General features: G+C 53.3%; 36 protein-coding genes, 2 tRNA genes and 2 pseudogenes (1 of these 40 running past the window's edge). 28 read left to right on the top strand and 12 right to left on the bottom strand.

Features of this window, described 5'->3' with window-relative positions; translation table 11 throughout:
* A protein-coding gene (locus ACT3TR_RS12165) for a primosomal protein N' (protein ID WP_444625390.1) crosses the window boundary here: on the bottom strand, positions 1–801 show its 5' portion. 1,422 nt of this gene lie to the left of the window's left edge; the window shows 801 of its 2,223 coding nt (coding positions 1–801); it begins with the start codon at positions 799–801; the stop codon falls past the left edge of the window.
* 256 nt (positions 802–1,057) lie between these two features.
* Here ACT3TR_RS12165 and rpmE point away from each other — a divergent pair, with 256 nt between their 5' ends.
* On the top strand, positions 1,058–1,273 hold the full coding sequence (rpmE, locus tag ACT3TR_RS12160) for a 50S ribosomal protein L31 (protein ID WP_096282286.1): 216 nt from the start codon (positions 1,058–1,060) through the stop codon (positions 1,271–1,273).
* A gap of 310 nt (positions 1,274–1,583) precedes the next feature.
* Positions 1,584–2,855, top strand: coding sequence for a malic enzyme-like NAD(P)-binding protein (locus ACT3TR_RS12155; RefSeq protein WP_301735976.1), 1,272 nt, complete (start codon positions 1,584–1,586; stop codon positions 2,853–2,855).
* Positions 2,856–2,947: 92 nt separating this feature from the next.
* Here the strand turns inward: ACT3TR_RS12155 and ACT3TR_RS12150 are convergent, their stop codons facing one another.
* A complete protein-coding gene (locus tag ACT3TR_RS12150; protein WP_441684184.1) occupies positions 2,948–3,766 on the bottom strand; it encodes an acyl-CoA thioesterase in 819 nt (272 codons plus the stop codon).
* 129 nt (positions 3,767–3,895) lie between these two features.
* Between ACT3TR_RS12150 and tadA the strand changes: the two genes are divergently transcribed.
* A complete protein-coding gene (tadA, locus tag ACT3TR_RS12145) occupies positions 3,896–4,363 on the top strand; it encodes a tRNA adenosine(34) deaminase TadA (protein WP_441684185.1) in 468 nt (155 codons plus the stop codon).
* A gap of 7 nt (positions 4,364–4,370) precedes the next feature.
* On the opposite strand, the gene mltF is transcribed toward tadA, so the two are convergent.
* Positions 4,371–5,834 (bottom strand): membrane-bound lytic murein transglycosylase MltF, encoded by a 1,464-nt coding sequence (mltF, locus tag ACT3TR_RS12140; protein WP_441684186.1) that lies wholly within the window; start codon positions 5,832–5,834, stop codon positions 4,371–4,373.
* 272 nt (positions 5,835–6,106) lie between these two features.
* Between mltF and purL the strand changes: the two genes are divergently transcribed.
* Complete coding sequence (purL, locus tag ACT3TR_RS12135; protein WP_444625096.1) at positions 6,107–10,057, top strand: phosphoribosylformylglycinamidine synthase; 3,951 nt, start codon at positions 6,107–6,109, stop codon at positions 10,055–10,057.
* A 152-nt stretch (positions 10,058–10,209) separates the two neighbouring features.
* On the opposite strand, the gene ACT3TR_RS12130 is transcribed toward purL, so the two are convergent.
* Positions 10,210–10,449 (bottom strand): hypothetical protein, encoded by a 240-nt coding sequence (locus tag ACT3TR_RS12130; RefSeq protein ID WP_444625097.1) that lies wholly within the window; start codon positions 10,447–10,449, stop codon positions 10,210–10,212.
* Between the two features lie 185 nt (positions 10,450–10,634).
* Between ACT3TR_RS12130 and ACT3TR_RS12125 the strand changes: the two genes are divergently transcribed.
* The 4 genes from ACT3TR_RS12125 to rluB all read left to right on the top strand — a co-directional run bounded on the left by ACT3TR_RS12125 (position 10,635) and on the right by rluB (position 15,071).
* Positions 10,635–12,347 (top strand): DEAD/DEAH box helicase, encoded by a 1,713-nt coding sequence (locus tag ACT3TR_RS12125; protein ID WP_444625391.1) that lies wholly within the window; start codon positions 10,635–10,637, stop codon positions 12,345–12,347.
* 99 nt (positions 12,348–12,446) lie between these two features.
* A complete protein-coding gene (locus ACT3TR_RS12120) occupies positions 12,447–13,403 on the top strand; it encodes a segregation and condensation protein A (RefSeq protein ID WP_444625098.1) in 957 nt (318 codons plus the stop codon).
* Positions 13,400–14,215, top strand: coding sequence for an SMC-Scp complex subunit ScpB (scpB, locus tag ACT3TR_RS12115; protein WP_444625099.1), 816 nt, complete (start codon positions 13,400–13,402; stop codon positions 14,213–14,215). Before ACT3TR_RS12120 ends, scpB begins: the two co-directional genes overlap by 4 nt.
* Entirely contained in the window at positions 14,202–15,071 is an 870-nt protein-coding gene (rluB, locus tag ACT3TR_RS12110; RefSeq protein WP_192536106.1) for a 23S rRNA pseudouridine(2605) synthase RluB, read from the top strand. The genes scpB and rluB overlap by 14 nt, the downstream gene beginning before the upstream one ends.
* A 34-nt stretch (positions 15,072–15,105) precedes the next feature.
* On the opposite strand, the pseudogene ACT3TR_RS12105 reads toward rluB, so the two are convergent.
* Positions 15,106–15,371, bottom strand: a pseudogene (locus ACT3TR_RS12105) (integrase core domain-containing protein); the annotation flags it as partial.
* A 748-nt stretch (positions 15,372–16,119) separates the two neighbouring features.
* Here ACT3TR_RS12105 and ACT3TR_RS12100 point away from each other — a divergent pair.
* The 7 genes and pseudogenes from ACT3TR_RS12100 to ACT3TR_RS12070 all read left to right on the top strand — a co-directional run bounded on the left by ACT3TR_RS12100 (position 16,120) and on the right by ACT3TR_RS12070 (position 32,653).
* The gene (locus ACT3TR_RS12100; protein ID WP_444625100.1) at positions 16,120–16,914 is read left to right on the top strand and encodes an OmpA family protein; all 795 of its coding nucleotides are present in this window, start codon (positions 16,120–16,122) and stop codon (positions 16,912–16,914) included.
* A 250-nt stretch (positions 16,915–17,164) separates the two neighbouring features.
* A pseudogene (locus ACT3TR_RS12095) lies at positions 17,165–17,437 on the top strand (BapA/Bap/LapF family prefix-like domain-containing protein); the annotation flags it as partial.
* A 724-nt stretch (positions 17,438–18,161) separates the two neighbouring features.
* Entirely contained in the window at positions 18,162–25,025 is a 6,864-nt protein-coding gene (locus ACT3TR_RS12090) for a hypothetical protein (protein ID WP_444647233.1), read from the top strand.
* A 47-nt stretch (positions 25,026–25,072) separates the two neighbouring features.
* Positions 25,073–27,538 (top strand): BapA/Bap/LapF family large adhesin, encoded by a 2,466-nt coding sequence (locus ACT3TR_RS12085; RefSeq protein WP_444647235.1) that lies wholly within the window; start codon positions 25,073–25,075, stop codon positions 27,536–27,538.
* Positions 27,539–27,773: 235 nt separating this feature from the next.
* The gene (locus ACT3TR_RS12080; RefSeq protein ID WP_444625101.1) at positions 27,774–29,156 is read left to right on the top strand and encodes a TolC family outer membrane protein; all 1,383 of its coding nucleotides are present in this window, start codon (positions 27,774–27,776) and stop codon (positions 29,154–29,156) included.
* 60 nt (positions 29,157–29,216) lie between these two features.
* Positions 29,217–31,427, top strand: coding sequence for a type I secretion system permease/ATPase (locus ACT3TR_RS12075; RefSeq protein WP_444625102.1), 2,211 nt, complete (start codon positions 29,217–29,219; stop codon positions 31,425–31,427).
* On the top strand, positions 31,424–32,653 hold the full coding sequence (locus ACT3TR_RS12070; RefSeq protein WP_444625103.1) for an HlyD family efflux transporter periplasmic adaptor subunit: 1,230 nt from the start codon (positions 31,424–31,426) through the stop codon (positions 32,651–32,653). The genes ACT3TR_RS12075 and ACT3TR_RS12070 overlap by 4 nt, the downstream gene beginning before the upstream one ends.
* A gap of 33 nt (positions 32,654–32,686) precedes the next feature.
* On the opposite strand, the gene ACT3TR_RS12065 is transcribed toward ACT3TR_RS12070, so the two are convergent.
* The 3 genes from ACT3TR_RS12065 to ACT3TR_RS12055 all read right to left on the bottom strand — a co-directional run bounded on the left by ACT3TR_RS12065 (position 32,687) and on the right by ACT3TR_RS12055 (position 40,100).
* Complete coding sequence (locus ACT3TR_RS12065) at positions 32,687–33,637, bottom strand: hypothetical protein (RefSeq protein ID WP_444625104.1); 951 nt, start codon at positions 33,635–33,637, stop codon at positions 32,687–32,689.
* A gap of 20 nt (positions 33,638–33,657) precedes the next feature.
* Complete coding sequence (locus ACT3TR_RS12060) at positions 33,658–34,713, bottom strand: hypothetical protein (RefSeq protein ID WP_444625105.1); 1,056 nt, start codon at positions 34,711–34,713, stop codon at positions 33,658–33,660.
* A 71-nt stretch (positions 34,714–34,784) separates the two neighbouring features.
* Positions 34,785–40,100: a YheC/YheD family protein gene (locus ACT3TR_RS12055; RefSeq protein ID WP_444625106.1), complete on the bottom strand. Its 5,316-nt coding sequence runs from the start codon at positions 40,098–40,100 to the stop codon at positions 34,785–34,787.
* 304 nt (positions 40,101–40,404) lie between these two features.
* Between ACT3TR_RS12055 and ACT3TR_RS12050 the strand changes: the two genes are divergently transcribed.
* The 3 genes from ACT3TR_RS12050 to nadA all read left to right on the top strand — a co-directional run bounded on the left by ACT3TR_RS12050 (position 40,405) and on the right by nadA (position 41,822).
* Positions 40,405–40,480: transfer RNA gene (locus ACT3TR_RS12050), tRNA-Lys, on the top strand.
* A 62-nt stretch (positions 40,481–40,542) separates the two neighbouring features.
* Positions 40,543–40,618 (top strand) — tRNA-Lys (locus ACT3TR_RS12045).
* 175 nt (positions 40,619–40,793) lie between these two features.
* Entirely contained in the window at positions 40,794–41,822 is a 1,029-nt protein-coding gene (nadA, locus tag ACT3TR_RS12040; RefSeq protein ID WP_444625107.1) for a quinolinate synthase NadA, read from the top strand.
* A gap of 83 nt (positions 41,823–41,905) precedes the next feature.
* Here nadA and ACT3TR_RS12035 read toward each other — a convergent pair whose 3' ends face one another.
* Positions 41,906–43,369: a M48 family metalloprotease gene (locus ACT3TR_RS12035; RefSeq protein ID WP_192536238.1), complete on the bottom strand. Its 1,464-nt coding sequence runs from the start codon at positions 43,367–43,369 to the stop codon at positions 41,906–41,908.
* Between the two features lie 187 nt (positions 43,370–43,556).
* Here ACT3TR_RS12035 and ACT3TR_RS12030 point away from each other — a divergent pair, with 187 nt between their 5' ends.
* Together ACT3TR_RS12030 and ACT3TR_RS12025 are read left to right on the top strand one after the other, a co-directional pair.
* Positions 43,557–43,835 carry a sulfurtransferase TusA family protein gene (locus ACT3TR_RS12030; RefSeq protein ID WP_444625108.1) on the top strand — a complete coding sequence of 93 codons (279 nt, stop codon included), beginning with the start codon at positions 43,557–43,559 and terminating at the stop codon, positions 43,833–43,835.
* Positions 43,832–44,959 (top strand): AI-2E family transporter, encoded by a 1,128-nt coding sequence (locus ACT3TR_RS12025; protein WP_096278213.1) that lies wholly within the window; start codon positions 43,832–43,834, stop codon positions 44,957–44,959. Before ACT3TR_RS12030 ends, ACT3TR_RS12025 begins: the two co-directional genes overlap by 4 nt.
* Before the next feature lie 75 nt (positions 44,960–45,034).
* On the opposite strand, the gene ACT3TR_RS12020 is transcribed toward ACT3TR_RS12025, so the two are convergent.
* Complete coding sequence (locus ACT3TR_RS12020) at positions 45,035–45,511, bottom strand: peroxiredoxin (RefSeq protein WP_444625109.1); 477 nt, start codon at positions 45,509–45,511, stop codon at positions 45,035–45,037.
* A gap of 292 nt (positions 45,512–45,803) precedes the next feature.
* Between ACT3TR_RS12020 and dapA the strand changes: the two genes are divergently transcribed.
* From dapA to purC, 3 genes are all read left to right on the top strand, one after another.
* On the top strand, positions 45,804–46,688 hold the full coding sequence (gene dapA, locus ACT3TR_RS12015) for a 4-hydroxy-tetrahydrodipicolinate synthase (RefSeq protein WP_096278217.1): 885 nt from the start codon (positions 45,804–45,806) through the stop codon (positions 46,686–46,688).
* Between the two features lie 74 nt (positions 46,689–46,762).
* Positions 46,763–47,746: an outer membrane protein assembly factor BamC gene (bamC, locus tag ACT3TR_RS12010; RefSeq protein ID WP_441686811.1), complete on the top strand. Its 984-nt coding sequence runs from the start codon at positions 46,763–46,765 to the stop codon at positions 47,744–47,746.
* Positions 47,747–47,778: 32 nt separating this feature from the next.
* Positions 47,779–48,495 carry a phosphoribosylaminoimidazolesuccinocarboxamide synthase gene (gene purC / locus ACT3TR_RS12005; protein WP_096278221.1) on the top strand — a complete coding sequence of 239 codons (717 nt, stop codon included), beginning with the start codon at positions 47,779–47,781 and terminating at the stop codon, positions 48,493–48,495.
* A gap of 15 nt (positions 48,496–48,510) precedes the next feature.
* Here purC and tsaA read toward each other — a convergent pair whose 3' ends face one another.
* A complete protein-coding gene (gene tsaA, locus ACT3TR_RS12000) occupies positions 48,511–49,248 on the bottom strand; it encodes a tRNA (N6-threonylcarbamoyladenosine(37)-N6)-methyltransferase TrmO (protein ID WP_444625110.1) in 738 nt (245 codons plus the stop codon).
* Between the two features lie 125 nt (positions 49,249–49,373).
* Here tsaA and ACT3TR_RS11995 point away from each other — a divergent pair, with 125 nt between their 5' ends.
* A complete protein-coding gene (locus ACT3TR_RS11995) occupies positions 49,374–49,904 on the top strand; it encodes a GNAT family N-acetyltransferase (RefSeq protein WP_441686808.1) in 531 nt (176 codons plus the stop codon).
* Positions 49,905–49,923: 19 nt separating this feature from the next.
* Here the strand turns inward: ACT3TR_RS11995 and nadC are convergent, their stop codons facing one another.
* Positions 49,924–50,778: a carboxylating nicotinate-nucleotide diphosphorylase gene (gene nadC, locus ACT3TR_RS11990; protein WP_444625111.1), complete on the bottom strand. Its 855-nt coding sequence runs from the start codon at positions 50,776–50,778 to the stop codon at positions 49,924–49,926.
* A 93-nt stretch (positions 50,779–50,871) separates the two neighbouring features.
* Here nadC and ampD point away from each other — a divergent pair, with 93 nt between their 5' ends.
* The 4 genes from ampD (at position 50,872) to adk (ending at position 57,581) form a co-directional block, all read left to right on the top strand.
* Positions 50,872–51,453, top strand: a complete 582-nt coding sequence (gene ampD, locus ACT3TR_RS11985; RefSeq protein ID WP_444625112.1) for a 1,6-anhydro-N-acetylmuramyl-L-alanine amidase AmpD — start codon at positions 50,872–50,874, stop codon at positions 51,451–51,453.
* A 395-nt stretch (positions 51,454–51,848) separates the two neighbouring features.
* Complete coding sequence (gene aceE, locus ACT3TR_RS11980) at positions 51,849–54,521, top strand: pyruvate dehydrogenase (acetyl-transferring), homodimeric type (RefSeq protein ID WP_444625113.1); 2,673 nt, start codon at positions 51,849–51,851, stop codon at positions 54,519–54,521.
* A gap of 58 nt (positions 54,522–54,579) precedes the next feature.
* On the top strand, positions 54,580–56,658 hold the full coding sequence (gene aceF / locus ACT3TR_RS11975) for a pyruvate dehydrogenase complex dihydrolipoyllysine-residue acetyltransferase (RefSeq protein WP_444625114.1): 2,079 nt from the start codon (positions 54,580–54,582) through the stop codon (positions 56,656–56,658).
* A 269-nt stretch (positions 56,659–56,927) separates the two neighbouring features.
* Positions 56,928–57,581: an adenylate kinase gene (gene adk, locus ACT3TR_RS11970; protein WP_096278235.1), complete on the top strand. Its 654-nt coding sequence runs from the start codon at positions 56,928–56,930 to the stop codon at positions 57,579–57,581.
* Positions 57,582–57,671: the final 90 nt, after the last annotated feature.

Here is a 57,671-nt window from a genome sequence, read left to right as displayed (position 1 = left end):
CGTCTGGGGCGTTAGGCCAATTTCCGGTACCAGCACTAGCGACTGCTTACCTTTACTGGCGACGGCTTCAATAAGCTGTAGATAGACTTCCGTTTTACCGCTGCCCGTGATGCCTTCCAGCAGGCAAGGGTGATAGCCGTCTAGTTTTTCATGTAGCGCCGCCAGCGCAGTGGCCTGCTCACGGTTAAGCGGCAGGCTGGGCGTTGCCAGTAGGCTGCCCGTAGGCGTGCTGGGGGCGGTGAGAATGACTTCACGGCTGATGGCTAGTGCTTTCTTTTCTAGCGCTAACAGCTGATCGCGGCCGAAACCGTGGGCGCTGACCGCTCGGCTGGGCAAGCCATGGGGGTGCTGGCGCAGTAGGGCGTGCAGCTCTGCTTGCTTGGGCGCACGGCTAAGCGTGTCCTCTGTGCCTTCGCCTTTCGCTAGCCACAGTGTTTGCGTGCGGCCTGCCATGGTGTGGCCCTGTCGTAGTCGGGCAGGCATGGCATGGTGCAGCGTGTCGCCCAGGCTGTGCTGGTAGTAGCGGGCGGCAAACCGGCATAGCCATAGCCAGTCTTCCGGCAGCGGGCTTTCGTCCAGCGTTTCGCTAACAGCGCGCAGCTGGCTGAACGGTAAATCGCTATGATCAGCCAGCTCTACGATGACGCCGACGACCTCACGCCGCCCAAAAGGTACCCGCACTCGAAGCCCCGGCTGCCAGCCGCAGGCGGGCACAGTGCTAGCAGGCAAGTAGTCAAATAGGCGGCGCAGCGGCGAGGGCAGCGCCACTTTGAGCACTTGAACGGGTATCTGACCGGGCACTTGCAAGGGCTCTTGAGTAGGCTCTTGAGAAAGCACGTGAGACGGTGCCCGTAAAGAAACAGGATCAGGCAATTGGCCTCCGGCATTAGTTTTGCTAGAATATGCGACCGCTCTCAATCTTAACGAGTTATCTTGAAGCTTGCTTTAAGGATATATCGTACCGACAGAGCGAATAACCGGTTAGTCATTTTTCCAAACCCGTATGCGGTGCCTGGCAAAAGATCAGGTGGCGGCATATAGCTTAGTGAGGCTCGAGATGAGACAAGGTATTCACCCGAATTACAACATGGTCACCGCCAACTGTTCTTGTGGCGCTACCTTCCAGGTCGGTTCTACCTCTGGTCAGGACTTTTCTCTGGACGTGTGTTCCAACTGCCACCCGTTCTACACTGGTAAGCAGAAGCAAGCGACCACTGGTGGCCGCGTAGAGCGCTTCAACAAGCGTTTCGGCGCTGCTGTTAAGCGCGGCTAATCCATACCGGATAGCCACATCGCCGGCACGAAGGTGCTTGTGAAAAAAAACCCACGCTTAGGCGTGGGTTTTTTGTTTTGTTTTTATGGAAAGTATTTTCAAAAATGCTGCGCTACAACATTGGAGCAACGTACTGTATGCGCATCATTTTTTGATAAGTGTCATTAAATATCGACGAAAATCGACGAAAGTGAAGGTAAAATTCAGTTAAACGAGCGTTTTTATTTGAGTTGACGACGCGCTTGAGACGCATAGGTTTTTTCTATATTCTCAAATGACTTATCTACTTTATGTTAACTGGACGCTGACCATGACGGATTCACTTAAGCAGGCTGCTTTGGATTATCACGCTAAACCGATTCCCGGTAAGCTGTCAGTGGAGTTGACTAAGCCCACCGCGACTGCGCGAGATTTGGCGTTGGCGTATAGCCCCGGCGTGGCTGAGCCAGTACTTGAAATCGCTAGGGATGCGGAAAATGCTTACCGCTATACCGGCAAGGGGAACCTGGTCGCCGTCATTACCGACGGCAGCGCTATTCTTGGTCTGGGTAATCTTGGCCCGCTGGCGAGTAAGCCGGTGATGGAAGGCAAGGGCGTGCTGTTCAAGTGCTTCGCTGGGATCAACTCGGTCGACATTGAAGTTGATGCGGAAAGCCCGCAGGCGTTTATTGATACCGTTGCGCGCATTGCCGATACGTGGGGCGGTATTAACCTTGAGGATATAAAAGCGCCGGAGTGTTTTGAAATTGAGAAGGCGCTCATTGAGCGTTGCAGCATTCCGGTTTTTCACGATGATCAGCACGGTACGGCTATTGTTACCGCAGCGGGCATGCTGAACGCACTGGATATTGCCGGCAAGCGCATTGAAGATGTGAAAATTGTGTGCATGGGCGCCGGCGCTGCCGCTATTGCTTGCATGCGTTTACTCGTCTCCTGTGGCGCTAAGAAAGAAAACCTGGTGATGCTGGACCGCCGTGGCGTTATCCACACTGATCGCGAAGGCATTAACGAATATAAAGCCGAGTTTGCCCGCGATACTGAGATGCGCACTCTGGATGATGCGATCGACGGTGCTGACGTATTTATTGGTCTTTCCGGCCCAGGCCTGCTCTCTGCCGAGCAGGTCAAGAAAATGGCGCCTGATCCGGTGGTGTTTGCCTGTACCAACCCAGACCCCGAGATTCATCCTGACGTTGCCCGTGCGGCGCGCCCGGATGTGATTATGGCAACCGGCCGCTCGGATTTCCCCAATCAGGTCAATAACGTACTCGGCTTTCCGTTTATCTTCCGCGGGGCGCTGGATGTACGTGCCACCCGAATTAATGAAGAAATGAAGCTGGCTGCAGTGCATGCATTGAAGGACTTGGCTCGCGAGCCTGTGCCAGAAGAAGTGCTGAGCGCTTATGAGCTCACTGAGATGAGCTTTGGCCGCGAATACATTATCCCAACGCCTGTGGATATCCGTTTGTTGGCGCGAGTGACATCGGCGGTCGCTCAAGCCGCGGTTGATTCGGGCGTGGCGCGTAAGCCGTTTCCTGCGCATTACCCGCTAACGTCAATCAATGATGTCTATGGCGGCTAAGGTCTGTACCTAAGTTCGGTAGCTAAGTAGTTCTTACCTGCTCACTTACGCCCGCCTCGCAGCGGGCGTAAGTGTTTCTGAACAGTATCAATTTAGCTTGGCGAGTAGCGCGTTAGGCCTTCTTGAGCCGTGGAGGCGATTAGGCGGCCATCGCGGCTGTAAATATGCCCCCGTGCTAGCGCGCGAGCCCCGTCTGCCCATGGCGAGTCGATGACGTAAAGCAGCCAGTCGTCTAAACGGGTGTCCTGGTGTAGCCACAGAGCGTGGTCGAGGCTGGCGATGCGCAGTTTGGGGTCTTTGAATTGGATGCCGTGAGGCGCTAGGCTCGTGGTCAGTAGGTTAAAGTCCGAGGCATAAGACAGTAAGTGGCGATGTAATGCTGTGTCGTTTGGCAGCGTGCCGGCTAGGCGAAACCAAAGGCATTGACCTACCGGCGTGGCGTTGTCGGGGTTGCCGGGGAGGTGCAAAAATTCAATCGGGTGGCCTGGGAAACGGTCGTGCTTAGCCTCGCCGTTGGCAATCAGCGTTTCGGGCGACGGTACATTTGGCATGTTGCGCTGATGGCTGAAGCTTGCTTCTTCGCTTTGAAATGAGGCGCTACAGAAAAAAATCGGCCGCCCTTTCTGTATGGCGGTGACTCGCCGCGTCGTAAAGCTGCCGCCGTCGCGAATAGTATCAACCTGGTAAACAACTGGGCGATGAGGGTCGCCGGGGCGCAGAAAATAGCCGTGCTGAGAGTGCGGGCGGCGCTCGTCTGGCACCGTACGCGCCGCTGCTGCTAGCGCTTGTCCCAGCACTTGGCCGCCATACAGTTGCGGCAAGCCTAGGTCTTGGCTCTGGCCGCGAAATAGCGTTTCTTCAAGGGGCTCAAGCTCTAATAACTCCACAAGTTTGTTCAGTGCGTCTGTCATTCTCGGTATCCTTGATGCTATTTCAATGTGGTGCTAACTGACTATGATGCTGGCGATGATGGCGAGCTACCGCTGCGGTGGGTAAGCCTTTCATACGAACGTTTTGCTACCTTAGCGGAGTTTAGCTTTATGCGCAGCGATGAATTTTACATGCACCGAGCGCTTGACCAAGCACATCTAGCCGCCGCGGCAGGCGAAGTGCCGGTGGGTGCAGTGGTGGTGGATACGCAGGGCGAGATTATCGGCGTCGGCTACAATGCGCCTATCGCTAGCTGCGACCCTAGCGGTCATGCTGAGGTTCGAGCGCTGCGCGAGGCCGCCAAGCAGTTGGGTAACTATCGCCTTGAAGGTTGCACGCTGTTTGTCACCTTAGAGCCCTGCATGATGTGCGCGGGTGCCATGATTCATGCGCGCCTAAGCCGCCTGGTTTATGGCGCCGCGGAGCCCCGGGCAGGCATGGTGGAGTCTAAAGCTAACTTGTTGGCGCAGCCTTGGTTCAACCATTCTATTGCGGTGTCTGGCGGTGTGTTAGCGCCAGCCTCGCAAAAGCTGTTGAAGCATTTTTTTGCCGCGCGAAGAGAAGTGCCCAGCGAATGAACGGCGGTTAATCAAGCGGTGGGACGAGCTCAAACAGTAGCAGCGGGTCATCATTCACCACCGTTTGTTCTAGTTGGAAAAACTGCTGCCGGCTACGCTCTACATATTGAATCATTTCGTAGTAACGCCGAATGTTGCGCACGTAGATAACCGGTTCGCCGCCGCGGGCGTAGCCATGCCTCGTTTGGCTGTGCCATTCACGCTGCTGTAAAAGCGGCAGCGCGGCGCGTACATCGTCCCAGCGATCAGAATTGCCGCCGCGCATTTCGACAATTTTTCGAGCGTCATACAAGTGACCCAGGCCCACATTGTAGGCGGCCATGGCCATGAATAGGCGGTCATCACCGGTAATGCTTTCCGGCAAGCGGTCTTTAATGCTGCGCAGATAGCGGGCGCCGCCATCAATACTTTGTGCCGGGTCGGTGCGATCACTTACGCCCATCTCGCTGGCGGTAGGGTTGGTGAGCATCATTAAGCCTTTTACGCCCGTCGGCGAGACGGCTTCTCGGTCCCAGTGAGATTCCTGATAGCCAACGGCGGCCAGCAGCTTCCAGTCAAATTCCGTCTCCTGAGCAGCCTGCTGAAAGAGTGCGGTGTACTGTGGTAGACGAGAATCTAAATGGTCGAGAAACGTGCGCGTACCGACATACTCTAAATAGTCGTCATGACCAAAGTAGCGGCTGATCAGCCTATCTAACGTGCCGTCTTCTTGCAGACCCTGTAGGAAGCTATTAGCAGCTTCAAGTAAGCCTAGCCCGCGCCCGCTCGGCACGGCCCATGCCATAGAAAGCGGGTCGCCCAGCGTAAAGCCGCGCTCGACATTGGGGAAAAAAAGCCTATTTAAACGAAACTGATGCTCAAAAATCACCGCAGCATCCAGCGTGCCGTTCTCTACGCGTGCCAGCAGTTCCGCGACTTCTAGCTCATGGGACTCTTTCCAGCTCAGCGTCGGGTAGCGGCGCTGCAGATCGCGTAGCGCATCGCTAGTGCCCGCTTCACTGAGCGTGCCTAGCTCCAAGCCAACAAGGTCGCCGGGTTCTCTAATGCCATTTAGGCCACGTCGATAAACCACCAGCGGCTGCATTTGAATAATCGGGCGGCTGTAGTGAATACCCGGTGTGTTGGGAAATAGCGGCAGTGTCGCTGCGCCTAAATCGCCGTTTTCACGCACGGCTGGCAGCACGCTTTCCGGGTGGTGGCTTGCATTTAGGTTAAGGCTTACCCCTAGGTAGTCGGCGAAGCGGTGCATCAGCTCATACTCAAAGCCAGTTGGCCCTTGGCGGCCTTCGTAGTACGTCGTAGGGGTATTACGGGTATGGGCGGTAATAAATTCTTTGGCAGTGATTTGCGTCAAATGCTCGCCAGGAGGAACCCTGGGCAGGGTGGGAACCATGACCAAAAATATAATGGCGATTAACGCAAAATAAGCGCTGGCACGGGTTACGAAATGTCGGCAAATCAACGTCAGCATGGCGTCTTGTCGGCATGGAACAAGCGGCCACGATACCCAGCCAGACTCATGCTGTCACCTTGTTGATTTCGTGTGGCGGCTGGTTTCCAGTATCATAGGCGTTTTCCGGTGACACAACTTAGGTTTTTCGATGCCGCGATATGGGGTTTTTGATACCACTATCTAGGTTTTCCAATGCCCCTGCTGTGGCTGTCCGGCACCACATTAGTACGGTCGCCATGGCGACCCGGTGATTTCCCTGCTCGAATTCCCTGCTCTAGAGGCTTCAGGATATGCTCGAACTGCGAGGCGCGCCCGCCCTTTCTGCCTTCCGTCATGCTCGGCTGTTAACGGTGCTGCGTGAACGTGTTCCCGAGGTGGAAGCGCTGTCTGCCCACTATGTTCATTTTATCAATGTTCATTCGAATGACCGTCACGACGAACTGGATGACGCCACTCTTGAGCGCTTAACGCAGCTGCTGGACTATGGCACTCACTCAAGCGTAGAAGTTCCCGAACCTGCCCAGCGCTTTTTAGTGGTGCCGCGACTGGGCACTCAGTCGCCCTGGTCCTCGAAAGCGACCGATATTGCTCACAACTGTGGGCTGCGCCAAATCAACCGCATCGAGCGCGGCATTGATTATCGCGTAAGCTTCACCGCTTCGCCGGACCGCGACAGCATGGCCGCCATTGCGGCACTTTTGCATGACCGCATGACGGAAACCGTGCTGGCCGATGCTGCTGCTGCGACCCAGCTTTTTGCCCAGCACGACCCGGCGCCGCTGGGCAGTGTGGATATTTTAGACGGCGGCCGCGAAGCGCTGGCGACGGCTAACCAAGCGTTAGGGCTGGCGCTGGCTGACGATGAAATCGATTACCTGGTGGATGCTTTCAATGAGCTGGGGCGTAATCCCAGCGACGTTGAGCTTATGATGTTTGCGCAAGCTAACTCAGAGCACTGCCGTCACAAAATTTTTAATGCAGACTGGGTCATCGACGGCGAGCCGCAGAGCCATTCGCTGTTCAAAATGATTAAGAACACGTTTGCGTCATCGCCAGACAACGTCCTTTCAGCGTATAGCGACAACGCCGCCGTTATTAAAGGCAGCCAAGCGGGGCGGTTCTTTGCAACGCCGCTAACGGGCGCTGACCAAGAGCGTGCGCTGTACGCCACTCATCAGGAACCGATTCATATTCTGATGAAAGTGGAAACGCACAATCACCCAACGGCAATTGCGCCTTTTCCCGGTGCGGCAACGGGCTCGGGCGGTGAGATTCGTGACGAAGGCGCCACCGGCATCGGCGGAAAACCTAAAGCCGGTCTGTCGGGCTTTACCGTTTCCAACCTGCGAATTCCAGAGTTCGTTCAGCCCTGGGAGGCGTTTGATTACGGCAAGCCCGAGCGGATGCAGTCGGCGCTTAATATCATGCTAGAAGGTCCCATTGGCGGGGCGGCGTTTAACAATGAGTTTGGTCGGCCAAACTTGACCGGTTATTTTCGTACCTACGAGCAAGAGTCGCTGAACGACGGCGGCATTGAACGGCGCGGCTTCCATAAGCCGATTATGCTGGCCGGTGGCTACGGCAACATTCGCGCGCATCACGTGCAGAAAGGCGATATTCCCGTTGGCGGTATGCTGATTGTCATGGGCGGCCCTGCGATGCTGATTGGCTTGGGCGGGGGCGCTGCGTCTAGCATGGCCTCGGGCGTTTCCAGCGCCGACCTGGACTTTGCCTCCGTGCAGCGCGAAAACCCTGAGATCGAACGCCGTGCTCAGGAAGTTATCGACCGTTGCTGGGCTCTAGGCGACCACAACCCGATTCGTTTTATTCATGACGTTGGCGCCGGTGGGTTATCTAATGCGCTGCCTGAACTGGTAAAAGACGGCAATCGCGGTGGCCGTTTTGATTTACGTGCGGTGCCCAATGCCGAGCCGGGTATGAGCCCGCTGGAAATTTGGTGTAACGAAGCGCAGGAGCGCTACGTGCTCGCGGTTGCGCCAGAGGACCTGGACACCTTTGATGCGCTCTGCCAGCGCGAACGCTGCCCTTATGCGGTTGTCGGTGAGGCATTAGAAGCGCACCACCTTGAAGTGCGCGATGGCCACTTCGACAGCAAACCGGTTGATTTGCCGATGAGCGTGCTGTTCGGTAAAGCGCCTAAAATGCAGCGCGAATTTGAGCGCCATGACCCCGTGCTCTCGGGCATGATGCTGGATAATCTTGATCTGCGTGAGGCGTTAGACCGCGTGCTTCGCCTGCCCACGGTGGCTTCGAAAAACTTCCTGATTACCATTGGCGATCGCTCAATTACCGGCCAAGTGGCGCGCGATCAAATGGTCGGCCCATGGCAAGTGCCGGTGGCCGATGTGGCTGTTACCACCGCAAGCTTTGATAGCCATGTGGGTGAAGCCATGGCGATGGGCGAGCGCCCGCCGGTGGCGCTTATCAATCCTGCTGCCAGCGCCCGCTTGGCGGTTGCTGAAGCAATTACGAACCTTGCGGCCGCGCCGATTGCTAAACTCAGCGATATCAAGCTGTCTGCTAACTGGATGAGCGCTGCGGACCATCCGGGTGAAAATCAGGCGCTTTATGACGCTGTTTATGCGGTGGGAATGGAGATGTGCCCGGCGCTAGGCATTGCGATTCCCGTAGGCAAGGACTCTATGTCCATGCGCACTTCCTGGCAGCATGAGAACGAGAAGGGCGAAGCCGAAGATCGCAGCGTAACCTCGCCGCTTGCGCTGGTCGTGACGGGCTTTGCGCCTGTCACCAATGCGCTGGCGACGTTAACGCCGCAGATCAATCTGGATCAAGATGAGTCGGATTTAATTTTGATTGATTTGGGGGGTGGCCAAAACCGCCTAGGTGGCTCTGCCTTGGCGCAGGTTTATGGTCAGGTGGGCAATGACTGCCCCGATGTCGATGACCCGGAAGATATCAAAGCGTTTTTCGAAGTCATTCAAGGTCTCAACCGTGACGGTAAGCTCTTGGCTTACCACGATCGCAGCGACGGTGGCTTGATCGTTACGCTGTTAGAAATGGCGTTTGCGGCGCATGCGGGCCTTGAAATCAAGCTTGACTGGATGATCGATGAGCCGGTGGAGGCGCTGAACGCGCTGTTCTCTGAAGAGCTGGGGGCAGTCATCCAGGTCAATCGTCAGCATACGGAAGAAGTGCTGGCGCAGTTTGCTGTTGCCGGTATCGAAACGTGCGGCGTCATTGCGCGCCCTCGTTACGATGATCAGGTACGCGTGACGTTGTTTGAAGAGCCGCTGCTGGAAACTACTCGCCAGCTTACCCAGCGCACCTGGGCGGAAACCAGCTATCGTATGCAGGCGCTACGGGATAATCCTGAGTGCGCCAAAAATGAATTCGATAACCTGCTCGATAGCCGTGATCCGGGGCTTTCTGCTACGCCTACCTTTGATATCAATGATGACATTAGTGCGCCGTTTGTAAATACCGCCAAACCCGCCATGGCCGTGCTGCGTGAGCAGGGCGTTAATGGTCAGGTCGAGATGGCGTGGGCCTTTGATAAAGCTGGGTTCGATGCGGTGGATGTGCACATGAGTGACATCCTTGAAGGGCGGGTCTCGCTTGATGAGTTCAAAGGGCTTGTCGCCTGTGGCGGCTTCTCTTACGGCGATGTTCTCGGCGCTGGGGGCGGCTGGGCAAAATCAGTGCTGTTTAACGAGCGTGCCCGTGAGCAGTTTGCGGCGTTCTTTGCTCGTGACGATAGCTTCTCGCTTGGTGTGTGCAACGGCTGCCAGATGCTTTCGCAGTTGAAAGCGTTAATTCCTGGTGCCGAAAATTGGCCAACCTTTGTGCGCAATGAGTCTGAGCAGTTTGAAGCGCGTGTATCGATGGTGCGGGTTGAGAAAAGCCCTTCGATTTTGCTGGCCGGTATGGAGGGCTCGCAGCTTCCAATCGCCGTGGCCCATGGGGAAGGGCGTGCGGAGTTCCGTGACAGCGCGCACCTTCGCAGTATGCAGTCGAGCAGCCAAATCGCGCTGCGCTATATCGACAATTACGGCCAGTCGACGACGCGTTATCCGGCTAACCCTAACGGCTCACCGTCTGGGATTACCGGCCTGACCACGCCTGATGGACGGGTGACTATTATGATGCCGCACCCTGAGCGCGTTGCTCGTGCGGTCACCAACTCTTGGCGCCCGACTGAATGGGTAGACGATGGCGCATGGCTGCGCTTGTTCCGCAATGCGCGGGTATGGCTTGGCTAACGTTTAAGTAGCCTATGGCATCAAACATAGCGGCGGCCTTGAGCCGCCGCTATGCGTTAAACGTAACGTTAATTAACAAGCTGTTTGAAAAAGATGTTTTAAAAAGCTGTTCAGCAATAGTCGTTCAAGAAATAGCTAATTGCAGCAACGTGCTAAGAGGGCTGCTCGTTAGCGGCAATCGGCGCTTCATCGGCTGTCGCCGGTGGCAGGCCAAGCTTAGCCTCAAGCGTTTCAAGCTCGTTACGATAGCGCTCTACCATGTATTCATAGCGGCCAAAATCATGCCCACAATCCATGCAGTAGACGTGGGTTTGGTCACGTCGTGTTGCGGGCAGGCGTTTTAGTCGGCTATCACATTCTGGGCATTCCGGGCTGAAATGGTTGGCGGTCATGGAAGAATCTCTTTGTTTCAGGGGCTCGCTTAGTGGCGGGCAAAGCCCAGCATGAATTAAGTATCGTCAATGATAAGATGGGACGAAAGTAGGAATAGTTCACTAGCGGACTAATTAATTTGTCGAACCCTGATTCTTCAACAACGCCCCAGCTGCGTCCTTATCAACAAGAGGCCGTTAGGCGTGTGGTTGTGCACTTTCGTAGCTCTAGCGATCCTGCCTTATTAGTGCTGCCTACCGGCAGTGGCAAATCGCTGGTGATTGCTGAGCTTGCTCGCCTGGCGCGGGGGCGGGTGCTAGTCCTTGCGCATGTTCGTGAACTGGTCGAGCAGAATCATGCCAAGTACCAAGCCTATGGCCTAAAAGCGGCTATTTTTAGCGCTGGATTAAAGCGTAAAGAGGCTGATCGGCAGGTGGTGTTTGGATCGGTGCAGTCGGTGGTGCGCAACTTGGAGCGTTTTAGCGACGCTAATTTTACGCTGCTGGTCATTGACGAAAGCCATCGCGTATCGCTCAACGAGGACGCAAGCTACCGTCAGGTAATTGAACATCTGCGTCAGCACAACGCTGAGCTTAAAATCCTTGGCCTAACCGCCACGCCGTATCGGTTGGGGCAGGGGTTTATCTATTATCGCCATCATCACGGCATGGTGCGCGGCAGTGAGGACAGCTTTTTTCGTGATTGCGTCTTTGAGCAGCCGCTTCGTCTGATGGTAAAACAAGGCTATCTTGCTGCGCCTAAGCGCCTGGATATGGCGGTGGAAGGGTACGACTTTTCAGCCCTCAGCCCGTCAGCAAGCGGGATTTTTCCGGAAGAAGCCCTCAATAGGATCGTTGCCGGCAGCCGTGCAACGCCCGGTATTATTAACGAAGTGATTCAACGCGCCCATGACCGCCAAGGGGTGATGATATTTGCAGCGACAGTGGCTCACGCTGAAGAAATTATGGGCTATTTGCCTTGCTTAGAGGCTGCGCTGATCACTGGTTCCACGCATTCTCAAGACCGGGCTGCGCGAATCAATGCGTTCAAAGCGCGTGAGCTAAAATACCTGGTTAACGTGGCCGTACTTACCACGGGTTTCGATGCGCCTCATGTCGATCTTATCGCCATTTTGCGGCCGACCGAATCGGTTAGCCTCTATCAGCAGATGGTGGGCAGGGGGTTACGTTTGTCGCCGGGCAAAGAAGATTGTCTCATTCTGGATTACGCTGGCAACCCCTGGGATGTTTTCGCTCCTGAGGTGGGGGAGGCGAAACCAGACAGTGACAGCGAGCCTGTTCAAGTAGAGTGCCCGGCCTGTGGTCATGCCAATCTATATTGGGGTAAGCGTGATGGCGAGGTGGTTATTGAGCACTTTGGCCGTCGCTGCCAAGGGCTTATTGATAATCCTGAGGGAGGGCGCCACCAGTGCGACTTTCGTTTTCGTTTTAAGGTCTGTGATGAGTGCGGTGCTGAAAATGACATCGCTGCCCGTCGCTGCCACAGCTGTGACAGGCTCTTGGTGGATGCCGATGATAAACTCAAAGATGCTCTAAAGCTGAAAGATGCCAAGGTGCTGCGGGTGAGCGGAATGCAGTTGGAGTCGACGACTAACGGCCGTGGACTGCCGCGCTTAAAAGTTACCTATCACGATGAAGATGACGCCCATTTGGCCGAATGGTTTGCGCTGGAAACGACGGCACAGAGACGTGCTTTTTATGCCGCATTTCTGCGCTATCATCTGCGTGCGCCGGGCAATCAATGGCAGCCTGTGAGTGCTGATGAAGTCGTCACTGAGCAGCACCGCTTACGCCATCCTGATTTTGTCGTCGGGCGCAAAGTTGGTCGCCATTTCCAGGTGCGCGAGAAGCTGTTTGACTATGCCGGTCGTTATCGCAAAGCGAGCGATGCGGGCTAATACGCTTGCCTTTACCTCTAATAGAGCGACGCGGATGCTGCCAACTTTGCTAAACTGTGCGTTGATGCTAATACCCCTTTTTCAAGAGACCCGACCCGCGTGAGCGAGACGCCAAGTGCACCTGCAGACGTAGACAAGCTTAATGTACCGCCTATTGAGCCAGCGGAGCCCTCGCTTGGGCGGCTGTTTGATGAACAGATCACCCAGCTGCCGGAAGATCTGTATATTCCTCCTGAAGCGTTGCGGGTCTTTTTAGAGACCTTTGAAGGCCCGCTAGATTTGTTGCTCTATCTCATTCGGCGTCAGAATCTCGATATTCTGACCATCAATGTGGCGACTATCACCCACCAGTACATTGAGTACGTCGAGCTGATGAAGGCCATGGAGATCGAGCTGGCCGGTGAGTATCTACTGATGGCCGCCATGCTGGCCGAGATTAAATCGCGCACGCTGCTGCCGCGCCCGCCCAAAGCTGAAGGTGACGACGAAGAAGATCCGCGCGCGGAGCTCATCCGTCGCCTGCAGGAGTATGAGCGCCTCAAAGAGGCCGCAGAAACGCTAGATACGCTGCCGCGTATGGGCCGCGATTGGTTCAGCGTGCAGGCTGGCCTTCCGCCGCTGGAAGCTCGCGTGATTCATCCTGAAGTCGAGTTGGACGAGCTGCTAAGTGCTCTGTCCGATATTCTCAAGCGTGCCGAGCTGGTTCAGGCTCATCAGATTAGCCGTGAGGTATTGTCTACTCGCGAGCGAATGCTGAAGATTATGGCGCAGCTAAGCCAAGATGCTGCTAGCCAGCGCTATACTCCCTTTGAAGCGCTATTTACGCTGGAAGAAGGGCGCCCCGGCGTGGTGGTGACCTTTATGGCGATTTTGGAGCTAGCCAAAGAAGCCATGATTGAAATTGTTCAGAATGCGCCGCTTTCGCCGATTCATGTGCGTGCTCGGCTTGCCGCCCTGGCTGATGGCGAGGAGAGCGCTTTTGAAGAGGGCGATATAGCTATAGAAGACAGCGTCTATTCAGAGTCTGCCTTTGAATCTGACGAGGAGCCACCATGAGTAACGCGCCCACCGGGCTAGACGAGATAGTAGAAGCGGCGCTTTTAGCCGCTGGTGAGCCGTTACCGCTAGAGCGTTTACAAACACTTTTTGTTAGCGGCGAATGCCCATCTCCGCGCGAGTTTCGTCAAGTGCTCGAGCGGCTTCAACATCGCCATTCACAAGGCGCACTGGAGTTGTTAGAAACGGTTTCGGGTTATCAGCTGCGTATTCGTCCGCGTTTGTCGCAGTGGGTGTCGCGGCTGTGGGATGAGCGCCCTCAGCGCTATTCACGGGCCTTGCTGGAAACGCTGGCGTTGATTGCCTACCGCCAGCCGGTTACTCGAGGCGATATTGAAGAGATTCGCGGGGTCAGCGTGAGTAGTTCTATCATGCGGACCTTGATGGAGCGCGGTTGGATTCGAGTGGTTGGCCACCGAGACGTGCCGGGGCGACCGGCTGTCTACGCCACCACGCGTAGCTTTTTAGATGATTTTGGTTTGAAAACACTCGATGCGTTGCCACCGATGCACACCCTGGCTAATTGGGATGATAGCGAGCTGCCTGAAAAGTCTTCTGACGTCGCTCCTGAAGGGCTAGACGAGACGCTTAAAACGGTGCAGGATGCGCCACCCAAAGTGGATGAAATAGCCACTGCTGAGATCACCACGGCTGAAATAGCCGATACACACGCCGAGACGGCGTTAACCCAGCCGCTGAGTTTTGCCGATCTTGAAGCCCGGCTCGCGGCACGTGCGCAACGCGTTAACGACGATGATAGCGCGCGCACGCAGACTAACGATGTGAGGTCAGATGACCATGAGTCAGAATGATACGACGACGCCCCCGACCGGCGAAAAGCTGCAAAAAGTTTTAGCCCGTGCAGGCCTTGGCTCGCGGCGTGAAATGGAAACGGCGATTTCCGATGGCCGCGTTAAAGTGAATGGCAAGGTGGCTAAGCTGGGGGATCGCGTTGACGCGCGCAATAATGTCAGCTTTGACGATCGACCGGTAACGCTGCGCTCGGAAGAGGAAGTGCCGCGTCGAGTGATCATGTACAACAAGCCGGAAGGCGAGCTGTGCACTCGCAAAGACCCTGAGGGTCGACGTACCGTGTTTGACCGCTTGCCGCGCTTAAAAGGCGAGCGTTGGGTAGCGGTTGGGCGCTTGGATATCAACACCAGCGGTTTACTGCTATTTACGACGGATGGCGAACTAGCCAACCGGCTGATGCATCCCTCCACCCAGGTAGAACGCGAATACGCGGTCCGGGTGATGGGTGAGGTGAAGCGCGAGCATATCCTGGCGATGGCCGACGGTGTCATGTTGGAAGATGGCCCCGCTCGCTTTACCGATATACAAGAGTTTGGCGGTGAGGGGATCAACACTTGGTTCCACGTTGTCATTCTTGAGGGGCGTAACCGCGAAGTGCGTCGTTTGTGGGAGTCCCAGGCGCTGACGGTTAGCCGTCTGAAGCGTGTGCGCTATGGCAACATCTTTATCGATAAGCGCGCCAAAGCCGGCGAATGGATTGAGCTTACTCAGGGTGAGGTAGATGACTTGTCCACCTTAGCCGGTTTGGAAACCCGTAAAGTACCCGTGTTAACGCCGGACGAGAAGAACCGCTGGAATCGCGATAAGCATAAGCGCAAACCGGTACAAACAATGCGTAAGCAGCAACGTCGCTAATACGTCTTCTCGGTTTTGGGCTGTAAATGGATATTTACAGCCTATTTTTTATTACCTTACTTGACGTCACTCGCTCTTCAGTAGCGCCTGAACTTACTATGCCGACTTTGCTAGCTAGCTTTTTGGCATAAGCTGAAGGTGTTAATCCACCAAATCCTTTTTCAGGCCTTTCTTCGCTGTATTCTCGGCGCCACGCCTCGGTAACTGCTTTAGCGTGATGCAAACTGGTGAGCACCGTTCAGTCAGGCATTCGTCACGAAAGAGTCCGTTAAACGATTCTATACAGGTGTTTTGATTGGGCGTGTTCATGGTTTGGTCACTGACGCAGCCTCAGATAAATCATGCAAGCTCCATAGCAGCCAAAGCTAAGATTTGTTCATGTAGTCCAGGTGCGACCTGGCATTGGCTGGTAGTACTCATGCATATAACGAGTAGCGCTTAATGCTCACTCATGCTACGTGACGCCATGAAGCGTACCACGTCGCGGCGTGAGGATGCGTTCACCACCTGTTTCTCAACACCACGTAGGGGATCTCCATCTCCAGCAGGAATTTGGTAAGAAGTCCCTGTAATCACATATTTTCGGCTTTAAGTTCTTGAAGTCGCCCCCGGTACGCTCATTCCACCAAACTTGCTGTGCCAGAAGTAATTATTCGATTCTGAGAAGTCATACTAACGACATAGCTCCTTCAGGGGCGGAAATCCCCTTTTGCTTCACTGTTGCCAAGTTTGCTGCAACGCGCCTTCATATCCGCTCTCCTGGCTAGTAGGGCCTGACTCTAAAGTATAGTGCTACTAAAGTAGAGAAGACGCCGAATTTGTGGCGCATTAGTCGATAAATATAATATTGCGATTATCATTTAAATGATCTAATTTGAATGAGCTCTATAGGGGATAGTGCTATTCTAAATAATTAATTTAATTTTTTCTAAGAGGTTGATTGTTCGATAATAAATGCTCTTCGTGACGAAGTGCTATAGGAGTGTGAGTAACAGTAATTATTGGTTTTATTTCTGTTGCTTTTGGTAATAATAATTAGGGGACGGCTATGAAGAAACATAAAAAGTGGGGAGTTGTATTTTCAGCTGCAGGGTTAACCGTAGCAGGCATCGGTCTTGCCACCACGGTTGTTGCTGATGGTTTTACGAATGTAGAGGCGCCAGCATCTGGCTTAAATGAGCGCTTTCAACGATATGGGGCTGCTGTTCCCATCGCCAGCTTGCAACGAGTAGGAGATGGTACAGGCAAGCTTACCAAGCAAGATGTTACAGAGTTGCTTGGAACCCCAAATGATTCACTGGCTATCGAGCAAGATAATAGTTGGCAATATAACGTCAACTTACCTTTGAATGATGAAGACTACCTTGTTTGTCAATACCAAGTTTCATTTGCGCAACAAGTGCTTGCGTCTTCGGAGTGGCGGCGACCACAGTGTAACCGACTGTTTTCAGAGCTTTCTGAGCATGCTCAGCCTCAGGTAATAAGTTTCTCAGCAGATTTTCTCTTTGGGTTTGATAGCTATGCCATTTTTTCACAAGGCCGAAGGGAACTTCAGCAGGCTGTTCAGGATGCTCAGGCCAGGCTTGGGGCTCGCTCCGTTCTAGTGACGGGCCATACTGACCAAATCGGCTCGGCAAAATACAATATGTGGCTTTCTGAGAAGCGCGCGCAAGCGGTAGCCGATGTGCTGGTACAGGGAGGAGTCAATCCTGAGCAGGTTATCTATATCGGCCGTGGTGAGAATGATTCGGTTGTCAGTTGCCCAGATCTCGCAGGAGCTAGTTTGAAAGAATGCTTAGCTCCTAATCGTCGAGTTGAAGTTTTATTTAATAGAAATACTTGAAGGAAAACGGTGAGAACCTGAAGTCGTTAGCGGGCGAATTATGCTGCATGATTATTAATAGTGACTGGGGTCACAGTGTTTTAGGAGTACGAAAAGAGTAATTTGAGTCGATCGTTGAGCAGATGTTTCTTGTGTTTAGTCCGATAAGTTTTTAAGGAGGTGTTAACAGCATTAAAAGAAATGCTAAGGGAGCATCAAAGCATAGGGCATTAAAACTAAAAACTGAAAGTAACAAAAAAATAGGTGGAGCATGGACAATGCATTCATAGCCGTCACTGCTAAAGCAGGCGGCGAAACGGTAGAAATACCTTCAGGAAGTGCTGTCGATCTGCAGGTGCCCAGTGTAGTTAAGATTTCTGTCGGGCCTGAAGACATCGCATCTTTCGATCGGTCGGGAATGGATCTGATTATTAACCTGAAGTCAGGGGAGCAGATAACCATTGCCGGCTTTTTTAATGTTTCGGACGGGGAACGCAGCGAGCTGCTACTCGAAGATTCCGATGGGGTCATTTGGTGGGGGCAGTACGAAACTCCTTGGTCAGGGTTTTCGTTTGCAGAGATCCAAGAGGCTGGTGAGCTGGCTGGGGGTGGGATTCCACTCTGGGCCCTCGCCTTAGGATTGATAGGCTTAGGTGGCGTAGCAATTGCGGCGGCTGACTCTTCTTCGGATAATGACAGCGACAGCAACGCTGATACCAGCGCGCCCGGCGTTCCGACGGTGGACAATGTCACCAATACCTTTGATGAAAATGGCGACCCAGACGGCACCACGGTGAGTGGCGTGGCTGAGCCGGGCAGCACAGTTGAGATTCGTGATGCAGACGGCAACGTCGTCGGCACAGGGAAAGCAGACGACGACGGTAACTACGAAATCACCACCGATGAGCCGTTGGCGGACGGTGAAGAGTATGACGTAGTAGCCATTGATGATGCAGGCAATGTCTCCGATTCGACCACGGTAACGGGTGATACCAGCGCGCCCGGCGTTCCGACGGTGGACAATGTCACCAATACCTTTGATGAAAATGGCGACCCAGACGGCACCACGGTGAGTGGCGTGGCTGAGCCGGGCAGCACAGTTGTTATTCGTGATGCAGACGGCAACGTCGTCGGCACAGGGGAAGCAGACGACGACGGTAACTACGAAATCACCACCGGTGAGCCGTTGGCGGACGGTGAAGAGTATGACGTAGTAGCCATTGATGATGCAGGCAATGTCTCCGATTCGACCATAGTCGACTTTGGCGATGATACTGACGCGGATGCGGATGCGGATGCCGACGCTGATGCAGATGCAGACGCTGATGCGGATGCGGATGCGGATGCGGATGCAGATGCCGACGCAGATGCTGATGCAGATGCGGATGCGGATGCGGATGCGGATGCTGACGCTGACGCTGACGCCGATGCAGATGCAGATGCTGATGCAGACGCCGATGCGGATGCTGATGCAGATGCTGATGCTGATGCTGATGCAGATGCTGATGCAGATGCAGACGCTGACGCTGATGCAGACGCTGATGCCGATGCAGACGCCGATGCAGACGCTGATGCTGATGCCGATGCCGATGCGGATGCGGATGCGGATGCGGATGCTGACGCCGATGCAGATGCAGATGCAGATGCAGATGCAGACGCAGACGCTGATGCCGATGCGGACGCTGATGCGGATGCCGACGCCGATGCAGATGCAGATGCCGATGCTGACGCAGATGCAGATGCAGATGCAGATGCAGACGCAGACGCTGATGCCGATGCCGATGCCGATGCCGATGCTGACGCCGATGCAGACGCCGACGCCGACGCGGATGCCGATGCGGATGCTGATGCTGATGCAGACGCCGATGCAGATGCAGATGCAGATGCAGATGCAGATGCCGACGCAGATGCAGATGCAGATGCCGATGCTGACGCTGACGCTGACGCTGACGCTGACGCTGATGCGGATGCTGACGCCGATGCAGATGCCGACGCAGACGCAGACGCAGACGCCGACGCGGATGCTGATGCTGATGCGGACGCTGATGCTGATGCTGATGCTGATGCTGATGCTGATGCTGATGCTGATGCTGATGCTGATGCTGATGCAGACGCGGATGCCGATGCTGATGCTGATGCAGACGCCGATGCCGATGCCGATGCCGACGCCGATGCAGATGCAGATGCAGATGCTGATGCAGATGCTGATGCAGATGCTGATGCAGACGCTGATGCTGATGCGGACGCCGACGCCGACGCGGATGCTGATGCTGATGCAGACGCCGATGCTGATGCTGATGCTGATGCCGATGCCGATGCAGATGCAGATGCCGACGCAGATGCAGACGCAGACGCAGACGCTGATGCGGATGCGGATGCGGATGCGGATGCTGACGCCGATGCGGATGCTGATGCCGATGCCGATGCCGACGCTGATGCTGATGCTGATGCAGACGCCGATGCCGATGCCGATGCGGATGCAGACGCTGATGCAGACGCTGATGCAGATGCAGATGCAGATGCAGATGCCGACGCGGATGCCGATGCAGACGCTGATGCCGACGCTGATGCCGACGCCGACGCCGACGCCGACGCGGATGCGGATGCTGACGCAGATGCGGATGCGGATGCGGATGCTGACGCCGACGCGGATGCTGATGCCGACGCTGACGCTGATGCCGACGCCGACGCTGACGCTGACGCCGACGCAGACGCAGACGCTGATGCCGATGCAGACGCTGATGCGGATGCGGATGCCGACGCGGATGCTGATGCAGACGCGGATGCAGACGCCGATGCAGACGCCGACGCGGATGCTGATGCCGATGCTGATGCTGATGCTGATGCTGATGCTGATGCCGACGCTGATGCTGATGCTGATGCCGACGCTGATGCGGATGCAGATGCAGATGCAGATGCCGACGCAGATGCCGATGCCGATGCAGATGCAGATGCAGATGCTGACGCGGATGCAGATGCAGATGCCGACGCAGACGCAGATGCCGATGCCGATGCCGATGCAGATGCTGATGCTGATGCAGATGCAGATGCAGATGCAGATGCCGATGCTGATGCCGACGCCGACGCCGACGCCGACGCTGATGCGGATGCGGATGCGGATGCAGATGCGGATGCTGATGCTGATGCCGATGCCGATGCCGATGCCGATGCTGACGCCGATGCTGATGCAGACGCAGACGCAGACGCAGACGCTGATGCCGATGCCGATGCAGACGCCGATGCCGACGCCGATGCAGATGCAGATGCAGATGCAGATGCCGATGCAGATGCTGACGCCGATGCTGACGCCGATGCGGATGCTGATGCAGATGCCGACGCCGACGCCGATGCCGATGCCGATGCCGACGCGGATGCTGATGCTGACGCAGATGCCGACGCCGACGCGGATGCTGACGCCGATGCAGATGCAGATGCAGATGCCGACGCCGACGCCGATGCAGATGCCGACGCGGATGCTGATGCTGATGCCGACGCGGATGCTGATGCGGACGCCGACGCCGACGCCGATGCGGATGCTGACGCCGATGCCGATGCGGATGCTGATGCTGATGCTGATGCGGATGCGGATGCTGACGCCGATGCAGACGCAGACGCAGACGCTGATGCCGATGCCGATGCCGATGCGGACGCTGATGCGGATGCGGATGCCGATGCTGACGCCGATGCCGATGCCGATGCCGATGCCGATGCAGATGCAGATGCAGATGCAGATGCTGACGCCGACGCTGACGCGGATGCAGACGCAGATGCAGACGCAGATGCAGATGCAGATGCAGATGCCGATGCAGACGCCGATGCAGACGCTGATGCCGATGCAGATGCAGATGCAGATGCCGATGCAGACGCCGATGCAGACGCTGATGCCGATGCAGATGCCGACGCAGATGCTGATGCAGACGCTGATGCGGATGCGGATGCCGACGCAGATGCAGATGCAGATGCAGATGCAGATGCAGATGCTGATGCTGATGCTGATGCCGATGCCGATGCCGATGCCGATGCCGATGCCGATGCGGATGCCGATGCGGATGCGGATGCGGATGCGGATGCCGATGCAGACGCTGATGCAGACGCGGATGCTGATGCTGATGCTGATGCTGATGCGGACGCCGATGCCGATGCCGACGCTGATGCTGATGCTGATGCCGACGCCGACGCCGACGCCGATGCAGATGCCGACGCGGATGCAGATGCAGATGCTGATGCCGATGCAGATGCAGACGCTGATGCCGATGCCGATGCCGATGCCGATGCCGATGCCGATGCTGACGCCGATGCTGACGCCGATGCCGACGCGGATGCTGATGCCGACGCTGATGCGGATGCCGATGCGGATGCCGACGCCGACGCTGATGCCGACGCTGATGCTGATGCTGATGCTGATGCTGATGCTGATGCTGATGCTGATGCTGATGCTGATGCCGACGCCGACGCCGACGCCGACGCTGACGCCGATGCAGATGCTGATGCCGACGCCGATGCGGATGCAGATGCAGATGCCGATGCAGATGCAGACGCCGATGCAGACGCTGATGCGGATGCGGATGCAGATGCAGATGCTGACGCCGATGCTGACGCCGATGCGGATGCTGATGCAGATGCCGACGCCGACGCCGACGCCGATGCCGATGCCGATGCCGATGCCGATGCCGACGCGGATGCTGATGCCGACGCAGATGCTGATGCCGATGCCGACGCAGATGCAGATGCAGATGCGGATGCGGATGCGGATGCAGATGCGGATGCTGACGCCGACGCGGATGCAGATGCTGACGCCGATGCGGATGCTGACGCCGATGCCGATGCCGATGCTGATGCTGATGCCGATGCCGATGCCGATGCCGATGCCGATGCTGACGCAGATGCAGATGCCGACGCAGATGCCGACGCCGATGCCGATGCGGACGCAGATGCCGATGCCGATGCCGACGCTGATGCGGATGCGGATGCAGATGCAGATGCAGATGCGGATGCTGACGCCGACGCGGATGCAGATGCAGACGCCGACGCCGATGCAGATGCCGATGCAGACGCTGATGCCGATGCAGACGCTGATGCCGATGCAGACGCGGACGCGGATGCTGATGCCGACGCGGATGCTGATGCCGACGCGGATGCCGATGCCGATGCTGACGCCGATGCGGACGCCGACGCCGACGCAGATGCCGATGCGGACGCTGATGCAGATGCCGACGCAGACGCAGATGCGGATGCGGATGCAGATGCCGACGCCGATGCAGACGCCGATGCTGATGCCGATGCCGATGCCGATGCTGATGCCGATGCTGATGCCGATGCTGATGCTGATGCCGACGCGGATGCTGATGCTGATGCGGACGCCGACGCCGACGCAGATGCCGACGCAGATGCCGATGCGGACGCTGATGCTGATGCTGATGCGGATGCAGATGCCGACGCCGATGCAGACGCAGACGCAGATGCCGATGCCGATGCGGATGCCGATGCCGACGCGGATGCTGATGCTGATGCGGACGCCGACGCGGATGCTGATGCTGATGCCGATGCGGATGCTGACGCCGATGCCGATGCCGATGCCGATGCGGACGCAGATGCCGATGCAGATGCCGACGCTGATGCGGATGCGGATGCGGATGCAGATGCGGATGCGGATGCTGACGCCGACGCGGATGCCGATGCAGACGCCGACGCCGACGCCGATGCAGATGCAGATGCCGATGCAGACGCTGATGCCGATGCAGACGCTGATGCCGATGCAGACGCGGACGCGGATGCTGATGCCGACGCGGATGCCGACGCGGATGCCGATGCCGATGCTGACGCCGATGCGGACGCAGATGCCGATGCGGACGCTGATGCGGATGCCGACGCAGATGCCGACGCAGATGCCGATGCCGATGCAGATGCTGATGCAGATGCTGATGCAGATGCTGATGCAGATGCTGATGCAGATGCCGACGCAGATGCCGACGCAGATGCAGATGCAGATGCAGATGCAGATGCAGATGCCGATGCCGATGCCGACGCTGATGCTGATGCTGATGCTGATGCTGATGCTGATGCTGATGCTGATGCGGATGCGGACGCCGATGCTGACGCAGATGCCGATGCCGATGCTGATGCTGATGCAGATGCAGATGCCGATGCTGACGCCGATGCAGATGCCGACGCAGATGCGGATGCGGATGCCGACGCCGATGCTGATGCCGACGCCGACGCCGACGCCGACGCAGATGCCGACGCAGATGCCGATGCGGACGCTGATGCTGATGCGGATGCAGATGCAGATGCAGATGCCGACGCCGATGCAGACGCAGACGCAGACGCAGACGCAGACGCAGATGCCGATGCGGATGCGGATGCGGATGCCGATGCAGACGCGGATGCTGATGCTGATGCTGATGCGGACGCCGATGCCGATGCCGATGCCGATGCCGACGCTGATGCTGATGCTGATGCCGACGCCGACGCCGACGCCGACGCCGATGCGGATGCAGATGCAGACGCTGATGCTGATGCCGATGCAGATGCAGATGCAGATGCAGACGCAGACGCAGACGCCGATGCCGATGCCGACGCCGACGCCGATGCTGACGCAGATGCAGATGCAGATGCAGATGCCGATGCCGATGCCGATGCCGATGCTGACGCAGATGCAGATGCAGACGCCGATGCCGATGCCGATGCGGATGCAGACGCTGATGCCGATGCCGATGCCGATGCCGATGCCGATGCCGATGCCGATGCCGATGCTGACGCTGACGCCGATGCTGACGCCGATGCCGACGCGGATGCTGATGCCGACGCTGATGCGGATGCCGATGCGGATGCCGACGCCGACGCTGATGCCGACGCTGATGCTGATGCTGATGCTGATGCTGATGCTGATGCCGACGCCGACGCCGACGCCGACGCCGATGCAGATGCTGATGCCGACGCCGATGCGGATGCAGATGCAGATGCCGATGCAGATGCAGATGCAGATGCAGACGCTGATGCAGACGCTGATGCGGATGCGGATGCAGATGCAGATGCAGATGCAGACGCAGACGCAGACGCAGACGCAGACGCCGATGCCGATGCCGATGCCGACGCCGATGCCGATGCTGACGCAGATGCAGATGCAGATGCCGATGCAGATGCCGATGCCGATGCCGATGCTGACGCAGATGCAGATGCAGATGCAGATGCAGACGCCGATGCCGATGCCGATGCTGACGCTGACGCTGACGCTGACGCCGATGCTGACGCCGATGCTGACGCAGATGCCGACGCGGATGCTGATGCCGACGCTGATGCCGATGCCGATGCCGATGCCGATGCCGATGCGGATGCCGACGCCGACGCCGACGCGGATGCCGATGCCGATGCCGACGCAGATGCCGACGCAGATGCAGATGCAGACGCAGATGCCGACGCGGATGCTGATGCTGACGCAGATGCAGATGCCGACGCCGACGCCGACGCCGACGCCGATGCTGATGCCGACGCGGATGCGGATGCGGATGCTGACGCAGATGCAGATGCCGACGCAGATGCTGATGCTGATGCAGACGCCGATGCTGATGCAGACGCCGATGCGGATGCGGATGCGGATGCGGATGCGGATGCTGACGCCGATGCAGACGCAGATGCTGATGCTGATGCCGACGCAGATGCGGATGCGGATGCTGACGCGGATGCGGATGCGGACGCCGATGCCGACGCTGATGCTGATGCTGATGCTGATGCTGATGCTGATGCTGATGCTGATGCAGACGCGGATGCTGATGCTGATGCGGACGCCGACGCCGATGCGGATGCGGATGCTGACGCCGATGCCGACGCAGATGCAGATGCAGATGCAGACGCCGATGCGGATGCTGACGCCGATGCAGACGCAGATGCTGATGCCGACGCCGACGCCGACGCCGACGCCGACGCAGATGCGGATGCGGATGCGGATGCGGATGCGGATGCCGATGCGGATGCTGACGCGGATGCGGACGCCGATGCCGATGCGGATGCTGATGCTGATGCTGATGCTGATGCTGATGCAGATGCAGATGCAGATGCCGACGCAGATGCCGACGCAGATGCGGATGCCGATGCGGATGTCACCGCCTACGATGACCTGGCATATGCCGATGTAGGCCTTGCGCCTGATGTATCAACCAGCGCGGACTCTGGCAGCCAATTCTTGCTGCTTAATCTATTCGGAGCTTCAGAATTCTACGAGTTCACAGTCGAAGAAGGCTCAGTGGGTGGTTTGAGTTTCGATGCTAATGTCGGCTCCCTGGTTAGTTTGTTCGATGGTGCTTTCATCGACTTGCAAGTCATGGAGAACGGCGAATGGGTATCTCTGTCAGACTCGGATAGTGGTTTAGGCTTGATCGATGTGCTCGGGATCTTCGGTTCGTCTGCTCAAGTTGAAGCAAGCGAGTTAGAAGCTGGTGAATATCGTGTGGTATATGGAAGCACTAATGTTCTGGCTGCTGGCTCGACCATCAACTGGGCGGTAGAGGTCACTGATACTAGCTTGACGGATTTTTCCGGTTTGCCGGGGGATCCGATCAGCGGGAACGTGATTACTGACCCCAGTTTCGTCGAAGGCGAGCAAGACCAGCTGGGTATCGATGACCTGGCGGAGCTGAATATCTTAGTGGATGGCGTGTTCGTTGACGCGGGCACTGGAACGGTGGTTGAAGGCGAGCATGGGCAATTGACCATCGATGCTGATGGCAACTACACCTATGAGCCCAACGGCGATGCCGAGAGCGTTGGTCAGGTTGAGGTCTTCGAGTATCAGTTAGTGCATCCTGATGGCACTACCGATACGGCAAATCTGTACATCCGTATTGATAGTGAGGATGCAGATCTGGTCTGGGATGATAGCGATCTGTCTGCACCAGCTGTCACAGTGGAGGCGAACGACGATTTAGATAGTGCTCAGATCGAAGTAGTCAACATAGTGACCACAGAAGAAGTGCCAACGGCGATTCAGTATACCTCTGTACTGGTGTTTGGTGGTTCTGGCACTTTCGACTTCTCTATCAGCGATGAGACGGTATCGGATGTCACTATCGATGTTAGCTCAAGCGGTTTGGCCAATCTGCTGACGAATATGAACTTCACGCTGTCTGAGATGATTGATGGCCAATGGGTTCAGTTTGCAGATGGTAGTGATGGTGGCCTAATCGATATCATTGGTATCGGAGCGGACTCTATTCAGGCAACCATGGAAGCTCTGGCCGCGGGTGAGTATCGGTTGGAGGTCAGTAACGCTGGTCTTGGACTGCTTACTAACATCACTGCCGGCGTGTCCTTCGAGACGACTCACCTGACAGAAGTTGTGGCGGGTGATGTGTCTGGTGCCTCGGGTAATGTCATCGTTGACGACCATCTTGGGTCCGATAACACTGCGGTTAGCGTGATGAATGGGGATGGTGTGTTCGTCATGCCAGGGCATGGTGGTCTGGTGGTCGAGGGCGAGTATGGTCAGCTGACCATCATGTCCAACGGCGATTACGAGTACGTACCCAATGGCGACAACCTCAATGGGATTGGTCAGACTGACAGCTTTACCTACAAACTGACCCACCCGAATGGTGATGAGTCGGAGGCAACGCTCACCATCGACATTGAGGCGCATCCAGATAGTGTCGAAGGATGGGAGGACGTGCTGGCTGAGCTTGATGTTGTGGCCAATGATGATAACGGTATTGCAAGCATTGACTCGACTTTCCGCGTGGAGAGTGGCGGCCCCGATGCATCAGCACCGGATGAGAGCATTGCTGCTAATGTCAATCCGTTTGGTGGAAGCTTAACCCGTTCGACGTCTCTAACGTTTACGGTGGATGAAAACAGGGAAGCAGGCATCACACTAACAGCATTGTCGCCAGACATAGCACTGTTAAGTGATTCACTGGTGGTCACGATTACGGGGCCTGGCGGCTTCACTCAGAGCTTTAACGGTGTGGGAGGACTCCTTGGGTTGGGAGGATTGGGCGTTGCGCAAGAGCTAAGTGGGCTTCAGGAAGGCTCTTATGACGTAACCGCCACCTACGCGCGTCCAAATGGCATTAGCACTGGCGGTACGCTGTCGCTCTCTTACGAAACTGACAGCACCACATTCCTTGATGAGTTTGTGGCCGCAGACACTAGCTCGGCTATAGGAAATGTGTTGGCTGATGACAACCTTGGCTCGTCATTTACTGTGCTGCAGGTTGAGCAGAATGGTGATTGGGTGGAGGTGGTCGACGGCACGACTGTTATCGGGGATCACGGGACACTGACCATCAATGCTGATGGCAGCTACTCGTATGAACCGAATTCGGATCTGGAGGATATTGGTGGAGTTGATAGTTTCACTTATCGCCTTGAGCATCCGAACGGCACCGTCGACGATGCAATGTTGTCGATTGATGTTGAGCATGGTGATGGTCCTTACGTGCCACCAATGATGCTGAGTAGCTTTAGTCTTGGAGATATGGACTTCGGTGATAATGCCGATGAGCTGGTATTCCCCGAGTCTGAGGACAGCAGCGAAGAGAGTGGGCTAGCAGCAAGTAGTGCTGAAAGCGCGGAGGAGGTGCCGATGGATGACTTCTTCGAACCTCAGGATCCGCTATCCGATGAGTTGGATCAGAACACGCATGTGTACTGATTAGTACTCTAACGTTGGCATAAAACCCGCCAAAGCACCGGGCCTTCGGGCCCGGTGTGTTTTCAGGGAACTACGGCAATTAGCATCTACGGCTAGTTCAAACTGTAAGCAAAGTTTTTTGCCATCTATATCGCTTGACAGTGGCGGTGTTTTTGGGAAAACGCTTGAATCAGATTTAAAACGTCAGCCAAGCAAGAAAAAAACAAACAGAAAGGGGTAGGGAGTGAGGCGAGATATGAGAGTGCCTAATGCTGACAAACGAAACAACAAGGCCCCGTATATCGTACGGGTATTGACGGTCAGTTTTTTGACGTGGGGCGGGATGCACAATGCTTGGGCACAGGTGAGCGACCAGCAAGCACTGGATGGTGTAATTAGCCAACAAACACATGGTGTTCAAAATCTGACAATGAAAGATGCCGTGCAGCAAGCAGTTGCGTGGTACCCCTCTATAACGGAAACGCTGGGGCGTTTATATCAGCAAAATGAGCAGGTGGCCGTGGCGCGTTCGGGGTATCTACCCCAGGTCAATGCGGGCATATCATCGGAGTACAGAACGTCTAGCAGCCAAACCGAAGATGCCTTTAATGTTACTGCTTCACAGCTTCTCTATGATTTCGGTAAAGTGTCTAATGACGTGAAAGCCGAACTGTTTGGTGTGGAGCGTGACCAAGCCAGGGTACTTTTGGCGATAGACCAGCTAGCACTTGAGGCAGGGCAAACAGTTGTTGAAATTCTGCGTTTTGAAACATTACTAGGTATTGCAGACGAACAAGTGAGTGGTGTAAGTGACATTCAGGCACTGGCGGCCAAGCGTGCAGAGCTAGGTGCTAGCACACAGTCGGATGAGATACAGGCACAGTCACGCGTGGAGGCGGCTCGAGCGACACGCGAACAGTTTCAGTCTCAGCTGAATATTTGGCGCAATAATTTAAGTAGGCTTATAGGGGCTGAAGGCCTCGTCAGTGTTAGTGACTCTCTTCCTAATGGTTTAACGCAGCTATGCGAATTAGCTTCGGATCAATTTAACAACGTGCCAGAAATTATGGTGGCCGATGCGCAGCGTGAAGAAGCAAGAGCACAAATCGCGAGGCGCCAAGCAGATTTTTACCCAACTATTTCGGCGCAGGCAAGGTTCAACCAATTCATTAACCAAACGGGTGATGGAGACGATACTGATGTCTCGTTGGGATTGAATTTATCCAGCAGTCTTTATCAAGGAGGAGCTACTCGTGCGCAACGGCGCTCCGCAGACTATGTGCTACAAGCACTGGAAGCATCTAAAGATAACATTTTAATTGATCTACAAAGAAGTATTCGGGATGCCCAGGAGCAAACACGAAGCGCCATAAGTCGTATTAGTATTTTAGAGGCAAGGGCTAGCAGTATAGTGAGAACGCAGGAGTTATATCGCCAGCAATACCTGTCATTGGGAACTCGCTCGCTGCTGGATTTGTTAAACGCAGAAGAGGAAATACACCAGTCACGCTTTGATCAAGAAAATGCGCGTTACGACATGTATTCTGTTCAACTTGATTGCCTTTATGCGTCGTCAGGTTTTCGCAGTATGTTTGAGATAAGTGATGAAGCTGTTCAAGGGGTTAGTCTTTCGCCATAGCGTTAAAACCTCATCGACGGGTTTTTTACTTCAATCTTTTTAGAGTTTAAGGTATATATAATGTCAAGTGAGTACACTGAAAGCATTCGTGAGGCGAAAGAAGTAAATTTTGATCATTGGATAGAAGCGTTAGTGATGGTAGCCCGTCATTACCGTCTAGATTACTCAGCGGAAAACGCAAAAACAAGCTCGGCCTGGAATCAAGGAATAGCACTGCCAGACGCACTTCGCAGCATTGCTTATCAACTTGGTATGACGCTAACTATCCAGCCTTTTAAAGCAAAGTATATTACTCCTTGGCAATTGCCGGTTGTTGTTCAGTTTGAAAATGGGCAGTTGGCGGTTGTTGAAACACTCAGCAGTCAAAATGAGGTGGGATTAGTCTATTGTGGGGATGGGAGTGTCAAAAATAGGCTTGCCCTGAGTGTTCTTGAACAACATGCCGTCGGCGTTTTTATACCTCGTCCGGCACGTTCGGTGCCAGATTCACGTGTAGATGAATATGTAAAACCATACGAGAAAAACTGGTTAAGAAAAATTGTTCTTCGAGATTTAAAGCCGTACGGTCATATTATGTTGGCTGCCTTGATTGCCAATGTCTTAGCTCTAGCTGGCATCATATTTACACGCCAAGTGTATGATCGCGTTATACCCGCTGAGTCACTCTCGACACTTTACGTGCTCTTTAGCGGTGTTGTCGTTGCACTGATTTTTGATTTCTTTTTGAGACGAATACGAGTGCGAGTGACAGACTTGCTTGGGAAGCGTGCCGATTTACGCATGTCTGATAAAGTATTTGGTCATGCGCTTAGAATTAAAAACTCACAGAGGCCTACTTCAACGGGTACGTTTATTTCTCAGATTCGTGAATTGGAACGTGTCAGAGAGATGATGACATCTACAACTGTCACCGCTTTTTCAGATATGCCTTTTTTTATTCTTTTTTGTTTTGTTTTTTGGTATGTTGCAGGTTCTTTAGTATTCGTTCCTATAGTTGCTCTTTTTGTTATGCTACTGCCTGCATTTATAGCTCAGCGTAAGTTGAAAAAATTGGCTAATGAATCAATGCGTGAATCGTCATTGCGAAATGCAATGCTGGTTGAATCTGTTCAGGGCATAGATGATATAAAAGCTCTTCAAGCAGAGCCGCGATTTCAAAATCAATGGAACCATTATAATGCAGAGGTGGCAGATTCAAATCTTAAGTTAAGATATATTACAAACTCTTTGAGCGTCTGGGGGCACACTGTTATCACGGGTGTGTTTGCTACAGTGGTGCTATTTGGGGCGCCAATGGTAATGTCTGGCGATCTAACCACCGGTTCGTTAGTAGCAGCTTCTATTTTGTCTTCTAGAATGCTTTCACCTATGTCAGGTTTGACACAAGTGCTTGGAAAATGGCAACAAGCTAAGGTGGCCACTGAAGGGCTTAACAAAATAATGCAGCGCTCTACTGACTACCCTGAAGCAGAAAAAAGCGTACATCGACCGGTGGTGAACGGTGAATTCCATTTTAATGAAGCCATCTTTAAATATAGCGATGATGCCAAAACTCCTTCACTGTACGTTAAGGCGCTACGGATAAAGTCTGGGGAAAGAATTGCTGTGCTTGGCCGTAATGGCGCGGGAAAGTCTACTCTACTGCAGGCTTGTTCAGGCATGTTAGAGCCCCATGAGGGCGAGCTGACGTTAGATGGCATCCGCCTTTCACATATCGACCCTGCTGATGTAAGACGCGATGTTTTTTTCCTTAGCCAGCATGCGCGATTGTTTCATGGCACTATCCGTGAAAACTTATTGATGGCTAAGCCATTAGCATCTGATCAAGATCTAATTGATGCTTTGGAAATGTCTGGTGCGATGGGTTTCATTCGGAAGCTTCCTGATGGTTTGGATCATATTGTTCTAGAAGGTGGTGCAGGCCTTTCGGGGGGGCAGAAGCAGGTACTACTACTAACACGCAGTTTTCTTCGCCAGCCCAACGTATATCTTTTTGATGAGCCCACTGCTTCGCTGGATGAAGGTTCCGAAAAGCTAATTATTCAATCGCTTAGCTCACTGTCTAATAGTAAGACACTCGTTATTGCAACGCACAGAATGGCGTTATTGAGCCTGATGGAGCGAATTATTGTGATTGATAATGGGCGTATCGTGATGGACGACAAGAAAGATAAAGTACTTGCCCAACTGACGCGTAAACCGGCTACTGCCAAAGATAGGGCAGGCTCACCGCAAAATCGGCAAGGTAAGGGTGGGGAGGAGCCATCATGATGCAGCCAAGTAATCGCCAAACAGGTTCAGAAGATGCGCTCTTTCTTGATTTTGATGGGGACACGCGCTACAGCCAAGAGGTTGATGATGCGAACGTGGTTCGATCAACGCGTATTATCTGGTGGGTATTGGCCGTTTTTTTGGGGTTGGGTGTATGGTCCTATTTTGCAGAGCTTGTCGAAGTGTCTTCGGGTAGTGGCAAAGTGATTCCCTCCTCCAGAGAGCAAGTTGTTCAGTCACTTGAGGGTGGTATCTTGACTACCCTTAATGTAAGGGAAGGGGATATCGTGGAGGTTGGGCAAGTACTTGCTCAGCTAGACCCGACACAGTCTGAATCAAGCGTTGGTGAAACGGCGGCTAGATACCACGCAGCCTTGGCACGAGTCAATAGGTTAGAGTCGGAAGTAAATGAAGAACCTTTGATCTTTTCGGAAGAGCTTAATGCTTATCCCTCCTTACTGACCAGTGAACGATTGTTGTACGCCACAAGAACGAGAGCATTAGGGCGCTCGCTTGAAGGTATTGAAGATACGTTAGCGATAGTGCGTGAAGAGCTAGGCTTAACAAGGTCGCTGGTTCAGGTTGGGGCAGCAAGTAATGTGGAAGTGCTAAGGCTACGTCGCCAGGAGTCAGAGCTACAGCTCCAAGCTGCTGATGTCAGGTCAGAGTACTTTGTTTTAGCGAGGGAAGAGCTATCAAAAGCTCTTGCTGACGTTGAGGCCTTTTCTTCTGTGGTCCGGGGGCGCTCAGATACGCTCTCTCGGCTCACAATGCTCTCACCAGTAAGAGGAGTGGTAAAAGATGTTGAGGTGACAACGACCGGCGGAGTTATTCCACCCAACGGTCGATTAATGACCATTGTACCTTTGGATGACCAACTGCTAATTGAAGCGCGTATCTCGCCACGAGATATTGCTTTTATTCATCCACAACAATCTGCCAGCGTTAAGATAACAGCTTACGATTATAGCACTTATGGTGGTATGGAAGGGGAGGTCGTGACAATTTCCCCTGACACGGTACAGGATGAAGTGGACCCCAATATTTTTTATTACCGAGTATTTGTCAGAACTGAAAGCGACTCGTTAGAAAATGATACAGGTACGAAATTTGCTATTGTGCCAGGCATGATTGCAACTGTGGATATACGTACGGGAAGCAAAACGGTCTTGGAGTATTTGATAAAACCAATGAATAAGGCCAGAGAGGCAATGAGGGAAAGGTAGTGGTGAAATCCCCCAATACCTTGCCTTCATTACTTAACGCTTTATATCGCTCATGATGCTATATAAAGCGTTAAGCAGCAGCGCGTCATTTGTTGAATCGCTGCGGTCTGTATTGGACCATGACTTTGGTCTTCGCCTCGTATTGCTACTGATTTGGCGATCAAGTCTGTCAAAGGATGCTAAAGCATTAATGATTGCTGTGGCACCATGTGTGCTTGCCTGACTGTGTATAACCTGGCTTCCATCGAGATAGCGCCGCGCCATTAAATTTTCAGAGTAGTTCCGCTCTCCTGGCGTTGACGGCGAGATAATGCCTATAAATGTCATCCAAAAAGGAGCGGCGTTATAGGATTTCGCAAACAGTTCGGCCTCTTCTTCCTGTGTATCTGGTATATGGTCCATTTGGTACTCTCGCTCGCCTAATAGGCCTTCCGCCCAGCGCGCCATTCCTTCTAAGTACCAACTATTTTTGAATACAGTATAGCCATATTGATAAAGGTGGAATAATTCGTGGGCAGGTGTGAGGTTACCTGTTTGAAGTTCATTGGAAAGTCCTATCAGTAGTACGCAGGGCTTATTTAGGGCTGTTAGATCGCGATGTGGCGGATCGAATGCCACTCCATTGGCACGCAGGTCACGCATGCCTATATAAATCTGATTAACGCTCGCGCGCTCATAGCGATCTTGATCAAACGGATGTGTAAAGCCTAAAGCCTCCAGCACGTCACGCATGGTAATTAGTTGCAACATAGTGTCTTCAACAATATCCGGGATATCGTTATTGTTGAAATCTGTCTGATCGGCAAGTGTATTGTCTCCGCTCAGATCATAGAAAATGACAAATTCTTCGGCGCTATAATGCTGTTGGTAGTGATCAGACGATGTGCGGTTAGAGCATTCATGCTGCACCGTACTTAGCGCGAATACTGGGCAGGGCAACAAAAAAGACAGTGTTACCGCAGCTATCATTCGCGTGTTGTTCATATCAGACCTTTCATGGCTTTCTATCGTTCTATATAGGAGATGTTTTTCATATCTTCACTGATCATAGCAAGCCGAATGTTATTGATGTCTTTTCCCTTTGCTATCAATGCAGCGGCTTTCTTGCCGTGCTCACTTAGTGCGTGACGTTTAGGCAGGGGGGCGTGAGCGTAAATATGGTGAACAGTTAGCCCTTCTTGTTTCAACTTATTGACATAGATTACTTGGGAGTAGAAAGGGATGGCCTGGTCTCTAGGGTCTGAAATAATTATAATAGTGGGCTGCGGATCCTTGGGTATCTCTTTTATTGCAGCCGTCGGATCATATAGCATTTCTAGTGAGTATTTTTTCACACCAGGAGTACGACGGATTTTTCCCCATCGTTGTGTTAAAAGATGTACTGGTAGAAGTCCTGCAGTGATTACTGCGGCAGATACGTCCTTGCGAAGATTTAGCATGGCGGCTGTGATTTGCCCTCCGCCTGACTGCCCTACGATTATAAAATCTTTAATTTGATGCTTTTCTTTCAATAGGTTGAGTGACTGATTTAGCAGCTCAATTTCAGAGGTTTGGCGTCTTTTTTCATGGTTTCCTGATGAACCAAAGGTGCCAGGGCGGCCTATATGAATAGCTGGGATGTTTGCATCGTCAGCCCACTGTTGCATCATTTTTAAGACTTTTTTAGGCGAATTTGATTTGTATCCTGGTGGAACTAAACGTTCACCCTTATTCGTCCTCAGAAGCAGATCGCCCGGAATGAAAACCATCACTTTTGGGTTTCCTGAGGCGCTTAGCCCTGCAGGGTAATAGCGAATGCACTCGCTAGCTTGCTGTGTTTCTGCCCACAGTGAAAAGGGAATGCTGGCCGCATGTTCTGCAGTGCAAAAGGTGCCATGTAAAACGTCGCTAGCGCTGAAGTATTCATCTTCTAGTGGTACTGAAAGTAGCTGCGGCTCTTGGGGAGTATAGGCCGGTAAGTGTCCTCTACGCAGGATTTCGGCATTGCCTATGCCTAATCTGGCTTTGATGACAGTGATGTACCATCGTAGTTTTTTTTTGATTTTTTTGATGATGCTCATAGCTTGTCTCTAATGGTTTTCATTGCTATTGCTGTCACGTCAGTGATGCTGTTTCCGTTGGGATAGCCCGATCATATGATGGTGAATCCACTCGCATTCAGCGGCTCAGCGTTAGGAGCTATGGATACGCAGGAGACCTGGGCTTTTGCTGGCCCTTTGTGGAGTGCCAGTTCTATGCTCGCCAACGCTGTTGGTGTCCCTTCTAGTACAGCTTCAACTCGGTCGTTAGCTAAATTTCTTACCCAACCAGAGATTGCTTTTTGGTTTGCGATTCTCCAAAGCCAGTTTCTAAATCCGACATTCTGCACTTTTCCTTCAATGATCGCTCGCACTGTCCTGCGTTCGGGTTGGTTCTCCAGTTTGCCTGCAAAGATGTGTGCAAGAAGAGCCCCTGCAACATCGCGGCCTTGTCCATACATGGGGAAGTGGTTAACTCCAAAGTCGGGATTCAGGTTGATTTCGATAATCGTCCACTTCTGGGTAGATGGCGCACGGGCAATGTCCTCAGCCATGATGTCTAGACCCGCATAAGGTGCGTTAAATGCGGCCTTTCGGGCATTGACTGCTATTTCTGCCCAGTCGGGGTGAACGCTATCGGTAACATCGATACTTTCACCTCCGCTACCAATATTGGCCACCGCATGCAATTGCACGTATTGGCTTTTTTCTGGCACGCTATGTGGTGTTAGCCCAGCTTGATCGAGGTGTGCCAGTATATTTTCGGTAAGTTTGATCGTTTTGGCACCGTGGTACGGGTTATATTTACGTTGCTGGTTTTTTGTCGCGATTAGCTTGTTAATGGTGGATGTTCCATCGCCAACAACGTGGGCAGGTTCTCGCATGGCGGCGGCAACCAATCTGTGTCCAACGACGACGACTCTATAATCATTGCCGTTAATCTGCTCTTCAACAAGGATTGCAGGTGTTTTATCGACGGATGCTTGGCTCCATGCACTACAGAATTGTCCAGATGTGTTGATATTTGTCGTCACCCCGCTGCCGCCTGAGCCTGCAATTGGCTTAACCACTACAGGTAGGCCGAGTTCTTGCGCATATGCCCAGGCCGGCTCTGAATCTTTAGATGAAAAGCTTTTCCCTCGGGGAGCGGGGAGTCCTGCATCGGCCAGTAACTGCTTGGTCCAGCGCTTGTCGTTGGTTGAGCGCCGGGCAACCCTTAGTGTTCCTTGAGGTACACCATAGAGGAATAATTGCTGGCAAGAGCTGCTGGATATTAGTGTTGTAACGCCATCAATCACCCCGACGCCGAGACCGAGTACATATGCTGCCTGACGCAATAGGAGTATTTGCGTTGCATATTGACGGGGAAATGACCTTCCTTCACAGGCAGGGCGATAGATTCTTGCTGGCCTTAGGGAAGGAGCAGTCTGTTTGGTTAGTGCTAGCTGCTCTTTTCTCTCTTGATGCGTTCGGTGTATATAGCTGATGACTTGTTTGGCGATGGCTTCAGCTGGTGGCCCGAAGGAGGCAAAGCGTGGTGTGCCTATGGCAGGATCTGAGTTGACTTCAATGATCATGGCACCCTGTTCCCAGGCATCTGCTGTAAAGTCTTTGGCTATAATATCCAGACCCAACTGAGTCGCTCCGGGTATTGCATTAAAAATTCTTCGTGCGAGTGCGAGAAAGGATGGGTGGAGAACATCAATTAGGCTGACAGCTTCACCGCCGAGGCCAACATTGGATGTAGTTGCTAGGCGTACGTATTCGTCACTGGTAGGTACTTCGTCTAGAGAGCGGTTTTGAATTTTGGTGAGATAATCGAACGCTGTTATGGGATATACCTTCAACAATGGATTTTTTTTGCGTACCTCATTTTTACGGTTGATAAGCTCGCGTATACTGTCTATTCCGTTACCTACTACATAGGCAGGGATACGGCAGACTGCTGCCAGCGTTTCCCCGTTGAGCACTATTATGCGCAACTCATCGCCCTCTGCGAAATCTTCAACGAGTATGTACTTGCCATATAATGTCGCCTGGAACCAAGCGTACTTAAAGGTTTCAGGATTGTTGATATTCGAAGTTACGCCTTTTCCTCCTCCTCCATTTAGCGGTTTCACTACTTGCGAACGATTGCACGTTGAGAAGTATACTTGTGCTTCATCTAGGCTTTTGAACACCCTACCAACGGGCGTTGGTAGTCCTGCTGTTAGCAGAATTTTTTTTGTTCTGGCTTTGTTTTTTGTGGTATTGAATGATGCAAACGCAGTATTAGGCGAATTAGGTGATGTGCAACCGATAAGGCTTTTCTCGTGATAGACCTCAACGTGAGTGTTGTTTACTAATTTTGTGGTAAGGCCTTGATTTAATGCTTCTTTTTTTAACATGAGATAGCAGGGGTTTCCCAAGCCCTTGATGAGAAAACCAGAGTTGGAGTAGTTGTTTTCTCCTTGAGATATGATATCGGCAAGGCAGAGCTGATTCTCTTTGGTGGTTGCAAAAGTGAGAGAGTCTATCTTTTTAATAATATTTTTCTTTTGATGCAGTAGTATATTTTGGTTATTGCTTTTAATTAAATTTGACTGTCTTTTTAGCATAGTCAAAAATTGATAGTACTCTGCTTTTGCGGCGGCAGCTTCTTGCAGACAGCCTTTAATGCCGGGGTATGCATTAATCTCAAAAAGATATATTTTTCCTCGGTCTATCCCAAAGTCGCAGCCCAGGGCATCAATAGTGAAGTTGCTATGGTTTTGGATAGTTTCAGCTACAGCGTAGGCGATTTTTTCCAGTTTTCGAATAACTGATGTGGCTGTTTTGGCTGAAAAATTTTCCTGAAGAAAATCATGAGTATTTAGCGCCTTACCGCCGGTAGCAAGGTTGGAGGTGACTTCACCTTTCCCCAGACGGACATAATTCTTTGCTATACGCCATTCGCCATTTTTTGCTCTGAACAATGGCACCCTTATATCAAAGGCATTATTTTCAGAGTCTTGGGACTTTATATATTGTTGTAGCCACCAGTGCGCAGCTGGTTTTTTATCGATTAGCTGTTGCATTGCCTCGTAGCGTAGCTGTTGGCACTCCTGATTTGTTTTGACGAGGTAATTACCGGCATTGTCCTTTTCAATCAATAGTATGTTTTTTCCTCGTTGCCCGCGGTGGGGTTTGATGATGGCTTTCTTGCCTTTATTAAGCAAGAGATCCAGGCTCTTCATTGACAGTTCTTTCGATGGTATGAGGTTTTGGCTTATTGCTGTGTTTTTTGACAGAATATCTGTTGTGACCTTTTTTCCTTCTAGCTTTTGACATAACGAAAACGATAGTGAAGAGATGTGGTCGAGGATTGATTCCTCTGTTTTGTTCCGGGCAGGAGCGTTATCTATAATCGGTGGGATATGGCAAGTAGCTTTTATCCATTTACCATTTTTATAGACGTAGCTGGGGAATATGTCATCGGTTGAGTTAATTGTCTTATATGAGAAATAAGCAATTGAAATTCCATGTGAAACTGATTCTCTTGCGATTGCCTCAGCTTCTGGGAAGTTCTGGGGTGAGGCCGGATACATCAATAAACCGACGTCAGGCTTAAGAGCATCGGGGGAGCTTGTTTTGTCAAGTGATTTGCTTGGGCTAGAGGTTAGCACTACTCTTTTTTCCGGTGGACTATTTAGATAGTGCATCAGGAGTGCCACGTACCCTGATAGATAGTGCTCTACATCATCAATCCGTACGCGGAAGCTATGATGACGAATGAAAAAGCTGCCTAAAATGCGCTGTGGATTTTGGAAGTACATGGCTATTTCGGGCCAGAAAAAACCATTCAGTAGGTAGTGTGCTCTCGCCTCTAGTGCGCGATAAAACTTTTTCAGATCAATCTGGTTCAGCAAGTGCCGGTGTTGGTCGCTGTTTTTCAAGCGTGTAATCATTTTGTGGGCTGCCATCATTAACTCAAGCAACGTGGGGAAGGTGGTAATGCGGCCCATCACAAAATCAAGATGTCCAGAAACATTTTTGATACCAAACTGGTAGTAACGCTCTGCTGGCCGATACAAAGTTAGTTCATTGACGCAGTAGCTAAGCCAGTGGTCGTGAATTTTCCAGTGTTCTTGTTCGATAAAATACTCGAAAGCGTTTTCAACCGTGTTTAGCCAGCGTTCGTCTTTAGTGAGACCGTATAGGCGCATTAGTCCGAAAGCAGCTTCACCATCGTAGTAGATAATGCGGAACTCCTCTTTGATGCTGAGATCGTCTGCATTTAACACGTGATAGAGCTGGCCGTTTTTTTGATTTTGCATACGCTGTATGCCGAGCGCTAGCTGCTCCATGAGAGACAAATACTGCTGGTCGTTTGTCAGTTCTGTGTATTTAACGAGTGCCAGCAAGCAGACCGCGTTGCCACCAAGCTTTATTTCGTTATTCTCATCCTGCAAATAGGCGAGCGTTTCGCCCGAAGGAAGCACGTATTGGTGTATCAGGTCATTAACCAGATATTGAATCGATCGGTCTATTGCAGACTTTAACTCGCTGCTTTGCGTGACTTCCCATGCTTCAAGCATCGAATAAGTGGTACTGGTGTGGCGCAGAGTATTGTAGGCCTTGATTTCTCTGTCGAAGCAGGGGTGTATGCCATAGATAAAGCGGCCTTTAGGATCTACTTGTTCGGCCAGAAACTGGCTGGACTGCTGGATTAATGAGGTAACCTGTATTGGGTTGAGCTCCTCGATAACTCGTCGGCCGGTATTGCGGCCTTCTTGTCCGCCGCTATAGCCGTGCAGGAGCTCATATGGCTGGTCGGGTTGCACTAAAATAGCTTGCGTAGTGAAAAGTAAAGCTTGGTTCTGCAGGGCGGGTAACGAGAAATGTTTGCCGTAGCGCTTTACGCCATAGCTGAGAAAATTTTTCTTGTTAAGTGCGGCTTTAGGCTGATTGGCGCCCAGGTAGAGCATGGCATTAGCGTTGAGTTCTTGTTCAAGAAAGGCGTAGCGGAAGTTGGCGTCTAGGGAGACGCCATAGCGGAAGTAGTTGCGCTTTACGCTGTGCATTTCCTTTAGGCAGTCTGCCCATGGCATGGCCCTTTTTTCAGTGACCCAGTCGATGCGTAGCCAGCGTACCTTCGGTGATTCTTGAAACTTTCGTTGTTGCCAATCAGCCAGTTTTTTCCATACTTCTGCGAGGTTTTTACCTGAGAACTGCACAACAGTTGCGCGTTGTAAGCCATCCGTAAATGAGAAAAATAATGTAAGTATTTTATCTACTGACAAGAGGGCCGTTGAAAGCTCTGCTTCCAGGGGGGCTTTTGCCTGTACAAGGAGCTCTGAGAGCTTTTGCGCGGAGTGCTGGCTAATTAAGCTACGCACCTGAGGCTGACTGGCCTTTGGTGTGGCGCCAGGTGTAAAGATAGGCTTGTTGGGTGTTGAGTGTTGGCGCATGCTTGGCGTCTCTTTTCAATATCACCGATAAATCAATAGGAGCGTAAAGTGTTAGTCGTATCGCCGCTCCGGGCCTGGCTAGAGGGTCGCTACGAATAAGGTGTGCAGCGCAGCGCATTACCTCTTATTCGATGATGGCGGCGCGCCCGCTTACGCTAGATATTTTGACCTAATATCACATTTTAATTAGCTCGTGTCATTAGTGTGCCGAGCGATACCTTGGCTCGTCGGGTGGTTTAGTTACAAGCTTCAAAAACACTTGTCAGATGCTGATGGTCTCTGTAGTATATGCATCCGTTCAGGCGGGTCGTTAGCTCAGTTGGTAGAGCAGTTGACTTTTAATCAATTGGTCGTAGGTTCGAATCCTACACGACCCACCATTCAAGCAGTAGCTCGTTTGAATCAGTGGCTGAACAAGCGGTAAAAGTAAAAAAGCAAATTTGGGTCGTTAGCTCAGTTGGTAGAGCAGTTGACTTTTAATCAATTGGTCGTAGGTTCGAATCCTACACGACCCACCAAATTCAACGCCCCTGGCAGCTATTGCCAGGGGCGTTTTGCTATGTCAGCAGAAAATATAAATGAAGGGCTGCTGTTTGCAGCTTGCAATATTTTTCTCCCAAAATGACCTAAGATAGTTTTTTTAAAAGCGGATTAATTTTTTCCAAGGCTCTATTCGTCACAGCGGTAGACACAATGACTATGATGACTTTGCAGGCCGAGCGTGAAGTGCCGTTGCCCCTTGCTTATTGTCCGACCCGTATTCCCGCGGAAGATCAGGCTCGGGTTGAGGATATTAAGCGGCTACTGAAAACCCATAATGCCGTTTTGGTCGCTCACTATTACACCGACGACGCGATACAGCAGCTTGCCGAAGAGACCGGCGGCTGTGTTGCTGATTCACTAGAGATGGCCCGCTTTGGTGCCCGCCACCCCGCAACAACGCTTGTTGTCGCCGGTGTCCGCTTTATGGGCGAAACCGCCAAAATACTTTCGCCTGAAAAGCGCGTTTTAATGCCGACCTTAGAGGCGACCTGTTCACTGGATATTGGCTGCCCGGCTGATGAGTTCAGCGCTTTCTGTGATGCGCATCCTGATCGTACGGTAGTGGTCTATGCCAATACGTCGGCTGCGGTTAAGGCGCGAGCAGACTGGGTGGTGACTTCTTCGATTGCGGTAGAGGTCATTGAGCATCTGCAGGCTCGGGGCGAGAAGATTTTGTGGGCGCCCGATAAACACCTGGGCGGCTATATTCAAAACAAGACCGGCGCGGATATGCTGATGTGGGACGGTGCTTGCATCGTTCATGAAGAGTTTAAGGCCAAAGGCATTGAGGATCTTAAGCGTATATATCCGGATGCAGCGGTGCTGGTGCATCCCGAGTCCCCAGAGCCGGTGGTGAGGCTTGCCGACGTAGCAGGTTCCACGTCTCAGCTAATCAAGGCGGCCAGAGAGCTGCCTAACGAGAGGTTGATCGTGGCAACCGACAGAGGCATTTTTTTCAAGATGCAGCAGGCGGTGCCGCATAAAATGCTGTTTGAAGCGCCGACGGCCGGTAACGGCGCGACCTGTCGCAGCTGTGCGCACTGCCCTTGGATGGCGATGAATGCTTTAGAGAATTTGTCGGGTGCGTTGCGAGAAGGCGTCGGGGAGATTCAAGTGGATGAGCCGCTGCGGCTAAAAGCGTTAAAGCCTCTTGAGCGAATGCTGAACTTCAATGCTTAGTTTGAGTGTCTTAGCTTGAATGTCTTAGCTTGAGCGCCCGTGCTGGTAGCAGCGCGGGCGCTTTTCGTTCACATCGAGACGCTTTAATTAAAATCCTCAAGTGCCTCGCGATATTCAATGAAGTCTTCACGGCGCTGCTCAATGCGCGCCAGTGCTCGCTCATCGTACTCACGCTCAGCAGCATCTTTGGCGATGGAAAGCTGTCGAATGCTGCGGTCTACACTGCCGGTCAGCTGGAGATACTCTGCGCGGGCTAAATGCCCCCAGCTGTTGTGTCCACTTCGGCCCGCAGCTTCGGCGAGCAGGTTAAAACCCTGTGGGTCTTCGGGGTTCTGAGCCGTAATGTCGTTAAGTAATTGATAGGCCGCCTGAGGGTCACGTTGCAGCTGTGCTTCAGCCAATATCAGCTGAGCCGGGAGGTAGCTGGGCATAAAGCGCAGCAATCGCTGACTACGCTCAATGGCATCATCGTAGCGGCCAGCTTCTAGCGCGACGGTCGCGGCAGAGGCGGGCAGCATGGCAAAATCGGGGTGCTCGCTAGCAAGCTTATCCAGCTGCGCTAGAGCGTTGTCGTTCTGGCCGTTACGTGCGGCGATCAGCGCGGCTAAGTAGTCCTGAGCAGCTTGTTCGCCGCCTTCCTGGGCAAGGCGTGTGGCTGCACGCTGAGGCGTGTTGGCATAGATGCTCAGCAGCGCACGGGCGCGTATCATGTCGTAGAGCGTGTTGCTTGTGTAAGCGTCGGCAATATTCAGCTGAGCTGCACGGGCTTGGGCGGCGCTTAATCGGCTGTCTGAGACGGGGTGAGTCAGTAAAAATTCGGGCGGCGTGTCACCCTGCAGGCGAGACATGCGCTGCATGGCTCTAAACATGCGCACCATGGCTTCTGGGTCGTAGCCGGCGCTAGCCATCGCCTGTAAGCCGATGTTGTCGGCTTCTTGTTCAAACAAGCGCGAGTAGCTTAGCTGATCTTGAATGAGCGCCGCTTGAGAGCCCATGGCGGCGGCCATACCAACATCGCCGCCGCCACTCGCGGCGATGAGCATGCCCGCCAGCATGGCGGCCATGGCAGGCAGTTGAGTCTGCGACGCGCGAGCGCTGCCCCGAGCATAGTGGCGTTGCGAAAGGTGGCCCAGTTCATGGGCTAGCACCGAGGCAAAGGCGCCCTCATCCTCCGCGAATGCGAAGAGTCCCGAATTAATGCCCACCACGCCGCCGGGTACGGCAAAGGCATTAAGAGAGCCGTTATCAACCATGACAGTGATCGTGCGCAGCCCGTTAATTTGGCTATGCGGGGCTAGGCGGGCAATGAGGCTTTGTAAATAATCATTGGTAATAGGGTCTTGCCACTGGGGGGCTTGGGCACGAAACTGGCGAAGCCAGGCGCGCCCCAGGCGATACTCTTCATTGCTCACCGATGTAGACGCTGCGCCTAGGCTTGGCAGGCCGTAGTCGTTGATAGCTGCGCTTTGAGGGCTAAACAGTAAGCTGCCGCAGGCGCAAGCGAACGCACATATCCAACCTGGGTAAGCGGTACGAAGGGGCGGCATGGCATCCTCATCGGTAGTGGTTAAGCGCAGTGGTGTGATTAGAGCTATGACATTGATAAAGGCGGGGAAGTGCCGTTAAATCGATAGCCTATGAGATCAGCCGCTAAATAAACAGTTTATGCAGCAGTCTACACAACAGTCTATGCAACAATGCTGTGAATATGCAGGTTCTTTTAAAGGAGGGGCTATGTCTAAGCAAGAACGGCCTGAATCAACGGGGGGCTTTCAGCCCGACATGGTGCTAGACGCTAGTGGTCTACACTGCCCGCTGCCTTTACTAAAGGCCAAGCAGGCTTTGGCCGGCCTGTCAGCAGGTAAGCTGCTTGAGGTGCGTTCAACCGACGCCGGCTCGTGGCGCGATATGGCATCATTCACCGAGCTGAGCGCGCACACGCTGGAAGGGCGAGAGCAGCGTGACGATGTTTATGTTTACTGGATACGTAAAGCGGGAGACGCGCACCGATGACTCTGCGCACGATTCTAAAAAGCTGGGTTGAGCGCTACTTCTCAGATGAGGAGGCGCTCATTCTACTGGTGGTTTTAGTCGCAGGCTTTGCTGCGATTATCTGGTTTGGACGCATGCTGGCGCCGTTTTTTACGGCTTTAGTCGTCGCATTTTTACTGCAAGGTGTGGTGAGTGCGCTTACTCGACGAGGCGTCCCGCACCTGCTCGCGGTAATAATGATTTTTTTAGCGTTTATCAGCGTATTGCTGACGCTGGCTTTTATTTTGATGCCGCTGATCTGGAATCAGCTGGTGGGACTGGTGCAAGAGACGCCGCGAATGTTCGCGAGTGGCCAGGGCTGGCTGGATGAGCTACAGGCGCGCTACCCGAATATTATCACGCCGGATCTTATGCAGAACTGGATAGGCGTGGCAAGTCGTGAGATTAGCCAACTGGGCCAGCGTGCCTTAACGCTATCGTTGGCTTCGCTGGGTAATATTATGTCGCTGATTATTTACCTAGTGCTGGTGCCGATTTTGGTTTTCTTTATGCTGAAAGACAGCAAAGTATTGGTAGGCTTTATGCTTTCGCTACTGCCGCAGAAGCGCACGCTGCTGTCGCGTATATGGCGTGAGATGGATAATCAAATTGCCAACTACATTCGCGGCAAGTTTATCGAAATTATTATTGTCGGTACGGTGACGTTCTTTGTCTTCACACTCCTTGGAGTGCCGTATACGGCGCTGCTCGCTGTGCTGGTCGGGTTTTCAGTGCTGGTGCCTTATATAGGCGCGGCTGTGGCTACGTTACCCGTTGCGGCGGTCGCGGGGTTTAACTTCGGCTTTAGTGAGGAGTTCATGTATGTGATGTTGGCTTATGGCGTTATTCAAGCGCTGGATGGCAATGTGCTAGCACCGATTCTATTCTCTGAAACGAATAATATTCACCCCGTTTCGATCATCGTAGCGGTGCTGTTTTTTGGCGGCATTTGGGGCTTCTGGGGCGTTTTCTTTGCGATCCCCCTGGCGACACTGCTTAAAGCGCTGGTCTACGCCTGGCCGCGCAGCATACAAGGGCGTGATCAGTCTATTGTTTTGCAAGATCGTAGGCCGCAGGACGATAGGCCTGAAGCCCCGGCCCAATAGGATAAGTAGCACTGCCTGTTACGCCCGCGCGGTGGTTCAAGTAATCAACGCGCGGGGGCAAGCAGATTTTACGAATTAGTGGGCCGCGTTGAGCGCTTCGGCCGCGGCCAGCACCTCGTCGACGTGACCCGTTACTTTAACACCGCGCCACTGGTTGGCGAGCTTGCCGTCTTTGTCGATTAAGAAGGTGCTGCGTTCAATACCTAGATGCTCTTTGCCGTACATTTTCTTTAGCTTGATAACGTCAAAAAGCGTACAAACGCTTTCATCTTGGTCAGAGATAAGGTCAAAATTAAAATCCTGCTTAGCTTTGAAGTTTTCCTGAGCACGCAGACTATCGCGAGAAACCCCGAGAATAACCGTGTTGGCAGCATCGAACGCCGGTTTTCGGTCACGGAAGTCTCCGCCCTCTGTGGTGCAGCCGGGCGTACTGGCTTTCGGGTAGAAGTAAACGATGACGTTTTTGCCGCGCAGTGCCGACAGCGTCACGGCAGTGTCACCGGTAGCGGTGGCGGCGAAATCTGCAACGGGTTGGCCGACTTCAATAGGCATAATGCGTCCTTTTTCAGTATGGGTGTTAAGATCGATTATTGAGTGTGATTACACGTAAGCCAAGGGGCGTTGTCAAAGCTCAAACTAGGTGAGCGGAAAAATCACGCAGTTTTGCGCTGTACAGGCTTGAGTCGCCTGAGTACCATTTGCATCTCTGTGCGATGCGGTTGCCTGATACATAGGCTCTGCATAGCGCTTGTTGTCGAAAAAACATTTGTTGTCGAAAAAAATATAGTTCGGTACATATGTCGACAGGTGATAACACAATTCTTGGCTGGTGAGGAATAAACGGATGATCACAGGCAGCATCGTCGCCCTGGCGACGCCAATGAAAGTCAATGGCGACATCGACTGGGAGGCGCTTCGTCGTCTGGTGAATTTCCATCTCGAGAATGGCACTGATGCCATTGTTGCTGCTGGCACGACAGGCGAACCGACGACCATGTCGTTTGCGGAGCACTTTGACGTGATTCGCACCGTCGTGGAAGAAGTGAATGGCCGTATTCCTGTGATTGCAGGAACTGGGGCCAACGCAACGTCTGAGGCCGTTGAGCTGGCGCGCTACGCCGGTGAAGTCGGGGCCGACTACTGCTTATCTGTCTGTCCTTACTACAATAAGCCTACCCAAGAAGGCCTTTATCAGCATTTTAAAGCGGTCGCCGAGGGCAGCAAACTGCCGGTGATCCTATATAACGTGCCGAGCCGCACCTGCTCCGATCTTTACAATGAAACGGTTTTACGCTTGGCCGAAGTGGATAATATTATTGGTTTAAAGGACGCCACGGGGAACCTCGAGCGTGCGGAAGATCTAATCACTCGTCTCAAGGGTACTGGCTTTATGCTCTACTCCGGTGACGATGCGACCGCCTGTGACTTTATGCTGATGGGTGGGCATGGCGATATTTCTGTGACGGCCAACGTTGCGCCCCAAGCCATGCATGATCTTTGCGCGGCAGCTGTCGCTGGTGATGCCGATAAAGCGCATCAAATTAATACGCTGCTGATGCCGCTGCATACCAATTTAGGGATAGAGTCCAATCCTATTCCGGTGAAATGGGCATTGAATCGCATGGGCTATGCCGATGCGGGCATTCGTTTGCCGATGACTTGGTTGTCAGAAAAATATCACGCCACGGTTAGTGAAGCGCTTCAGCTCGCGGGTGTGGTGGAGGAGTAATCTGACGCGATACCTTTTTATCCAGCGCGCTCATGCGGCGCTGGATACCTGATTTGTTGACTTAAGGTGGCTTGATGAGCTCTGTGCTTGAAAAACGTGCGCTTAAATGGATACCGCTGGCTCTTGCAACGGCCGTTACACTAACAGGCTGCGCGCGGGATGGTTTTTACGATGACCGCAATCTGGACTATACCGAGGCCACTTCGGCACCGCCGTTGGTATTGCCAGAGACCCGTAATACCCAGCGCTACCGCGACGCACTACCGGTGCCACAAGCCGCTTCCCAAGGTACACGGCTTGGTGAAGTCGCCGATATTCGCCCTCCGCAGTCACTGACGATTGGCAGTGGGCTAGAGCCTGAGTATGTTGAGCGCCGCGAAGTGGGTGATCAAGTCTGGCTAGTGGTCGCGGCTGATACAGGTACCGTGTGGCCGCAGCTCGAAGAGTTTGTGCGTAGCCGCCAACTGGCCGTGCAGGACAGCAGTGCTTCGCAGGGCATTATCGTTACATCCCAGGCGGACATACGGCTACAAAGCGCACTCCGCGCCGGTAGCAGTGAAGTACGCTGTGAGCGTGGCGGGCAAACCATGGCAAGCTGCTTGGATGCATTGGAAAGCCATTTGAGCTCGCGCAGTGCATCTGCGAGCGTGTCTTCTTCGTGGACTGCGCAGCGCCTTACCGATGAGCAAACATTACAAATCCGCCAGCAGGGCGACGAGTGGGAAGTCGTTATTCCACAGTCAATAGACCGCGTGTGGGCTGAGTTGAACCATTATCTCGAGTTGGATTTTGCCCAGAAAGGCCAGCGTGATTTGCTTGCCGCTGACCCCAATGGTTACGCATTCCTAGTCGAATATATGACCAAAGCCGAGAGTGACCGTAACCCGTTACAAATTGTCTTCAGCCGCGATGTTCGCAAGACGCCTCAAGAAATTCGCTTGGCGCTGCAATCCAATGGCGATCAGACCGTTCTGCGAGCTGTCAACGCCAGCGAACGTGCATTCAGTGCCGATGATCAGCGCGAGCTGCTTGAGCGTGTTTCCGGCTATTTACGTTAATTTGACTACCCTTGCCCCCTTTCGGAGCCCCCATGGAAAAGCGCCAAGAACTCTACGCCGGTAAGGCGAAATCTGTGTATACCACCGACGATCCGGATTTGTTGGTGCTCAATTTTCGGGATGACACCAGTGCCTTTGATGGCAAAAAAGTGGAGTCGTTGGCCCGTAAGGGAATGGTCAATAACATCTTTAACGCCTTCATTATGGAGCGGTTACAGGAAGCCGGTATCCCAACCCACTTTGAAAAGCAGCTTTCTGACACGGAAAGTTTAGTTAAAAAGATGCAGATGATTCCCGTCGAGTGTGTCGTGCGCAATATTGCCGCAGGGGGGCTCGTCAAGCGGCTAGGTATTGAGGAGGGGGTCGCGCTTACCCCTCCCACCTTTGAGCTGTTCTTGAAGAATGACGAGAAGGGCGACCCGATGATAAACGAGTCGCTAGCGGAGACGTTTGGTTGGGCAACGCCTGAGCAGTTAGCTCAAATGAAGGTATTAACCTTTAAGGTTAACCATATCCTCAAAGCACTGTTCGCAGAGGGCGATATGCTGCTGGTGGATTACAAGCTGGAATTTGGCGTATTCAAAGGTGAAATAGTGCTGGGCGATGAGTTCTCACCGGATGGTTGCCGCCTATGGGACGCCAACACCCGTGAAAAACTCGATAAAGATCGCTTCCGCCAGGGGTTGGGCGGTGTGATTGAGGCTTACGAAGAAGTTGGCCGCCGTCTGGGGATTACGTTTCCCGCTTAAAGCTTAAGCATTGCTTCATGGCGTCTCGTAAGATTCGATAGCCACCACCTCTAGTGTGGTGGCTTCGCTGTTTTGGTATGGCTGAAACTTAACGTCCACATCACGCAGGCGCACGCCATATAGGCGGCCAGAGGCAGCGCCTTTTTGCTGATAAGCTGGTCTCGGGTCTTGTCTCAACACTTGTTCTATTAGTGCGTGTAAGGTAACGCCATCTTGCCGTTGGGCAAGCGCTGCTAGGGCCGTTGGATGGAAAGTGACTTCAATCAATGGCGGCGTACTAGGCGCAAAGCCTGAGCGCGCATCAGGACATGCTTCGGCCCAGGGCAGGTAGGGCTTTATATCCACTACCGGAGTGCCGCTGACCAAGTCGCAGCCTGATAGCGTCAGCGTCACGCCGTTTTGAGTGTTAATGCCTGTTAAAGCTACCAGTGAAAGCCCTAGGCGATTCGGGCGGTGCGTGCTGCGGCTGGCAAAAACGCCCACCTTTTTGTTGCCTCCCAGGCGCGGTGGTCGTACTAACGGCGACCAGCGCTCAGGGCTCTGGTGAAAAATGAAGGTTAACCAGAGATGGCTGAAATCTTCTAGGCCACGCACTGTTAACGGGTCGTTGTAAGGGGCCGTGAGTACAAGTCTGGCCTGTGCGGCTGGTGCGAGCCCGGGCTGGCGCGGAATGCCGAACTTGTCCGGGTAGTCGCTCACCACATGGCCAATGGGAGATAGCGTAAAATGCTCGTTGTGCAGGGCGTCGTCCATCACACTGCCTTTTACTGGAAACTGGCCGCGTAGTATAAAGCAGGCCGGTAAATTAAGTGTGATCGAATGATCCTTTATCGAAAGAACCTTTTTCAAATGTACGCCGAACAGCTCAGAGGTGACGTATGACCAATACCGAGGAGCACAAAACGGTAGTGCCCACAGGCGCGCGAGTGATTTATCGCGCAGCGTTGGCACGCGACGCGGCTGATCAGGCTGAAGTCTTTTATCATGCTGTGATGCAGGGCGCGGCGGCTCATTACACGCTCTCCGAGAGGCGTGCGTGGGCTCAGGCCCTGCCACGAGAGGGCAGTGCGTGGGCGGTGCGCCAAGCGCTGTATACCACGCTAGTAGCTACTTGCGATGGCCGGTGCGTCGGGTTTCTGGAGTTGGGCTTATCCACAGGGCGAATTGAGACGCTCTATGTATGGCCGTCATTAGCAGGCCGCGGCATTGGCGCGACGTTGCTTGTCCACGCAGAGCGAATGTTGCTTGAAGAAGGCAAAGGGCGCGTGGAGATAGAGGCGAGCCTGGTGCTATATGAGCGCCTGCTGCGCCGCGGCTGGGAGAGCCACGGCGAACAGTGGGTGGAGCGCAGTGGAGAGCGGCTCCAGCGTTACCGGCTATCAAAGTCTCTTAGCGCCATTGAAACGTAGGTCGATTCATAATGAGTCCTTACACGCTATAGCTGCGTGTAATGCGCATCGATAAATCAATCGAGGCGATATCCTTGGTGAGCGCGCCGCTAGAGATACAGTCGACGCCGGTGTCGGCAATCGCCCGCAACGTGTTGGCATCCACGTTGCCTGAGGCTTCCAGTGTGGCGCGGCCACCGTTAATTTCGACCGCAACGTAAAGGTCTTCAATGGCGAAGTTGTCGAGCATCACAATATCGGCGCCGGCAGCCAGCGCCTGGTCCAACTCCTCAAAGGTTTCGACCTCAACTTCCACAGGCAGGTCGCTGGCAAGCTGTCGTGCCTGGGCGACCGCCGCTTGAATACCACCGCAGGCGGTGATGTGGTTTTCTTTGATCAAAAATGCATCCCACAGGCCAAGCCGATGATTGTGGCCGCCGCCGCAGGTAACCGCATATTTCTGCGCTAGGCGCATGCCAGGCAGTGTTTTGCGAGTGTCGAGCAGGCGTGCGCTGGTGCCTTCAATCAGGTCCACATAGGTACGTGTGGCGGTGGCCGTGGCACACAGCGTTTGCAGCACATTGAGAGCCGCGCGTTCGCCGGTGAGCAGCGTGCGGGCGGGACCTTCTAGGGTTAAGAAACGCTGGCCCGCCTCAAGCTTATCACCGTCGGCGGCGTGCCAAGTTAAGCTTGCGCGGCTATCTAAGCGGCGAAAGATTTCGTCCACCCAGGCTGCGCCGCATAGCACGGCGGCTTCGCGGGTAATAATATCTGCCGTGGCCCACTGGTGTTCAGGGATTAATTGCGCGGTAATATCGCCAGGGCCAACGTCTTCTGCTATCTGGCGAGCAGCGCTGGCGCGGATTTCTTCGGCAAGAGCAGATTGATAGTGCATAGCGTTGGGTTCTCTGGGCGTCTTCAAGTGTGTGCGGCCAGTATAATGAAAGAAAGCGGTGAATGAGAGCGCTAACGAAAAGGAGGTCCGCGCGTGGAAAACCAACAAGCGCTTAGCGGCTGGTGGGGAAGTGCACGAAAAGTCGTCTCGCCTAACGTTGATAATCGGCCTGACGGCGAGGTGTCGCTGCTGGTTATTCATGCGATCAGCCTACCGCCGGGCGAGTTTAGCGGTGCAGCGATCGAAGCGCTGTTTACCAATCAGCTGGTAATCGATGAGCATCCTTTTTTTGCCGATATTGCCCACCTGCGCGTATCTGCTCACTTGTTGATACGCCGCGATGGCGAGTGCGTCCAGTTTGTTGATACCGATCAGCGTGCCTGGCATGCAGGGCGTTCTTGCTGGTGGGATGCGCGGCAAACTATTTGGCGCACAACGCTTAACGATTTCTCAGTGGGTATTGAGCTAGAAGGTGATGATGTAACACCGTTTACCAAGGCGCAGTATCAAGCGCTGGCACGGGCAACAAAGTGGTTAATGAGCCGCTACCCGCAGCTGGATAGTAGGCGTATCACCGGCCATGCGCATGTTGCGCCACTGCGTAAAACAGACCCTGGCCCAGCATTTGATTGGGCGTATTTTCATCGGCTGATAGCAGAGTGTGGTAAATGCTAACGTTTATAAGCGCATCCATATAAGTACTTCATTAATTAAATAATAAAACGGTAGTTTAATTACAGGATGCAGGCATTTAGTCATACTAGCTGATGTTCTATAAAATGCTTATGTTGCAGTGCAATAGTTTGTTTTCGATAGGCTTTTACGTTGATCTAGAATTGGCAGCGTGGCGACTTTGCGGTATCTTCACCTATACAAAAGGCTAACTTTTACGACATTTGTGTAGCTTTACTACATCAAGATGTACGTAGCTTGTTGAATGTAGAGCGAAAACCTATCCGGCAACCATTTGCCGGCTGAATGTTGGTGCGTAGTGGTATGCCACACCACCGCCCCAGGCCCTACCGGGTAGCGGGGATTATTGTCATTTATCGTCATTCGGAGAGACCTCTATGAGTCTGAAGACAAGAGAAGATCTCGATCCGATCGAAACTACGGAATGGATAGACTCCTTAGAATCGGTGTTGGATCGTGAGGGCGAAGATCGTGCCCGCTACCTAATGACCCGCCTGGCGGATCGTCTGCGCCGGGATGGGATGAAGGTACCCTTCTCGGTGACAAGCCCGCACCGTAATACGATCCCGGTTCATCGCGAAGCGCCGATGCCTGGCGATTTGTTCATGGAGCGCCGTATCCGCTCTTTGATTCGTTACAACGCTATTGCGCAGGTTATTCGCAATAACCGCGCCAAGCCGGGCCTGGGTGGCCATATTGCCAGCTTTATGTCATCGGCAACGCTGTATGACGTAGGCTTTAACCACTTCTTCCGCGCTGCTAAAGATGATTTTGCCGGTGACTTGATTTATATCCAGGGTCATGTGGCACCAGGCATCTATGCCCGCTCTTTCTTAGAAGGGCGTCTAAGCGAAGCGCAGATGGACAAGTTCCGCCAGGAAGTCGATGGCGATGGCCTTTCTTCTTACCCGCACCCGTGGTTAATGCCCGATTACTGGCAGTTCCCCACGGTATCGATGGGGCTAGGGCCGATTCAGGCGATTTACCAGGCTCACGTGATGAAGTATCTGCATCATCGCGAGCTGAAGGATATGCACGACCGTAAAATCTGGTGCTTCATGGGTGACGGCGAGTGTGACGAGCCGGAATCGCTGGGCGCTATTTCGTTGGCGGGCCGTGAAAACCTCGACAACCTGATCTTCGTGATCAACTGCAACCTCCAGCGTCTTGACGGTCCTGTTCGCGGTAACTCTCGCGTCATGGACGAGTTCGAAGGCGTATTCCGTGGCGCTGGCTGGAACGTTATTAAGGTCGTTTGGGGCCGCCACTGGGATCCGCTGTTCGAGAAGGATAAAAAAGGCATCCTTCAAAACCGCATGGACGAAGCGGTCGATGGCGAGTACCAGAACTACAAAGCCAACGGCGGTGCCTACACCCGTGAGCACTTCTTTGGTAAGTATCCAGAAACCGAAGAGATGGTTAAAGATCTCTCTGACGATGATATCTGGAAGCTCAACCGCGGCGGCCACGACCCGTTCAAGGTCTATGCGGCGTATAACGAAGCGGTTAATACCTCTAACGGCAAGCCGACGGTCATTTTAGCGCATACCGTAAAAGGCTACGGTATGGGTAGCGGCGATGGTGAAGCTGAAAACGGCGCGCACCAGGTCAAGAGCATGGAACACGAAGCGCTCAAGACCTTCCGCGACCGCTTTGGCATTCCGCTGACCGACGAGCAACTGAAAGACGTGCCTTACTACAAGCCGGATGATGAATCTCCCGAGCTTAAGTACATGCATCTTCAGCGTGAACGCTTGAATGGCTACCTACCTAGCCGTCGCAGTGATTTCGAAGCCTTAGAAATTCCTTCGCTGGAAGATAAGACCTTTGCCTCGCAAATGGTTGGTTCGAAAGGCCGTGAAGTCTCCACCACGATGTCTTTTGTGCGGATACTCAACGGTTTGGTCAAGGATAAGAAGCTAGGCAAGTATGTTGTGCCGATTATCCCTGATGAAGCGCGTACTTTCGGCATGGAAGGCATGTTCCGTCAGCTAGGTATCTATACCGCTGAAGGTCAGAAATATGAGCCGGTCGATAAAGGCCAGATCATGTTCTACCGCGAGGATCAGAAAGGTCAGATTCTTGAGGAAGGTATTACCGAGCCGGGCGCCATGTCTGCCTGGATCGCCGCGGCAACGTCCTACAGTAATAACCATGTGACGCTATTGCCGTTCTACATCTATTACTCAATGTTTGGTTTCCAGCGTATTGGCGACCTAGCTTGGGCGGCGGGTGACCTGCAGGCGCGCGGCTTTATGGTCGGCGGCACGGCGGGGCGTACCACGCTTAACGGCGAAGGGTTACAGCATCAAGATGGCCATAGCCTGCTTCAGGCATCGCTCATCCCTAACTGCCGTAGCTACGACCCGACCTATGCGCATGAAGTGGCGGTGATTGTTCAGGATGGTTTGAAACGCATGTTCACCGATAAGGAGAACTGCTTCTACTACCTGACCGTGATGAACGAGAACTACGAGCACCCTGTGTTGGAAGACGTACCGGCCGACGATATCGTCAAAGGTATGTACCTGCTGCGCGAAACCAAGGGTGACAAAGGCCGCGTTCAGCTGCTTGGTTCTGGCACCATTCTGCGTGAAGTGGAAGCGGCAGCCGAGCTGCTTGAAAACGAGTGGGGCATTGGCGCCGACATTTGGAGCGTGACCAGCTTTAACGAGCTGCGTCGTGAAGCGCTGCTGCTAGATCGTGAAGCCTTCCTAAGCCCAGATGCTGAAGCGCTCAAGCCGCACGTCACGAAGTGCTTGGAAGGTCGTGAAGGACCGGTGATTGCCTCGACCGATTACATGAAGCTCTACGCTGATCAAGTGCGTGCTTGGGTACCGGGCGACTACACTGTACTAGGTACCGATGGCTACGGTCGTTCGGACACGCGTGAGAAGCTGCGTTACTTCTTCGAGGTTGATCGTTACTTCGTCACCGTCGCCGCGCTGCGTGCGCTGGCAGACCGCGGCGAGATTGATCGCAAGCTTGTCGGCGAAGCATTGAAGAAGTACGGCATTGATGCCAGTAAGCCTAACCCGCTGACTAGCTAAACCGCTGCCCGGTGGGCAAGTGCCCACCGGCTCGATCCGATTTGGAAGGAGCGCGACCTTGAGTAGCGAAATCATCAAAGTTCCCGATATCGGTGGTGATGCCGATGTCGAAATCATCGAGATTGCGGTGTCAGAAGGCGACGTCATTGAAGCGGAAGACACCCTGATCACTCTGGAATCTGATAAAGCCAGCATGGATGTGCCTGCCCCGAAAGGCGGCAAGGTCATTAAAGTGTTGGTCAAAGAAGGCGACACCGTTTCCGAAGGGGACGATATCGTTGAGCTAGAAGTTGAAGGCGGCGGCGAAAGTAGTGACGAGGGCGACGATGCGCAGCCAGATGCTGACGCTGAAAGCCAGCCAGAGGCCGCACCGGCGAAAGAAGAGAAAGCTGAAAAGCCGTCCCAAGAACAAAAGCCTGCTGCTAAAAAGTCGGCCGGTGGTAAGCAAACGGTTGATATCATAGTGCCTGACTTGGGCGGCTCTGATAGCGTCGAAATTATTGAAGTCGCTGTAAGCGAAGGCGACGAAGTAGAGGCTGAAGACACGCTGATTACCTTGGAGTCTGATAAGGCCTCCATGGACGTGCCGAGCCCTTATAGTGGCAAAATCGTTACCTTCACTGTGAAAGAGGGCGATACCGTTTCCGAAGGCGATGTTATTGGCCAGATGGAAGTCGCGGGTGAAGGCGGTGAAGAAGAGACTGAGGAAGCCTCTGACGAGGAAGCCTCTGACGAGGAAGCTTCTAGCCAAGCCAGCAGTGAGCCTGAAGAGTCGCCTGACGAAGATGATGATCAGGAAGAGGCTACAAGCGGCGAGCCGGAGCGCAAAGAAATTCGCGTGCCGGAGATGTCGGGTGCCTCTGACGTGCCGATTATTGAAATTGGCGTGGCCGCAGGTGATGAAATCAACGTGGAAGATGCGCTGATTACGCTGGAATCTGACAAAGCCTCGATGGACGTGCCCAGCCCCTATAAAGGTAAGCTCATTGAGTTAACCGTTAAAGAGGGCGACACCGTCTCTGAAGGCGATGTGATTGGCTATATCGAAGTGGCTGCCAGCGGTAAAAAAGCCGCGCCGAAAAAGGCCGCCCCTGAGAAAGCTGCGCCTGAAAAGGATAAAGGCAGTGCTAGCCCAGCCAGCGATAAAGCCTCTGCCTCACCAGCGGGTACGCCAAGTCCTGAAGCACAGATGGCGGCCCACAAACCCCGTGATGGCAAGCTAGTTCATGCCGGACCTGCCGTACGTATGCTGGCGCGTGAGCTGGGTGTCGATATCGGGCTAGTGAAGCCTAGCGGCCCGAAAGATCGCGTGCTCAAAGAGGACGTGCAGTCTTACGTCAAGCAGGCAATTGCCAATCAGGGAGCTGCTCCGCAAGGCGCAGCAGCGGCGACTGGCGGCGCGGGTATTCCGCCAATCCCCGCCGTCGACTTCAGCCAGTTTGGTGAAGTGGAAGAGAAGCCGATGGGGCGTCTGCTCAAGATGGGCGCTACTAACCTGCATCGCAGCTGGCTCAATGTTCCTCACGTCACGCAGTTTGACGAAGCGGACATTACCGAGCTTGAGGCTTTCCGCAAAGCCATGAAGGCTGAAGCCGAAGCGCAGGGGGCTAAGCTCACGCCGCTACCCTTTATGGTCAAAGCCTGTGCTTTTGCACTGCGTAAATTCCCGCAGTTCAATGTCAGCTTGAAGGGCGATGGCGAAACGCTGGTATGGAAGAACTATGTTCATATTGGTATCGCTGTTGATACCCCTGATGGCCTGATGGTGCCTGTGCTGCGTGATGCTGATAAAAAGTCCTTGATTGAGATTGCTAAGGACATGGCTGATCTGGGCAAAAAAGCACAAAGCAAAAAGCTCAAGCGTGACGAAATGACCGGTGGTTGCTTCACTATTTCGAGCCTCGGTTCGATTGGTGGTACGGCATTTACACCGATCGTCAACGCGCCGGAAGTTGCTATTCTGGGGGTGTCGAAAGCGCAGATGAAGCCGGTATGGGATGGCAATGCTTTCCAACCGCGTTTGATGATGCCGCTTTCGCTCTCTTATGACCACCGAGCGATCAACGGAGCTGATGCAGCACGCTTCACCGCCTTCTTGGCCGACGTACTGACTGATATTCGTCGTTTACTTCTGTAATCGATAGAATTAAAGTTTCGCAAGCGGCGCCCCTCGGGGCGCCGCTTGTGTTTGGTTTGAATGCGTCGCGCAGATATTGGCATTTTCAGTTCTAAAGGCGACCAAAGTAGAGTTTTAAACGGCTATTTGTGCTCACCTAGCTGTTTTAATTTAAAAAAGTGGAATAAAAACGGGTCTCTCAGGCTTTTGGGGAGTTGTGTCGTCTGGTGGGCACGGTTATTGTCGGGTAATACATTTTTTCATATTTTTAAACTTCAAGGAGCAGTGCCATGCGTTTAATCCTGTTGGGTGCCCCCGGCGCCGGGAAGGGGACTCAAGCTCAGTTTATTTGTGAGCAATTCAAGATTCCTCAGATTTCCACCGGGGATATGCTGCGCACGGCCATTAAAGATGGCACTGAGCTGGGCCTAAAAGTAAAAGAGATCATGAACAGCGGCGGCTTGGTATCAGACGACATTATTATCGATCTGGTTAAAGAGCGCATTGGCCAGCCAGACTGCGAAAACGGCTTTCTATTCGATGGTTTTCCACGCACGATCCCCCAGGCTGACGCGATGAAAGAAGGCGGCGTTAAGCTGGATCATGTAGTGGAGATTGCCGTGCCCGATGAAGAAATCGTCAATCGTTTAGCCGGGCGTCGCGTTCATCCAGCCTCTGGCCGTGTCTACCACGTTGAGCATAATCCGCCCAAAGAGCCGGGCAAAGATAATGTCACCGGCGAAGCGCTTATTCAGCGTGAAGATGATCAAGAGTCCACGGTGCGTAATCGTTTATCGGTTTATCATGATCAAACGGCCCCGCTGGTCGACTACTATCAGCAATGGGCAACGGAAGATGCTGAAAGCGCCCCGCAATACCACCGTATTGAAGGTGTAGGCAGTGTGACCGACATTACCCGCCAAGTGAAAGAAGCGCTGAGCTAAGTCGCAAAACGCACTACATTGGCTATACATAGAACTTTGATGATGGCTCGCTTTAAGCGGGCCATCGTCGTGTTAGCGTGGTGTGGGTAT

The organism is Halomonas sp. AOP12-B1-6 (assembly GCF_052379225.1).
GTDB lineage: Bacteria > Pseudomonadota > Gammaproteobacteria > Pseudomonadales > Halomonadaceae > Vreelandella > Vreelandella casei.
The sequence above is the reverse complement of the archived record's forward strand: the minus strand, read 5'-3'. Positions and strand labels throughout refer to the sequence as shown.

Coding starts and splice junctions, on each gene's coding strand:
- ACT3TR_RS12030 (WP_444625108.1), top strand. CDS start 43,557: ATGTCTAAGCAAGAACGGCCTGAATCAACGGGGGGCTTTCAGCCCGAC.
- bamC (WP_441686811.1), top strand. CDS start 46,763: ATGAGCTCTGTGCTTGAAAAACGTGCGCTTAAATGGATACCGCTGGCT.
- ACT3TR_RS12155 (WP_301735976.1), top strand. CDS start 1,584: ATGACGGATTCACTTAAGCAGGCTGCTTTGGATTATCACGCTAAACCG.
- tsaA (WP_444625110.1), bottom strand. CDS start 49,248: ATGGACGACGCCCTGCACAACGAGCATTTTACGCTATCTCCCATTGGC.
- tadA (WP_441684185.1), top strand. CDS start 3,896: ATGCGCAGCGATGAATTTTACATGCACCGAGCGCTTGACCAAGCACAT.
- mltF (WP_441684186.1), bottom strand. CDS start 5,834: ATGCTGACGTTGATTTGCCGACATTTCGTAACCCGTGCCAGCGCTTAT.
- ACT3TR_RS12090 (WP_444647233.1), top strand. CDS start 18,162: ATGATACTGACGCGGATGCGGATGCGGATGCCGACGCTGATGCAGATG.
- rluB (WP_192536106.1), top strand. CDS start 14,202: ATGAGTCAGAATGATACGACGACGCCCCCGACCGGCGAAAAGCTGCAA.
- ACT3TR_RS12025 (WP_096278213.1), top strand. CDS start 43,832: ATGACTCTGCGCACGATTCTAAAAAGCTGGGTTGAGCGCTACTTCTCA.
- aceE (WP_444625113.1), top strand. CDS start 51,849: ATGAGTCTGAAGACAAGAGAAGATCTCGATCCGATCGAAACTACGGAA.
- adk (WP_096278235.1), top strand. CDS start 56,928: ATGCGTTTAATCCTGTTGGGTGCCCCCGGCGCCGGGAAGGGGACTCAA.
- ACT3TR_RS12075 (WP_444625102.1), top strand. CDS start 29,217: ATGTCAAGTGAGTACACTGAAAGCATTCGTGAGGCGAAAGAAGTAAAT.
- nadC (WP_444625111.1), bottom strand. CDS start 50,778: ATGCACTATCAATCTGCTCTTGCCGAAGAAATCCGCGCCAGCGCTGCT.
- ACT3TR_RS12080 (WP_444625101.1), top strand. CDS start 27,774: ATGAGAGTGCCTAATGCTGACAAACGAAACAACAAGGCCCCGTATATC.
- ACT3TR_RS12035 (WP_192536238.1), bottom strand. CDS start 43,369: ATGCCGCCCCTTCGTACCGCTTACCCAGGTTGGATATGTGCGTTCGCT.
- nadA (WP_444625107.1), top strand. CDS start 40,794: ATGACTATGATGACTTTGCAGGCCGAGCGTGAAGTGCCGTTGCCCCTT.
- ACT3TR_RS12150 (WP_441684184.1), bottom strand. CDS start 3,766: ATGACAGACGCACTGAACAAACTTGTGGAGTTATTAGAGCTTGAGCCC.
- rpmE (WP_096282286.1), top strand. CDS start 1,058: ATGAGACAAGGTATTCACCCGAATTACAACATGGTCACCGCCAACTGT.
- ACT3TR_RS12060 (WP_444625105.1), bottom strand. CDS start 34,713: ATGAGCATCATCAAAAAAATCAAAAAAAAACTACGATGGTACATCACT.
- ACT3TR_RS12100 (WP_444625100.1), top strand. CDS start 16,120: ATGAAGAAACATAAAAAGTGGGGAGTTGTATTTTCAGCTGCAGGGTTA.
- ACT3TR_RS11995 (WP_441686808.1), top strand. CDS start 49,374: ATGACCAATACCGAGGAGCACAAAACGGTAGTGCCCACAGGCGCGCGA.
- ACT3TR_RS12020 (WP_444625109.1), bottom strand. CDS start 45,511: ATGCCTATTGAAGTCGGCCAACCCGTTGCAGATTTCGCCGCCACCGCT.
- ACT3TR_RS12055 (WP_444625106.1), bottom strand. CDS start 40,100: ATGCGCCAACACTCAACACCCAACAAGCCTATCTTTACACCTGGCGCC.
- purC (WP_096278221.1), top strand. CDS start 47,779: ATGGAAAAGCGCCAAGAACTCTACGCCGGTAAGGCGAAATCTGTGTAT.
- ACT3TR_RS12130 (WP_444625097.1), bottom strand. CDS start 10,449: ATGACCGCCAACCATTTCAGCCCGGAATGCCCAGAATGTGATAGCCGA.
- purL (WP_444625096.1), top strand. CDS start 6,107: ATGCTCGAACTGCGAGGCGCGCCCGCCCTTTCTGCCTTCCGTCATGCT.
- ACT3TR_RS12065 (WP_444625104.1), bottom strand. CDS start 33,637: ATGAACAACACGCGAATGATAGCTGCGGTAACACTGTCTTTTTTGTTG.
- ACT3TR_RS12070 (WP_444625103.1), top strand. CDS start 31,424: ATGATGCAGCCAAGTAATCGCCAAACAGGTTCAGAAGATGCGCTCTTT.
- dapA (WP_096278217.1), top strand. CDS start 45,804: ATGATCACAGGCAGCATCGTCGCCCTGGCGACGCCAATGAAAGTCAAT.
- scpB (WP_444625099.1), top strand. CDS start 13,400: ATGAGTAACGCGCCCACCGGGCTAGACGAGATAGTAGAAGCGGCGCTT.